Origin of the sequence: Dorea sp. OM07-5, from assembly GCF_003481355.1 — a bacterium.
In the GTDB taxonomy this organism is placed as follows: domain Bacteria; phylum Bacillota; class Clostridia; order Lachnospirales; family Lachnospiraceae; genus Dorea_D; species Dorea_D hominis.
In genome coordinates this window covers 57,672-115,342 of sequence record NZ_QUKZ01000008.1, presented here as the reverse complement: position 1 = coordinate 115,342, position 57,671 = coordinate 57,672, and the positions used below count along the sequence as shown (strand labels likewise).

At 42.4% G+C, this 57,671-nt stretch carries 53 protein-coding genes, 1 tRNA gene and 1 pseudogene; 46 read left to right on the top strand and 9 right to left on the bottom strand.

Going from position 1 to position 57,671, the window contains the following annotated elements; all coding sequences use genetic code 11:
• Positions 1 to 22 precede the first annotated feature (22 nt).
• The 3 genes from DXC04_RS09570 (at position 23) to rpoN (ending at position 2,280) form a co-directional block, all read left to right on the top strand.
• On the top strand, positions 23 to 661 hold the full coding sequence (locus tag DXC04_RS09570) for a lactate utilization protein (RefSeq protein WP_118660915.1): 639 nt from the start codon (positions 23 to 25) through the stop codon (positions 659 to 661).
• Positions 662 to 748: 87 nt separating this feature from the next.
• Positions 749 to 819, top strand: a tRNA-Cys gene (locus tag DXC04_RS09565).
• An 84-nt stretch (positions 820 to 903) separates the two neighbouring features.
• Positions 904 to 2,280 (top strand): RNA polymerase factor sigma-54, encoded by a 1,377-nt coding sequence (rpoN, locus tag DXC04_RS09560; RefSeq protein WP_118660934.1) that lies wholly within the window; start codon positions 904 to 906, stop codon positions 2,278 to 2,280.
• A 3-nt stretch (positions 2,281 to 2,283) separates the two neighbouring features.
• On the opposite strand, the gene DXC04_RS09555 is transcribed toward rpoN, so the two are convergent.
• Complete coding sequence (locus DXC04_RS09555; protein WP_118660914.1) at positions 2,284 to 2,688, bottom strand: hypothetical protein; 405 nt, start codon at positions 2,686 to 2,688, stop codon at positions 2,284 to 2,286.
• A gap of 116 nt (positions 2,689 to 2,804) precedes the next feature.
• Here DXC04_RS09555 and DXC04_RS15535 point away from each other — a divergent pair, with 116 nt between their 5' ends.
• The 7 genes and pseudogenes from DXC04_RS15535 to DXC04_RS09525 form a co-directional block, all read left to right on the top strand.
• Positions 2,805 to 2,996 carry a hypothetical protein gene (locus DXC04_RS15535; protein ID WP_158580467.1) on the top strand — a complete coding sequence of 64 codons (192 nt, stop codon included), beginning with the start codon at positions 2,805 to 2,807 and terminating at the stop codon, positions 2,994 to 2,996.
• Positions 2,997 to 3,327: 331 nt separating this feature from the next.
• Entirely contained in the window at positions 3,328 to 4,116 is a 789-nt protein-coding gene (gene srtB / locus DXC04_RS09550) for a class B sortase (protein ID WP_021860560.1), read from the top strand.
• Between the two features lie 12 nt (positions 4,117 to 4,128).
• Positions 4,129 to 4,317: a DUF951 domain-containing protein gene (locus tag DXC04_RS09545; RefSeq protein ID WP_021860561.1), complete on the top strand. Its 189-nt coding sequence runs from the start codon at positions 4,129 to 4,131 to the stop codon at positions 4,315 to 4,317.
• A gap of 130 nt (positions 4,318 to 4,447) precedes the next feature.
• Complete coding sequence (gene rpsF, locus DXC04_RS09540) at positions 4,448 to 4,735, top strand: 30S ribosomal protein S6 (protein WP_021860562.1); 288 nt, start codon at positions 4,448 to 4,450, stop codon at positions 4,733 to 4,735.
• Positions 4,736 to 4,755: 20 nt separating this feature from the next.
• Positions 4,756 to 5,211, top strand: a complete 456-nt coding sequence (locus DXC04_RS09535) for a single-stranded DNA-binding protein (protein WP_021860563.1) — start codon at positions 4,756 to 4,758, stop codon at positions 5,209 to 5,211.
• Positions 5,212 to 5,232: 21 nt separating this feature from the next.
• The gene (gene rpsR, locus DXC04_RS09530) at positions 5,233 to 5,499 is read left to right on the top strand and encodes a 30S ribosomal protein S18 (protein WP_004607925.1); all 267 of its coding nucleotides are present in this window, start codon (positions 5,233 to 5,235) and stop codon (positions 5,497 to 5,499) included.
• Positions 5,500 to 5,804: 305 nt separating this feature from the next.
• Positions 5,805 to 6,302: pseudogene (locus tag DXC04_RS09525) on the top strand (transposase-like zinc-binding domain-containing protein); the annotation flags it as partial.
• Between the two features lie 418 nt (positions 6,303 to 6,720).
• On the opposite strand, the gene DXC04_RS09520 reads toward DXC04_RS09525, so the two are convergent.
• Positions 6,721 to 7,854 carry a HAMP domain-containing sensor histidine kinase gene (locus DXC04_RS09520; RefSeq protein WP_118660913.1) on the bottom strand — a complete coding sequence of 378 codons (1,134 nt, stop codon included), beginning with the start codon at positions 7,852 to 7,854 and terminating at the stop codon, positions 6,721 to 6,723.
• Positions 7,851 to 8,525: a response regulator transcription factor gene (locus tag DXC04_RS09515; RefSeq protein ID WP_021860566.1), complete on the bottom strand. Its 675-nt coding sequence runs from the start codon at positions 8,523 to 8,525 to the stop codon at positions 7,851 to 7,853. Before DXC04_RS09515 ends, DXC04_RS09520 begins: the two co-directional genes overlap by 4 nt.
• Between DXC04_RS09515 and DXC04_RS16280 the strand changes: the two genes are divergently transcribed.
• From DXC04_RS16280 to DXC04_RS09500, 3 genes are read left to right on the top strand one after another with little or no spacing between them, the layout of a single operon-like run.
• Positions 8,453 to 8,794 (top strand): CD1871A family CXXC motif-containing protein, encoded by a 342-nt coding sequence (locus DXC04_RS16280; protein ID WP_330411866.1) that lies wholly within the window; start codon positions 8,453 to 8,455, stop codon positions 8,792 to 8,794. The two genes, DXC04_RS09515 and DXC04_RS16280, sit on opposite strands and share 73 nt — an antisense overlap.
• Entirely contained in the window at positions 8,787 to 9,680 is an 894-nt protein-coding gene (locus DXC04_RS09505) for a 4Fe-4S binding protein (RefSeq protein ID WP_021860568.1), read from the top strand. Before DXC04_RS16280 ends, DXC04_RS09505 begins: the two co-directional genes overlap by 8 nt.
• Before the next feature lie 2 nt (positions 9,681 to 9,682).
• Positions 9,683 to 10,675 (top strand): TlpA family protein disulfide reductase, encoded by a 993-nt coding sequence (locus DXC04_RS09500; RefSeq protein WP_021860569.1) that lies wholly within the window; start codon positions 9,683 to 9,685, stop codon positions 10,673 to 10,675.
• 187 nt (positions 10,676 to 10,862) lie between these two features.
• Here the strand turns inward: DXC04_RS09500 and DXC04_RS09495 are convergent, their stop codons facing one another.
• Positions 10,863 to 11,849: a cation diffusion facilitator family transporter gene (locus DXC04_RS09495; RefSeq protein ID WP_118660912.1), complete on the bottom strand. Its 987-nt coding sequence runs from the start codon at positions 11,847 to 11,849 to the stop codon at positions 10,863 to 10,865.
• Positions 11,850 to 12,494: 645 nt separating this feature from the next.
• Here DXC04_RS09495 and ileS point away from each other — a divergent pair.
• The 5 genes from ileS to DXC04_RS09470 all read left to right on the top strand — a co-directional run bounded on the left by ileS (position 12,495) and on the right by DXC04_RS09470 (position 20,633).
• Positions 12,495 to 15,653 (top strand): isoleucine--tRNA ligase, encoded by a 3,159-nt coding sequence (gene ileS / locus DXC04_RS09490; RefSeq protein WP_118660911.1) that lies wholly within the window; start codon positions 12,495 to 12,497, stop codon positions 15,651 to 15,653.
• Between the two features lie 33 nt (positions 15,654 to 15,686).
• Positions 15,687 to 18,161 (top strand): glycogen/starch/alpha-glucan phosphorylase, encoded by a 2,475-nt coding sequence (locus DXC04_RS09485; protein ID WP_021860572.1) that lies wholly within the window; start codon positions 15,687 to 15,689, stop codon positions 18,159 to 18,161.
• 67 nt (positions 18,162 to 18,228) lie between these two features.
• Positions 18,229 to 19,305 (top strand): SpoIID/LytB domain-containing protein, encoded by a 1,077-nt coding sequence (locus tag DXC04_RS09480; RefSeq protein ID WP_118660910.1) that lies wholly within the window; start codon positions 18,229 to 18,231, stop codon positions 19,303 to 19,305.
• A gap of 87 nt (positions 19,306 to 19,392) precedes the next feature.
• Positions 19,393 to 20,199: a M23 family metallopeptidase gene (locus DXC04_RS09475; RefSeq protein ID WP_118660909.1), complete on the top strand. Its 807-nt coding sequence runs from the start codon at positions 19,393 to 19,395 to the stop codon at positions 20,197 to 20,199.
• A 128-nt stretch (positions 20,200 to 20,327) separates the two neighbouring features.
• Complete coding sequence (locus tag DXC04_RS09470) at positions 20,328 to 20,633, top strand: GIY-YIG nuclease family protein (RefSeq protein WP_117537994.1); 306 nt, start codon at positions 20,328 to 20,330, stop codon at positions 20,631 to 20,633.
• Here the strand turns inward: DXC04_RS09470 and trhA are convergent.
• A complete protein-coding gene (gene trhA, locus DXC04_RS09465; protein WP_118660908.1) occupies positions 20,571 to 21,236 on the bottom strand; it encodes a PAQR family membrane homeostasis protein TrhA in 666 nt (221 codons plus the stop codon). The two genes, DXC04_RS09470 and trhA, sit on opposite strands and share 63 nt — an antisense overlap.
• A 216-nt stretch (positions 21,237 to 21,452) precedes the next feature.
• On the bottom strand, positions 21,453 to 22,067 hold the full coding sequence (locus DXC04_RS09460; protein WP_021860577.1) for a hypothetical protein: 615 nt from the start codon (positions 22,065 to 22,067) through the stop codon (positions 21,453 to 21,455).
• A 294-nt stretch (positions 22,068 to 22,361) separates the two neighbouring features.
• Between DXC04_RS09460 and DXC04_RS09455 the strand changes: the two genes are divergently transcribed.
• Positions 22,362 to 22,889: a spore maturation protein gene (locus DXC04_RS09455; protein WP_021860578.1), complete on the top strand. Its 528-nt coding sequence runs from the start codon at positions 22,362 to 22,364 to the stop codon at positions 22,887 to 22,889.
• A gap of 182 nt (positions 22,890 to 23,071) precedes the next feature.
• Here DXC04_RS09455 and DXC04_RS09450 read toward each other — a convergent pair whose 3' ends face one another.
• A complete protein-coding gene (locus tag DXC04_RS09450) occupies positions 23,072 to 23,656 on the bottom strand; it encodes a hypothetical protein (RefSeq protein WP_118660907.1) in 585 nt (194 codons plus the stop codon).
• 452 nt (positions 23,657 to 24,108) lie between these two features.
• Here DXC04_RS09450 and DXC04_RS09445 point away from each other — a divergent pair, with 452 nt between their 5' ends.
• The 5 genes from DXC04_RS09445 to DXC04_RS09425 all read left to right on the top strand — a co-directional run bounded on the left by DXC04_RS09445 (position 24,109) and on the right by DXC04_RS09425 (position 30,787).
• Complete coding sequence (locus DXC04_RS09445) at positions 24,109 to 25,479, top strand: Wadjet anti-phage system protein JetA family protein (RefSeq protein ID WP_021860580.1); 1,371 nt, start codon at positions 24,109 to 24,111, stop codon at positions 25,477 to 25,479.
• The gene (locus DXC04_RS09440; protein WP_021860581.1) at positions 25,476 to 26,120 is read left to right on the top strand and encodes a DUF4194 domain-containing protein; all 645 of its coding nucleotides are present in this window, start codon (positions 25,476 to 25,478) and stop codon (positions 26,118 to 26,120) included. Before DXC04_RS09445 ends, DXC04_RS09440 begins: the two co-directional genes overlap by 4 nt.
• Complete coding sequence (locus DXC04_RS09435) at positions 26,071 to 29,439, top strand: ATP-binding protein (RefSeq protein ID WP_118660906.1); 3,369 nt, start codon at positions 26,071 to 26,073, stop codon at positions 29,437 to 29,439. The genes DXC04_RS09440 and DXC04_RS09435 overlap by 50 nt, the downstream gene beginning before the upstream one ends.
• A gap of 100 nt (positions 29,440 to 29,539) precedes the next feature.
• Positions 29,540 to 30,361, top strand: a complete 822-nt coding sequence (murI, locus tag DXC04_RS09430) for a glutamate racemase (RefSeq protein ID WP_118660905.1) — start codon at positions 29,540 to 29,542, stop codon at positions 30,359 to 30,361.
• A gap of 237 nt (positions 30,362 to 30,598) precedes the next feature.
• Complete coding sequence (locus tag DXC04_RS09425) at positions 30,599 to 30,787, top strand: DUF7336 domain-containing protein (protein ID WP_021860588.1); 189 nt, start codon at positions 30,599 to 30,601, stop codon at positions 30,785 to 30,787.
• A gap of 130 nt (positions 30,788 to 30,917) precedes the next feature.
• Here the strand turns inward: DXC04_RS09425 and DXC04_RS09420 are convergent, their stop codons facing one another.
• Entirely contained in the window at positions 30,918 to 32,609 is a 1,692-nt protein-coding gene (locus DXC04_RS09420) for a DUF885 domain-containing protein (protein WP_243112134.1), read from the bottom strand.
• A 733-nt stretch (positions 32,610 to 33,342) separates the two neighbouring features.
• Here DXC04_RS09420 and metG point away from each other — a divergent pair.
• The 14 genes from metG to DXC04_RS09350 all read left to right on the top strand — a co-directional run bounded on the left by metG (position 33,343) and on the right by DXC04_RS09350 (position 47,601).
• Complete coding sequence (metG, locus tag DXC04_RS09415; RefSeq protein ID WP_279220503.1) at positions 33,343 to 35,298, top strand: methionine--tRNA ligase; 1,956 nt, start codon at positions 33,343 to 33,345, stop codon at positions 35,296 to 35,298.
• A gap of 98 nt (positions 35,299 to 35,396) precedes the next feature.
• Positions 35,397 to 36,383: a diaminopimelate dehydrogenase gene (locus DXC04_RS09410; RefSeq protein WP_118288296.1), complete on the top strand. Its 987-nt coding sequence runs from the start codon at positions 35,397 to 35,399 to the stop codon at positions 36,381 to 36,383.
• A gap of 4 nt (positions 36,384 to 36,387) precedes the next feature.
• Positions 36,388 to 37,155, top strand: a complete 768-nt coding sequence (locus tag DXC04_RS09405) for a TatD family hydrolase (protein WP_118660933.1) — start codon at positions 36,388 to 36,390, stop codon at positions 37,153 to 37,155.
• A gap of 342 nt (positions 37,156 to 37,497) precedes the next feature.
• Positions 37,498 to 38,385 (top strand): 16S rRNA (adenine(1518)-N(6)/adenine(1519)-N(6))-dimethyltransferase RsmA, encoded by an 888-nt coding sequence (rsmA, locus tag DXC04_RS09400; RefSeq protein WP_021860593.1) that lies wholly within the window; start codon positions 37,498 to 37,500, stop codon positions 38,383 to 38,385.
• A 179-nt stretch (positions 38,386 to 38,564) separates the two neighbouring features.
• Positions 38,565 to 39,935: a citrate/2-methylcitrate synthase gene (locus DXC04_RS09395; protein WP_021860594.1), complete on the top strand. Its 1,371-nt coding sequence runs from the start codon at positions 38,565 to 38,567 to the stop codon at positions 39,933 to 39,935.
• A gap of 20 nt (positions 39,936 to 39,955) precedes the next feature.
• Positions 39,956 to 40,885: an alpha/beta fold hydrolase gene (locus DXC04_RS09390; protein WP_118660903.1), complete on the top strand. Its 930-nt coding sequence runs from the start codon at positions 39,956 to 39,958 to the stop codon at positions 40,883 to 40,885.
• A gap of 142 nt (positions 40,886 to 41,027) precedes the next feature.
• Positions 41,028 to 41,870 carry an aminotransferase class IV gene (locus DXC04_RS09385; protein WP_118660902.1) on the top strand — a complete coding sequence of 281 codons (843 nt, stop codon included), beginning with the start codon at positions 41,028 to 41,030 and terminating at the stop codon, positions 41,868 to 41,870.
• Positions 41,871 to 41,886: 16 nt separating this feature from the next.
• Positions 41,887 to 42,627, top strand: coding sequence for a 5-oxoprolinase subunit PxpB (pxpB, locus tag DXC04_RS09380; protein WP_118660901.1), 741 nt, complete (start codon positions 41,887 to 41,889; stop codon positions 42,625 to 42,627).
• Positions 42,618 to 43,532 (top strand): biotin-dependent carboxyltransferase family protein, encoded by a 915-nt coding sequence (locus tag DXC04_RS09375; RefSeq protein ID WP_118660899.1) that lies wholly within the window; start codon positions 42,618 to 42,620, stop codon positions 43,530 to 43,532. The genes pxpB and DXC04_RS09375 overlap by 10 nt, the downstream gene beginning before the upstream one ends.
• 2 nt (positions 43,533 to 43,534) lie before the next feature.
• Positions 43,535 to 44,332, top strand: coding sequence for a putative hydro-lyase (locus DXC04_RS09370; RefSeq protein WP_118660932.1), 798 nt, complete (start codon positions 43,535 to 43,537; stop codon positions 44,330 to 44,332).
• 142 nt (positions 44,333 to 44,474) lie between these two features.
• Entirely contained in the window at positions 44,475 to 45,248 is a 774-nt protein-coding gene (locus tag DXC04_RS09365; RefSeq protein ID WP_118660897.1) for a LamB/YcsF family protein, read from the top strand.
• A gap of 42 nt (positions 45,249 to 45,290) precedes the next feature.
• On the top strand, positions 45,291 to 46,172 hold the full coding sequence (locus DXC04_RS09360) for a DUF4392 domain-containing protein (protein WP_242992942.1): 882 nt from the start codon (positions 45,291 to 45,293) through the stop codon (positions 46,170 to 46,172).
• A gap of 426 nt (positions 46,173 to 46,598) precedes the next feature.
• Positions 46,599 to 47,219 (top strand): hypothetical protein, encoded by a 621-nt coding sequence (locus tag DXC04_RS09355; protein WP_243112133.1) that lies wholly within the window; start codon positions 46,599 to 46,601, stop codon positions 47,217 to 47,219.
• A 13-nt stretch (positions 47,220 to 47,232) separates the two neighbouring features.
• A complete protein-coding gene (locus DXC04_RS09350) occupies positions 47,233 to 47,601 on the top strand; it encodes a hypothetical protein (RefSeq protein WP_004844112.1) in 369 nt (122 codons plus the stop codon).
• Positions 47,602 to 47,771: 170 nt separating this feature from the next.
• Here the strand turns inward: DXC04_RS09350 and DXC04_RS09345 are convergent, their stop codons facing one another.
• Positions 47,772 to 48,611: a helix-turn-helix domain-containing protein gene (locus DXC04_RS09345; RefSeq protein WP_117537929.1), complete on the bottom strand. Its 840-nt coding sequence runs from the start codon at positions 48,609 to 48,611 to the stop codon at positions 47,772 to 47,774.
• 283 nt (positions 48,612 to 48,894) lie between these two features.
• Between DXC04_RS09345 and DXC04_RS09340 the strand changes: the two genes are divergently transcribed.
• From DXC04_RS09340 to DXC04_RS09305, 8 genes are all read left to right on the top strand, one after another.
• Positions 48,895 to 49,227: a hypothetical protein gene (locus DXC04_RS09340; RefSeq protein WP_009244196.1), complete on the top strand. Its 333-nt coding sequence runs from the start codon at positions 48,895 to 48,897 to the stop codon at positions 49,225 to 49,227.
• A 132-nt stretch (positions 49,228 to 49,359) separates the two neighbouring features.
• On the top strand, positions 49,360 to 50,478 hold the full coding sequence (locus tag DXC04_RS09335) for a replication initiation factor domain-containing protein (protein ID WP_226853028.1): 1,119 nt from the start codon (positions 49,360 to 49,362) through the stop codon (positions 50,476 to 50,478).
• On the top strand, positions 50,471 to 50,656 hold the full coding sequence (locus DXC04_RS09330; RefSeq protein WP_004844108.1) for a helix-turn-helix domain-containing protein: 186 nt from the start codon (positions 50,471 to 50,473) through the stop codon (positions 50,654 to 50,656). Before DXC04_RS09335 ends, DXC04_RS09330 begins: the two co-directional genes overlap by 8 nt.
• 67 nt (positions 50,657 to 50,723) lie before the next feature.
• Positions 50,724 to 51,929 (top strand): tyrosine-type recombinase/integrase, encoded by a 1,206-nt coding sequence (locus tag DXC04_RS09325; protein ID WP_009244191.1) that lies wholly within the window; start codon positions 50,724 to 50,726, stop codon positions 51,927 to 51,929.
• Between the two features lie 385 nt (positions 51,930 to 52,314).
• Positions 52,315 to 53,847 carry a DUF1538 domain-containing protein gene (locus DXC04_RS09320; RefSeq protein WP_118660895.1) on the top strand — a complete coding sequence of 511 codons (1,533 nt, stop codon included), beginning with the start codon at positions 52,315 to 52,317 and terminating at the stop codon, positions 53,845 to 53,847.
• A 153-nt stretch (positions 53,848 to 54,000) separates the two neighbouring features.
• The gene (locus tag DXC04_RS09315; protein WP_021860609.1) at positions 54,001 to 54,699 is read left to right on the top strand and encodes a P-II family nitrogen regulator; all 699 of its coding nucleotides are present in this window, start codon (positions 54,001 to 54,003) and stop codon (positions 54,697 to 54,699) included.
• Between the two features lie 113 nt (positions 54,700 to 54,812).
• Entirely contained in the window at positions 54,813 to 55,583 is a 771-nt protein-coding gene (locus DXC04_RS09310; protein WP_021860610.1) for an ABC transporter ATP-binding protein, read from the top strand.
• Positions 55,573 to 57,666 (top strand): ABC transporter permease, encoded by a 2,094-nt coding sequence (locus tag DXC04_RS09305; protein ID WP_118660893.1) that lies wholly within the window; start codon positions 55,573 to 55,575, stop codon positions 57,664 to 57,666. The genes DXC04_RS09310 and DXC04_RS09305 overlap by 11 nt, the downstream gene beginning before the upstream one ends.
• Positions 57,667 to 57,671: the final 5 nt, after the last annotated feature.

Here is a 57,671-nt window from a genome sequence, read left to right as displayed (position 1 = left end):
ATGTGGACAGGAGGAGAAGACTATGGATGAAAATCGTATCAAGAGAAATGTGCTCCTGGGCGAGCGCATGATTAAGAATTTGGAAACCCGCAATATGGAAGGCTACTATGCGGACTCTAAGGAAGAAGCATTGCAGATCGCACTCAGGCTCATTCCGGAAGGAAGTTCAATTGCCTGGGGCGGTTCGATGTCGATCGCCGAGATCGGATTAAAGGATGCAGTCTGTCAAGGTAATTATAAAGTTTATAATCGTGATGCGGCAAAGAACAAAGAAGAAAAACGGAAAATTGAGCTGGCAACTTACGACAGTGATTTCTTCTTGACAAGTGCTAATGCGATTACGGAAAGTGGTGTGCTTGTAAATATTGATGGCAATGCCAATCGTGTGTCCGCAATTGCATATGGACCGAGAAATGTTATTATGATCATCGGTATGAATAAGGTTACAAAGGATCTGGAAAATGCATGGTCCCGCGCAAGAAATGAGGCGGCGCCGATCAATGCGCAGCGCTTCGGGCTGGATACACCTTGCTGCAAAACAGGTTCCTGCTTTGACTGTAAGAATCCGGACACGATTTGTTGTCAGTTTCTGGTGACACGTTATTCTAAACATCCAAACCGGATTAAAGTAATCCTTGTAAATGAAGACCTGGGATTTTAGAAAAATATTAAAAATCTGACAGTAGAATTAAGATTCTGTTATTGACGAATACCTGTGCATTTGCTATAATAACAAATGCACATAGATGGCGCCATAGCCAAGTGGTAAGGCAAAGGTCTGCAACACCTCTATCACCAGTTCAAATCTGGTTGGCGCCTTTATAACAAAAATCCTGTCCGATTCGGGCAGGATTTTTGTGTTATGGTGACGAGAAAAATGCGAAAAAGGACACGGTGGAGTGTATGAGACTTGAATTACGACAGAAACAAAAACAGATTTTGACAGAGAAAATGATACAGTCCGTGGAAATTTTACAGATGACTTCGCAGGAATTAAAGGAATATGTGAATGAAGTAATGCTGGAGAATCCGGTAGTAGAATTGGATGAACATGTAAAAGAAAATACTGGAACAGAATCTATTGAAGAAAGGCAACAGCAGACATCTGCGGAGGAACAGTATCATTATCTGACACAGAGACAGAGCGATGATGATGATATTTCCGATCTGAAAAATAAATGGAATGTGGATCCAAACGACGAAGAAACACTGCAGGACTATCTCTGGTCGCAGCTTCTATGGAAGGAGTACAGCGACAGGGATGAGAAGATTTTAAAATTTATTCTGGACAGTCTGGATGACCGGGGATACCTCACAGATACTGTAGAAGATATTGTGGACAGTGTAGGTGAGACGAAAGAACATGTGATACAGCTTATAGAAGAGGTGCGTGCATTGGAGCCGGCAGGTGTTGCAGCAATGGATCTGCAGCAATGCCTTCAACTGCAATTGCAGCGACGGGGGGAACTGGATCATAATGTGGAAAAACTGGTGACAGAATGTCTTCCGCTGCTTGGAGAAAATAAAATTCCACAGATTGCAAAAAAGATGAAACTCCCAATAGATGAAGTTTTAGTTATGTGTGAACGACTGAAAACGCTTACCCCAAAGCCGGGTGGGTCTTTCAGTAACAGACAACAGATGAAATACATTATTCCCGATGTAATTGTTGTGAAATTTAAAGAATATTACGACATTCTGTTAAATGACTGGATGTTTGCCGATATATCGATCAGTCCATATTACAGTCAGATGCAAAAAAATAATTCATCTCAGGAAGTGAAAGATTATCTGGAACAGAAGATAAAACAGGCAAACTGGGTGAAACAGAGCATAGAGCAGCGAAATACAACATTGTTAAAAGTGGTAAGAGCAATAGTAGTACATCAAAAAGATTTTTTTGAACATGGCAGTGCATATTTAAAACCATATCGTCTGGCAGACGCAGCGGAAGAGATCGGAATACATGAATCGACAGTGAGTCGTGCGGTGAATAAAAAATATTTACAATGCAGCCAGGGGATTTTCCCGTTAAGTTATTTCTTTGTTCGTGGTATGCAGGAAAATGCAGAACAATCCAGCGCTGCTATTAAGGGAATGATAAGAGAATTGATAAGACAGGAAAACAAAAAGAAACCGTACAGTGATGCGGTTATAACAAAATTATTAAATGAAAAGGGAATCCAGATTTCCAGAAGAACCGTTGCAAAATACCGGGATCAGGAAGGAATACCGGGAGCATCCGGAAGAAAGGACTGGAGACAGGACTCCGTTGTCTGATTTTTAACTGTTCTTTATAAATGACGTGTGGCATTTTGGGCAGGTGATCTCAATCCGTCCTTTGCCACGCGGGATTTTTATTTTCTGCTTGCATCCCGGACACCGGTAAATATGATGTGTCTTGCGCTGCAGCATCATACTTTTCTTATGGAAGAACCAGCTGCGGATCTTCGCGGTCTTTCCAAGAAAGAGTTGATTTTCGTGGGAACGTTTATAAATATTTCTGGAAAACATCCGGTAATAGGAATAAATAATGAGCACCCAGGAAAGGAGAGACAACTTGGAATTAGATGTCCATCCGGCGATCAGCATAATTGCGAGTCCCAGCCCGACTGTCCATTTTCCTAATGTATCTATTCCGTATCTTCCATACATGAATTGCATAAATTTTTCTTTGAACCGATTCATATCTCACACCTCTGATTTCTATAAGATTATTTCTATATTTCATAATGATATACCCACAGATTTTAAAGTCAATTAAGAAGAAGTGAAAGGTCATTAAAAAAGTATAAAATGATGTTTTGACAAAAAAATGGGGGAGGGTATACCGAAAACATCTATCACATAAATTAAAATATTTTATATTTCATAAAACTTATCCGGGAATTTATTTGTCTAATATGAAAGCCGGAAAAGGCAAAAAAGTGAAGATTACTGCAAAGGCAAAAGACGGCTCAGGCAAATATGGAACAATAACGATTAAAATTAAATAAATAATGCGAGAAAAAGGCAGCTATAGCTTTCCTGTTATGAGGAGGTGATGAGCTGTCTTTTTTAATAATGAGAACTGGAAACGTCGTTTCTGATATATAAAACTCTTCGGGAGGAAGGACACTCTTTTTTTGAACACCGATTATGGTATTTTATTGGTTTGTTATAATAGAAAAACCAAAGGAGACACGTACTTGCGAGGACAGCAGAGTATTGCAGAAAATTGCATCTGGCACAAGAATGGGGGAAAGGCACATGCTTTATTAATTGGCACTGGCAGAAGTAGGAAAGGCTTGTTATAATGTAAAGACAAGAGTTAAAGGAGTGATTCGGATGAGTAAAAGAAAACATCACAGAGGAAGAAGGAAGAAAAATAATTTTCTACTGAATATCATTTTAGTGATTGCGGTGATTGTATTCTGCGTTTCCGGATATAACCTTCTGAAAATCGGAAAAGGCTACAAAGACGGACAGAATGAATATGAGAAAATACGCAAGCTGGCGGTGACACAGGATAAAGATTCGGGAAGACCCGTAGATGAGTTTCAGGTGGATTTTGATAAGTTGAAGAAAATAAATGCAGATACGATAGGATGGATTCGTTTTTCTCCGAAACCGAAGGAAATTAATTATCCGATTGTGCAGGGGAAAGACAACCAGACTTATCTGCATAAAACATTTTCAAATAATGAGAATACGCTGGGAAGCATTTTCTTAGATTCAAATGCAAATGCGGATTTTGCAGACGGTAACAGTATCGTGTACGGGCATCGCATGAAAGATGGCTCTATGTTCCGGCATTTGCAGGATTATGATACGAGGAAATTCTGGAAGAAATATCCGTATTTTTACATTTACACATTAGATGGAAGAAAATTAACTTACATTATATATGCTGCGGGAGAGACGACAGAGAAATCCGATGTGTACCAGACAGATTTCTCGGATGATGCAATGTTTCAATTATTTACGAAAGCAGCAAAAAGTATGGCACTCTACGATACTGGCGTAGAGGTGACAAATAGTGACAGTTGTGTTACACTTTCTACCTGCACAGGAGCCAGTGATGAACATCGTTTTGTTGTGATTGGCGTAAGAGTGCAGGAAGAAGAGCTGGAGTAAGGGGGAATTAAAATGGCTTATATATATGAAGTGGGCGATATCGTTACATTGAAGAAACCGCATCCGTGTGGAAGCAAAGAGTGGGAGATTCTGCGTGTTGGAGCGGATTTCCGGTTGAAATGTATGGGGTGCGGACATCAGATCATGACTGCGAGAAAGCTTGTTGAAAAAAATACAAGAGATTTGAAGAAAAAAGCTTGAAACAATTAAGCCTTTATGTTATCATATCAAATTGTGATACACTATTATTCCGTGTATAATCATGCGCGGAAATCCTTGCTCCCACATAAGCGGGCGGGGGCCAAAAGACCAGAAGGAGGTGCAGGACGACATGAACAAATATGAATTAGCTGTTGTTGTCAGTGCAAAAATCGAAGACGACGAAAGAGCACAGGTTATCGAAAAAGTGAAAGCATTAGTTGAGCGTTTCGGTGGCAAGATCTCTGACGTTGATGAATGGGGTAAGAAAAGATTAGCTTACGAGATTCAGAAGATGAAAGAAGCATATTACTATTTCATCCACTTCGAGTCTGATGCTGAGACTCCAGGCGAAATCGAGCAGAGAATTCGCATCATGGATAATGTAGTCAGATATTTATGCGTTAGACAGGAAGCATAGACAGGAAGTAGAGGTATAATATGAATAAAGTAATTTTGATGGGACGCTTAACAAGGGATCCAGAAGTTAGATATTCACAGGGTGATAACTCTATGGCAATTGCCAGATATACATTAGCTGTTGACCGCAGATTCCGTCGTAACAATGACGGAGAGCAGACTGCAGACTTCATCGGATGTGTTGCATTCGGAAGAAGTGCAGAGTTCGCGGAGAAGTATTTCCGTCAGGGTCTGAAGGTAATCGTTACAGGACGTATTCAGACAGGAAGTTACACGAACAAAGAAGGTCAGAAAATTTACACAACAGATGTTGTTGTAGAAGATCAGGAATTTGCAGAGAGCAAAGCAGTCAGTGATGCTAACGCAGGAAGTTTCCGCCAGGCGGCTCCTTCACCGGCACCAGCTCCGGCAGCGGATGCAGGCGACGGCTTCATGAATATTCCAGATGGAATTGACGAAGAATTACCGTTCAACTAAGAATTGAAAGGAGAGTTAATCATGGCTTACGATAAAGGAAATCGTCCAGAAGGCGGCTTCAAGAGAAGAGGCGGCGGACGTAGAAGAAAAAAAGTTTGCGTATTCTGTGGAAAAGAGAATAACGAGATCGATTACAAGGATGTAGCAAAATTAAGAAAGTACATCTCTGAGAGAGGAAAAATCCTTCCGAGAAGAATCACAGGAAACTGTGCTAAACATCAGAGAGCTCTTACAGTAGCTATCAAGAGAGCACGTCACGTTGCTCTTATGCCATACGTACAGGACTAATTTGCACGGCATTTAAGTATGAATAATAGAAAGCCTTTAAGTACTGATAGAATTAGTATTTAAAGGCTTTTTTTGTAGTTGGATTTGCGCCTGCGAATTCTTATAATTTGAGTTATAGGACAAAATGTGTTGATAGAAACAGCCTTCAGCCCTTGAAAATAAAGGGTTGAAGGCTGTTTAATCTTTTTTTAAACAACTTTGAGGGTGGACAAAACGTGTTGATAAAAAGTCTCCAAACCCTTGAAAATAAAGAAACTAAAGGCTTTTAATCTTCCTTAAAATAAGAACCATGGAGGGAAGATTAGATGAATCAAGTAAATTGTCCTGTTTGTGGTATGAAATGTGTGAAGTCTGGAAAGACAAAAGCTGGTTCGCAACGTTGGCTTTGTAAGGATTGCAAAACGTCACTAACGCATAAAATTAATAATGAATCCAAGGAACTGCAAATCTTTTTGGATTGGCTGTTTGGAAAAGAATCTCAATCAACAATGTCTGGAGAAGGAAGATCCTTTAGAAGAAAGACAGCAAAGTTCTGGGATATATGGGCTATGCCGCCAAAGATAGCAGAATCTAGAGATGTAGTATTTCTCGATGGGATCTATCTTGGTCGGAAAGCATGCGTTTTGATTTGCTGTGATGAAAAGCATGTGTTGGGATGGTATTTGTGTCGTTATGAACATGCAGGAGCCTGGATCGCTTTGATGAAACGTATTGCTGAGCCAAGGATGGTAGTGTCTGATGGGGGTACAGGTTTTGCAAAAGCACTCAAAAAGGCATGGCCAAAAGCAAAACATCAAAGGTGTAGGGAACTTCATGAATGGGTAGCAAAAGGCAGGAGTCCTTATGATAATGGCGATTATATCTGTGGAGCCGGTGGGTATCCCCTTGATTTCATCAGTGCTTTGCGAGCCGAAAAAGAATTACAAGATTGGTTTGACAGTTTATCAGAAGCAGAAAAAGAGGCGGAAAGACAGGGTCGCAGTTATCAGTATGCTACCGAAACAGACGAGATTTATTTTGATATATCCACCTTTCAGATGACTGATGCAGAAGACGATGACTTGCCCTTCCAATAATATGCGAATCAACAAAAATAATGCAAAATCGGCGGTCTAATTTGACCGCCGATAAAAAATCAAAAAATTTACACACTTTGCTTGACAAACCCAAAGGTCCGGTGGACCTTTTTTAGTCGTTATCGTAACACACCCTTTTTTTGTGCTATCTTTCTTTCGGCAGGCTTACGAGAATGGTAGTTCCTTCTTTGGAGCTTTCTTCCACTTTTACAGACCCGCCGTGAAGTGAGGCAATCTCCCAAACGAGAGAAAGACCAAGTCCTACGCCGCCATGGGCGCGGCTGCGGGATTTATCGACACGGAAAAATGGCTGGAAAATGCTTTGCTGATCTGCTTTGGCAATTCCAAAACCATGATCTTTTATCCGGATCAGATGATATTTCTTATCTTCACAGACGGAAATGCGAACAGCGCCGCTCTTTCGGTTATAGCGAATTGCATTTTCAGTAAGATTAAAAAGCATACGATAGATTAAAGTATCGCTTCCAATGAAACGGGCGTCTCCATCGGAAGACAGCGCGATATGTTTCTCTTCGGCGAGAGGGGCAAGGTCGGTAAATATTTCCTCCACCATCGGAGCAAGTTCGATCGCATCCTCACATGGTACGCTGTTGAGCTCGCTCATTTCCAGAAGGATTTTCGTCATCTGTGACATGCGTTCTGCCTGTTCTTTTATAAGATCGAGAACGTTGCGCGTCTCATCGTCTACATCCGGGTGTTCCATGGAAAATAAATCCATCTGTGCCTGCAAAAGTGCAAGCGGGGTGCGAAGTTCATGGGCAGCATTGCCGGTGAATTGCCGCTGGTTTTTGAATCCTTCATCAAGACGGTCGATCATACTGTTGAAAGAGCGACAGAACTGTCGAAACTCCGGAAGCACATCTTCACTCACTTTCATATCTGATAAATTGTCAGGCTGTACTTTTTCAATCTGAGAGGCAAAGCTTTTCAGTGGCTTTAGTGCATGTCCACTGACAAAATAAGCGAGCGCCGCGCCAAGCAGTGTGACAGCCGCTGTAATATACCAGCTTGTCAGACTGAAGGAGTTCTGGGCGCCGCTTACAATGATCGTAAGCGCATTATCGAGGTCCTTGCTGCTTGGGTCAAAGGATTCGGTTTTGTCGCTGTTTGTATCACTGTAAGTAGAGATGTCATTTCCAATTGTATCCATATAATGCTTACCGGAATAGCCGATCAGGCAATTCATAAGTACGCATGTGACACAGATTAAAACGGCAGTCATTAAAGTGATCCGCCATTGTAAAGATAATTTTTTCATTGGCGTTCCTCCATTACGTATCCTTCTCCTATGCGGTTGTGTATCGGGTCGTATCCTAAAGCGGTGCGCAGCTTCTTTCTGAGAGAAGAAATATGCACTCTTATGGAATTGCTGAAATTATCGACGCTGCTGTCCCACACATGTTCAATAAATTCTTCCTGGCTGATCGGACGCCCCTGATTCAACATTAGATATTCTAAAATCCCCGTTTCCTTCCTTGTAAGAGAAATGTCCGAACCTTTGGCAGAAGCTTTGCGTGCCTTTGTATCAAAGGAAAGCTCCTGGCAGGTCAGCACGACGTCGTGCTGTGTGAATCGTCGAAGTGTAAGAGCACGTATTCTTGCGGCCAGTTCTTCCAAATGAAATGGTTTTGTAAGGTAATCGTTGGCGCCGGCATCTAATCCGGCAACTTTATCGGCGACTTCGCTTCGGGCCGAAAGGATCAGAACTTTCGTATCAAAATCATTTTCTCGAAGTGCCTTAAGAACGCTCATGCCATCTTTTCTTGGAAGGTTAAGATCCAAAACGACAAGGTCAAAATGATCCACAGCGAGCATGTCGATCGCAGTCTGCCCATCGTGGCAATAATCTACACTGTATGAAAGGTGTTTTAAGCTGCGTACGATCGTGTCGCAGAGCACCTTCTCATCTTCTACTATTAAAATATGCATATATGTTTCCTCCTGGTATCAGTATAGCATATGGACATAAAATCTTTGTTAAGTTTTGCTTCTTAACAAGGATTTTATACATGCCGTGTTATAATGAGGCAGAAATGAAGGGAGTGATCAAATTGTTTCATAGAAAAAAAGCTATGATCCAGGGCGCTTTACTAATAGCCGCGATATGCATGGTATGCTTCGGAGCAATGCGAGGCGAAGTGGATTCAGTATTCAGTAAGGCAATCCGATTGTGTCTGGAGTGTGTTGGCATTGGATAAGAATAAGAAGAAAAAAACATCTATAATTATAAGTCGTTTCCGTGGATGGATCCAGGCGGGAGCGGCATTGCTTACAAATATACATTTGCCAAATTTTATAAAGGGGAGTATTTACCAAGGTAAAGGGAAAGCCGTATGTGTGCCGGGATTGAACTGTTATTCTTGCCCCGCGGCAGCAGGTGCCTGTCCGATCGGCGCATTTCAGGCAGTGGTAGGCGCATCAAAATTTCGCTTTTCCTACTATATAAGTGGATTTCTGATCCTGATCGGTGTCCTGTTGGGGCGTTTTGTATGTGGATTCTTATGTCCTTTCGGCTGGCTTCAGGATCTGCTGCATAAGATTCCTTGCAAAAAGTTTTCCACAATGAAGTTAAAGCCTCTTCGCTGGATCAAATATATCGTGCTTTTATTCGCGGTTATCCTGCTGCCGGCTTTTCTTGTAAATGATGTGGGAATGTCGGATCCAATTTTCTGTAAATATATTTGCCCACAGGGTGTGTTGGAAGGGGCCATCCCGCTGGCCATCGTAAATGAAGGAATCCGTCAGGCGCTTGGAGCATTATTTACAAGGAAATTAATTATTCTGCTTGTAATCGTAGTATTAAGTATTTTATTTTACCGTCCGTTTTGCAAATGGATCTGCCCATTAGGTGCATTTTACGCATTGATGAATAAAGTATCCCTCTTAGGTATCCAAGTGGACGATCGTAGATGCATTTCCTGTGGAAAATGTGCCCGCGTATGCAAGATGGATGTGGATATCACGAAGACACCTGACCACACGGAATGTATCCGCTGTGGCAAATGTATAAAAGAATGCCCGGCCGAAGCACTTAGGTTTCGATATGGTTTTAGTAAAAATAATAAATGTAAAGGAGATAAATAATTATGATGAAAACAAAACTTTTAAAAACAACAGCTGTAACAATGACACTCATTTTAGCACTTGGACTCAGTGCATGTACTTCTGGTAACAGCAAGGATAGCAGCTCCGGGAAAACTGCCCAGACAGAAAGTGACAGCAAAAATAATCCGGACAGCAAAGAAGAAGCGGCAAAGCTTTATCAGAAGCTGATGCAGAAAGAAAATGATATTCTGGCAGCCAACTCCAAGCTTTGGGAAAAAGTATTCCTGGCAGCCAATAAGAACAATCCGATGATTGAAGATGGTACAAACTATGGAGATTTTCTCCTTAAGACAATCGACGGTGCGAAGGATCAATTTTCAAAAGACGAATTGAAAACATTGAAAGAAGGAGCAGAAGAAATCAAGAAGATCGAAGGAAGACTGACTGTTTTAGAACAGAAATATCCGGATTGCGGAACGAAACCAGGTTCTGGCGACAGCGTGGATGCAAGCGAAGCAGGCATGAGTACATCCGATAATAAAGATGATAAGAGTACAGAAAAAAGTAGTGCGATAAGTTTCCCAGGCTTCAAAGGAAAAGATCTTGACGGCAATGCAGTAGACAGCAAGAAGCTTTTTGCGAAAAATAAAGTGACAGTCGTAAATTTCTGGTTCACTACATGCAACCCATGTGTCGGTGAGCTGAAAGATCTGCAGGCGCTCAATAAAAAGCTTCAGAAAAAAGGCGGCGAAGTGATAGGTGTCAACACCTTTACAATCGACGGCGACAAAGCAGCCATCAAAGAAGCGAAAGATATTTTATCAAAAAAGAAAATTACTTACAAAAATGTATGGTTTGCCACAAATAGTGAAGCAGGAAAATTTACTTCCGGACTCTTCTCTTACCCGACGACATACGTCGTTGACCAGAAGGGTAATATCGTAGGAGAGCCAATCGTAGGCGCCATCACAGCGAAAGATCAGGCAAAGAGACTGAATGAGCTCATTGATCAGGCAATCGAAAATGGGAAATAATTCTTTGTAATTGTTGCCTGCAGTTGATATGCATTTTATAACTGAAATGTATAAAGCAAGGGCGAAAGCTTGATTTTATACAAGCCTCTCGCTCCTTGCTTTATATTCTTTATATCCTTACTAACAATAAAGACAATTCCTATTGGTATTTTCACGTTTCCTGTTGCAATTGGGAGTGTACAATTATTTACACTTCCCTTGTTCCTTCCTGCATTTCTTGCATCTGTTCTTTAAGAATTTTCTGCTCCAGTGCAGCTTTCTCGGCTCCGGTGAAAGCAATATCCGGCAGAAGCTCAAAATAAAAATCAGGATATTCTTCAGCGAGAGCTGCAATACACTCTGATTGGATGGCTTTGAATTTGGCGAGTGATACGAGGTCCTTTTCAAATGTGATATAGACACTGATCCACAGCTTACGTCCTGTACGCAGAATATCATAATATAATTTCTGGTAACCATAAGTGCGGATGATCGGTTCCACAAGGTTTTTGATTTCTTCAATGGTGTCTTCTTCCGGTGGGATCAGCATAAGATCACGGAATGCTGTGATAACAGTGCGGATCGGTGTCGGAAGCATGATGACAGACAACGTAATCGTGATAATCTGATCCAGGTAAGGAATAACTGGTTTAAACCATGCAAATGGTAGCAGTATCGGCAGTAAAAAGGCAACTGCCATGCCGAGAGACAGAAAGCTGTCAATTTTCCATCCCTGCATTTCCATATTGATCATAGGAGATGCCATCGTTTTATTTTTTATACTCAGATAAATAGTGACTACGATGCCAAGGAAACATGCGAAAAATTCAAATGACGCAATCGTATGGAAGGATACGATGTGCCCACCGTGGAGCATCAGATGAATATTGTTGAAGATCAGCCCGAATGTTACAGAGACCATGGTGATTCCTTTGACAACAACGAAGATGGATTCAATCTGGGTGTATCCAAACGGATGCTGTTCATTGGATGGGCGGTATAGCAATGGAATAAGGAAAAGCGATGGCAGCAGCATGCAAAATTCTACTCCATCATAAACTGCATCCAGAAGCACCGCCTGTGAACCTGTAAAAATAGCCATGAGAAGCTCGATAACAACAAAAACCAGATTCCCGTATAAAGAAACCGACATAGCTGATTTTTCTCTTTTCTGCGCTTTCTTACCTATATGCATAAAATCCTCCGAATATTGTAATTTTTTATTTTAGTATAAAAGAAAAAAATAAAAATGGCAAATAAAACCTTGACGAAATAAAGCGAAAACTCGTATAATAAGAACGCATATGAAAAGATATAAAACGTTGACGGAGACAGTACGATATAGCAGAACGTCACAGCGAGCCGGAGATGGTGGAAGTCCGGTACAAGTAACGATATCCGAAGATCACTTCCGAGTTGCAGACATCCAAAAGCGCAAGCTTAGTAGATGCTGACGGCATTTCCCCGTTACAGGAAAAGCATATGATAGTATGTTTAGGTGGTTTATAAACGCAGGCACAGCTTTCGTCCTATACAGGATGGAAGCTTTTTTTATATAATAGAAATTGCATTTCCTATTATATAAAAAAAGCCTCCGGCAGGATGCGCACTCGCGCGAAGAGGTAGATTGTTGTAAACAACCGCGCTCAGCGCGGGAATGTGCTAAGGCACATTCTATTTTATTTATCCTATACATGCAAAAAATGTTAATATTCATCCCAATTTTCCCCCACGATGTGGAAAAAAGATGTGGAAAATGTGGAAAACTATCAAAAGATATTAAAAGGGGACGGGGATTTTCTAGAAATGCCCCGTCCCCCATCAGAGAAGGAGGAGAATCATGTATAAGAAAGTTTCGACAGACATGAATTTTGTAGACCGCGAGAAGGCTACAGAGAAGTTCTGGGAAGAGAATCACATTTTTGAGAAGAGTATGGAAGACCGTGAAGGCTGTCCACAGTATATGTTTTACGACGGACCGCCGACAGCAAATGGTAAACCGCATATCGGTCACGTACTGACTCGTGTTATTAAAGATATGATCCCGCGTTATCGTACAATGAAGGGATATGAAGTACCGAGAAAGGCCGGATGGGATACACACGGTCTGCCGGTTGAGCTGGAAGTTGAGAAAGCTCTTGGACTGGACGGAAAAGAACAGATCGAGAAATATGGTGTAGAGCCATTTATTAAGAAATGTAAAGAAAGCGTATGGAAATACAAAGGTATGTGGGAAGATTTCTCTAATACTGTAGGTTTCTGGGCTGACATGGATGATCCGTATGTTACTTATCACAATGACTTTATCGAGTCTGAGTGGTGGGCACTGAAGAAGATCTGGGACAAAGGTCTTCTGTACAAAGGATTCAAGATTGTTCCTTATTGCCCTCGTTGTGGAACTCCGCTTTCTGCACAGGAAGTAGCACAGGGATATAAAGATGTAAAAGAACGTTCTGCAATTGTACGTTTCAAAGTTGTCGGAGAAGATGCATATTTCCTCGCATGGACAACTACACCTTGGACACTGCCGTCCAACATCGGTCTTTGTGTAAATCCGGAAGAAGACTACGCAAAAGTAAAGGCTGCTGACGGATATGTTTATTACATGGCACAGGCGCTTCTGGATACTGTTCTTGGTGGACTTGCTGAGAAATCAGGAAACGAAGGTCCGGATTATGAAATCCTGGAAACATACAAAGGACAGGATCTGGAATACAAAGAATACGAGCCGCTGTACCAGTGTGCATATGACTGCGCAGCGAAACAGAATAAAAAAGCATTCTTCGTTACATGCGATACTTATGTAACACTGACAGATGGTACCGGTGTTGTTCATATCGCACCTGCATTTGGTGAAGACGATGCCAAAGTCGGACGTAAATATGACATGCCGTTCGTACAGTTAGTAGACGAAAAAGGTGATATGGGAGAGACTACACCATTTGCCGGTATTTTCGTAAAGAAAGCAGATCCGGAAGTATTAAAAGATTTGGATGAGAGAAAACTTCTCTTCGACGCGCCGAAGTTTGAACACAGCTATCCACACTGCTGGAGATGTGATACACCACTGATTTACTACGCTCGTGAGTCATGGTTTATCAAGATGACAGAAGTTAAAGACGATTTGATCGCAAACAACAACACGATCAACTGGATCCCGGAAAGCATCGGAAAAGGACGTTTCGGCGACTGGCTGGAAAATGTCCAGGACTGGGGTATCAGCCGTAACCGCTACTGGGGAACTCCGTTAAATATCTGGGAGTGCGAGTGCGGATGCCAGCATTCAATCGGAAGTATTGAAGAACTGAAATCTATGTCCGACAACTGTCCGGATGAGATCGAATTACACCGTCCATATATCGACAATGTAACGATCAAGTGTCCGAAGTGCGGCAAGCCAATGCACCGCGTACCGGAAGTTATCGACTGCTGGTTTGACAGTGGATCTATGCCGTTTGCACAGTACCACTATCCATTTGAGAATCAGGATCTGTTCGAGAAGCATTTCCCGGCAGACTTTATTTCCGAGGCGGTAGACCAGACACGTGGATGGTTCTATTCCTTACTGGCTATTTCCACATTGATTTTCAACAAAGCTCCGTATAAGAACGTTATCGTTCTGGGACATGTACAGGATGAGAATGGACAGAAGATGAGTAAATCCAAGGGAAATGCAGTTGATCCGTTTGATGCACTGGAGAAATACGGAGCAGATGCGATCCGCTGGTATTTCTATGTAAACAGTGCACCGTGGCTGCCGAACCGTTTCCATGGAAAAGCTGTTGTAGAAGGACAGAGAAAATTCATGGGAACTCTGTGGAATACTTATGCGTTTTTCGTACTGTATGCAAATATTGATAATTTCGATGCAACAAAATATGTACTGGAATATGATAAATTATCCGTTATGGATAAATGGTTATTATCCAAATTAAATACACTGATCAAAGACGTAGATGATCATCTTGCAAATTACAGAATCCCGGAAGCAGCAAGAGCACTTCAGGAATTTGTAGATGATATGAGTAACTGGTATGTAAGAAGAAGCCGTGAGCGTTTCTGGGCAAAAGGAATGGAGCAGGATAAGATCAATGCTTACATGACTCTGTACACAGCGCTTGTTGAAGTGAGCAAGGTTGCTGCACCGATGATTCCGTTCATGACAGAAGATATTTACCAGAACCTCGTAAGAAGCCTGGATGAGAGCGCACCGGAGAGTATCCACCTGTGCGATTATCCGACTGTAAATGAGGAGCACATTGACAAAGAACTGGAAGATAACATGGAGAAACTTCTGAAACTGGTTGTTATGGGACGTGCTTGCAGAAATACTGCAAATATCAAAAACCGTCAGCCGATTGGAAAAATGTATGTGAAAGCTGATTTTGAACTTCCGGAGTTCTATCAGGAGATTATCGAAGACGAATTGAATGTAAAAACTATGGAATTTACACAAGAAGTTCGTGATTTCACCTCCTATTCTTTCAAACCTCAGCTAAAGACGGTAGGTCCAAAATATGGTAAAATGTTAGGTGGAATCAAAGCTGCACTTGGCTCATTAGACGGAAACGCAGCAATGGATGAGCTGAATGCAACCGATTCTTTAAAACTGGATATCAATGGACAGGAGATTACTTTATTCCGCGAGGATCTTCTGATTGACACTGCACAGATGGAAGGCTATGTATCTGAAAATGATAACGGAATTACCGTTGTTCTGGATACGAACCTGACAGAAGAACTTCTGACAGAAGGATTTGTACGTGAGATCATCAGCAAAGTACAGACGATGCGTAAAGAAGCCGGATTTGAAGTTATGGATCAGATTGCGATCACATACGAGGGAACCGAGAAGGCTGAGAAGATTTTCGCGGAGCATGCAGATGAGATCGCCGGAGAGACTCTGGGCATAAGCGCAGTGAAACAGACACCGTCAGGATATGTGAAAGAATGGAAGATCAACGGAGAGAAGGTAACACTCGGCGTGGAAAAACAGTAATCTGTGCCCCTCCGTAAAGAAAGGAATGTGAAAATGATCAATCCAAGATTTGAAAAACAGGCGTTTAAAAAAGAAGTTAAAAATAATGTAAAAACCCTGTTTCGTAAGACAATTGAAGAAGCAACCCCGCAGCAGTTATTCCAGGCAGTCTCTTATGCTGTAAAAGAAGCGATCATCGATGACTGGATCGCGACTCAGGAACAGTATGAGAAAGATGATCCGAAGATGGTTTATTACATGTCTATGGAATTTCTGATGGGACGTGCGCTTGGAAATAACCTGATCAATATGACCGCTTACAAAGAGGTGAAGGAAGCTTTAGATGAGCTTGGCATCGATCTTAATGCAATCGAGGACCAGGAGCCGGATCCGGCTCTTGGTAACGGTGGTCTTGGAAGACTGGCAGCTTGTTTTTTAGACTCACTTGCAACACTGGGATATGCAGCTTACGGCTGTGGAATCCGCTACCGCTATGGTATGTTCAAGCAGAAGATTGAGGACGGCTATCAGGTAGAGACTCCGGATAACTGGTTAAAAGATGGCAATCCGTTTGAACTGAAACGTCCGGAGTATGCCAAAGAAGTACGTTTTGGCGGAAACATCCGTGTAGAGTATGACGAGCATGGAAAGACACATTTTGTACAGGAAAATTACGAATCTGTACTGGCTGTTCCGTATGATTATCCGATTGTCGGATACAACAACCATATCGTCAATACTTTACGAATCTGGGATGCAGAGCCAATCGTAGACTTCCAGTTAGATTCCTTTGACCGTGGAGATTATCACAAAGCGGTTGAGCAGCAGAACCTTGCGAAGAATATCGTAGAAGTGCTGTATCCGAACGATAATCACTACGCAGGAAAAGAACTGCGTCTGAAACAGCAGTATTTCTTCGTATCTGCAAGCTTACAGGCAGCAATTGCCAAATTTAAGAAAAAACATACAGATTTACATGAACTGCCGGAGAAGATTACAATTCAGATGAACGATACACATCCGACTGTAGCAGTTGCAGAGTTAATGCGGATCCTTCTGGATGAAGAAAATATGGAATGGAACGATGCATGGGAGATTACAACAAAGACCTGTGCTTACACAAACCATACGATCATGGCAGAAGCGCTGGAGAAATGGCCGATCGACCTGTTCTCAAAACTGCTTCCTAGAGTTTACCAGATCATTCAGGAGATCGACCGTCGTTTCGTAATCCAGGTACGTGAGATGTATCCAGGAAATGAAGAAAAAGTTGCAAAAATGCAGATTTTAAGAGACGGACAGGTGAAGATGGCACATCTGGCAATCGTTGCCGGATATTCTGTCAATGGTGTTGCGCGCCTGCATACAGAGATCCTGAAAAAACAGGAGCTGCGTGATTTCTACGAGATGATGCCGGAGAAATTTAACAACAAGACAAACGGTATCACACAGAGACGTTTTCTGATGCACGGAAATCCGCTGCTTGCAGACTGGGTAACAGAAAAACTCGGAACAAAAGACTGGATCACAGATCTGCCGAAGATGTCCGGACTGAAAAAATGGCTGGATGACGAGGAAGCTCTGAAAGAGTTTATGTCTATCAAATATGAAAATAAAGTACGTCTTGCAAAATACATCAAGGAGCATAACGGTATCGAAGTAGATCCGACATCTATTTTCGATGTGCAGGTAAAACGTCTGCATGAGTACAAACGTCAGCTTCTTAACATTTTACACGTTATGTACTTATACAATCAGATTAAAGAGCATCCGGAGAAGAGCTTCTATCCAAGAACATTTATCTTTGGAGCGAAGGCTTCCGCAGGTTATATCCGTGCAAAACAGATCATTAAGCTGATCAACTCCGTAGCAGATGTTGTAAATAATGACCGCAGTATTAACGGTAAATTGAAAGTTGTATTTATTGAAGATTACCGTGTATCTAATGCTGAGTGGATTTTTGCGGCAGCAGATGTCAGCGAACAGATTTCTACAGCATCCAAGGAAGCATCCGGAACCGGTAACATGAAATTTATGTTAAATGGTGCCGCAACTCTGGGAACGATGGATGGAGCAAATGTGGAAATTGTAGAAGAAGTCGGAGCGGATAATGCATTTATCTTTGGCCTGAGTTCTGATGAAGTTATTAACTATGAGCAGAATGGTGGATACGATTCACGCCAGATCTACAACAGCGATCCAGAACTCAAACGAGTGGTTGACCAGCTGGTAGACGGTACTTATGCACAGGGTGATACAGAGATGTATCGCGATCTTTACAACTCACTGTTAATGCCACAGGGAAATAATCAGGCGGATGTATATTTCATCCTGAAAGATTTCCGCTCTTATGCCGAGGCACAGGAGAAAGTAGAGGCTGCTTACAGAGATAAAGACAGATGGGCTAAGATGGTCCTGTTAAATACAGCATCCTGCGGTAAGTTCTCATCAGACAGAACGATTCAGGAATATGTCGATGATATCTGGAAACTGGACAAAGAGACAATTTCAGAAGAAATTTACGAATAAAATTTGCAAATAAATTTGTGAATAAGCAGACAAGTCCTTCCATACAGTGTATGGGAGGGCTTTTTGTATGCATAGATATTTGAAAAAAGCAGTGTGTTATCTGGCGATACTGATCTGTGTGCCGTATTTTGTGACAGCATTTTTAAATGGCTCCGGGCGGGGAGGAAGCGTGGAAGTGGATGAGACGTATGTGCGGGTGGAGAGTAGTGAGTCGGGAGATGGCTCGGGAAATGGTGCAGATATAGCAGATGTGGATGAGAATGGCGGTGGCTCGAAAAATAGAGATAGTTCGGGAGGTAGAGATGTGGATGACGATAGTGTGAAGAACAGTGGATCAAAAGAGAGAAATGGAAATAATAGTAATTTGAGAGGTAGTAAGAAAATTATAGAAATGCCCTTAGAAGATTACGGAATTAGTGTCATGGCGAAAGAAATGCCCGGCTCGTATAAAAAAGAAGCATGGAAAGCGCAGGCGGTACTTGTGCGCACATCTATTTGCGAGAAAATGAATCAGGACGGAAGTGATACTGTACTTGAGCAGAGTTATCTGACCGATGCACAGAAAAAACAGTTGTGGGGAAGCAATAAATATTATTCCTACTATAATAAATTAAAAAAAGCGTGGGAGGAGACGGATGGCGAGATCCTGACATGGAAAGGAAAACCGGCGTATGCACCATTTTGCAGGCTGACAAACGGAAGTACACGGGATGCAAAAGAGTCGCTGGGTGAAGAATATCCTTATCTCAAAAAAGTGACCTGTCCGAAAGATCTGGAAAATGAATGGCAGATCCAGACAACAATGGAGAAAAAATTAGATGCAAAAGTGACTGCACTCGATAGCGCCGGATATGTGAAAAAAGTGCGGGTTGGGGAAGAAATAATGAGCGGTGAAGCGTTCCGGGAGAAATATCATTTGGCGTCGTCGAGTTTTATTTTACAAAAATACGCTGGAAAACTGCGCATTATCACGTGCGGTGTCGGACATGGATACGGAATGAGCCAGTATACGGCAAATGAAATGGCGAAAAAGGGGAAAACTTATAAGGAGATACTCGGTTATTTTTATAAAAAGACGAAAATCCGGGAGGTTGCGGAGATCGTACAGGGGGAAGGAGGACGTAAAAATCAGGTGGGAAAGTAGGTGATAATATAAAATTTAGAAAATGAATAAACTATGTGAATAAGGTTACCATGCGCTGGCAAAAATAAAGTCAGAGGTGGTGATTAGATGAATCAAGAGCAAAAAAAGAGACCAGGGCCGAAAAAAAGAAAACGAGGGCCTGCCGTTGCAGCCGTTTTGTGCTTTGTGGCAGCTATCGCAATAGTAGGAACATATACATTTAAAGACTACAAACAGGCGCAGAAAGAACAGTTGCAGGCAAAAATGGAACAAGAGAAGAAAGAAGCCGGAACGGACAAGATTGTGAACGAACCGGAAAAGAGTGCAGAAGAAAAAGGCGAAGGAAACACACCATTAGACAACGTCCCGAATACAGAAGAACCGGATAATAACGATGAAAATGCAGGAGCCGGAGAAAGTACATCTGATAATGAAAATGATTCAGATGGAACAGGAGCCGGAGAAACTCAAACAACCGGAAGTCGGGCAATATCAGGATTTGACGGGAAGAGTGAACTGCTCTGGCCGGTAGACGGCAGCATCCTGATGAACTACAGCATGGATAAAACCGTGTACTTTAAGACATTGGATCAGTACAAATACAATCCGGCAGTTATTTTCTCCGCAGAAGTCGGAGATCAAGTCATAGCAGCAACAACAGGCGTCGTAAAATCGATTGACAAAACTGCACAGACCGGAACAACCGTAACCGTTGATATTGGTAACGGCTATGAGCTGATTTATGGACAACTCAAGGAAGTGCCGGTGAAGACCGGGCAGTCGGTTACGGCAAAAACAACACTCGGTTATGTTAGTGAACCGACCAAATACTACAGCGCAGAAGGCAGCAATGTTTATTTTGAAATGCGGAAAAATGGGCAGCCGGTCAATCCGATTGAGTTCTTAGTCGAATAGGGGACGGGGATTTTCTAGAAAATCCCCGTCCCCTATTCGAAAGTCCCTGTCCCTTTTTCGTAACTGGACGGGATATCGTGGATAAGTTATACTGTGATGTAGATAAGATGTGGAAAGATGTGTGGAAAATGAATTATACATATATTTTAAAATGTGCGGATGGCACGTTATACACAGGCTGGACGAATGATGTGGAAAAGCGTGTGAAAATGCATAACGAAGGAAAGGGCGCCAAGTACACGAAGTACCGGCGCCCAGTTGAGCTGGTTTATTATGAGACATTCCAGACAAAATCTGAAGCTATGCGACGGGAGTATGAGATCAAACAACTGCCGCGGAAGAAGAAAGAGCTTCTGCTCGCTACATTTCAATTAACGGAGAACAAAGTTGTACATAACGATGAAGTGGCAGAAGCTTCCACCCATAACGAATAAGTGGAAGATCTCATGACTTCCGAAATTCTTATGATGGCTGTTGAAAATCGGCAGTTTCAGTGCGTAGATCACGCCGCCGACAGTGTAAATGATACCACCTGCAAGGAGCCATCCGAAAGCTGCCTGTGACATGGAGTTAAGAAGTTGTGTAAATGCAAGTACGCAGGTCCAGCCCATGCCGATATACAGAACGGAAGATACCCACTTCGGGCAGTTGATCCAGAAAGCCTTGATGATGATTCCGGCGATCGCAATACCCCACACAATAGAGAGCAAAATGATTCCGGTTTTGCCACCAAGCACGAGCAGACAGATCGGAGTGTAGCTTCCGGCGATCAGGACACTAATCATCATATGGTCGATTTTTTTCAAAATTTTATTAATCCGCGGCGTGCGGTTAAATGTATGGTATGTGGTGCTGGCTGCATAGAGCAGAATCAGGCTGACCGCATAAATCGCAATGGAAATAATATAAATGCGGGAAGGCTCTCTTGCTGCTTTGATCAGAAGTGGAATAGCTGCAAAAATTGCCATTAACATTCCGATAAAATGAGTGATCGCACTTCCTGGATCTTTGATATATTTTTGTATTGTATCTGACATAAATACCGCCTCCTAGAAATCGATAGTTCGACACGTAGTATTAAATACTACATCTATTTATATCCATATTATATCTCAAAAAATAAAAAAAGCAACCCCTGAAACAAAAAAATTTGAAAATCAAAGTATTTGGTGACTATTATGTGTTTTTCATATATAGAAAAATAAATATTTGTATAGCTACTTTTTAACATATCAATATGAAAAGAAGCTTTTCTAATAGGGGTGATGATTCTTGTATTTACAATATAAGATAGCGGTCAGCGTGCTGGCGCTGGTCGCAAGAATTCCGGCACCGGTAATGGCAGCAGGATTGACACTTCCGTACTGACTGCGGTATGCAATAATATTTACTGGAATCAGCTGTAGTGATGAAATGTTCAGAATGAGAAAATTACACATTTCTTTGCTCGCAGTGCCTGGAGGAAGCACCGGACCGGGAGCTTTTCCAGACCGCCGTTCCTTTTCCAAATCTGAAAGTGCCTGCATGGCATTTAATCCGGCAGGAGTCGCAGCCCATCCAAGCCCTAATATGTTGGCAATAATATTTGTAGAAATATGTGGTATTGCTTTATGGGAAGAGGGTAGTTCTGGAAATAAAAAATGTAGGAAGGGCAAAAGTTTCGCAGAAAGTTTCCGGATCATGCCTGCTTCCTGGGCGATTTCCATCATTCCGGTCCAAAAAGCCATAACTCCTGAAATTGTGATGCAAAGCGTCACTGCTTCTTTAGAAGAATCCAGCGCCGCTTTTGTTATTTCCGGAATCTGCCCGGTGAATGCGGCGAAGAAAACACCTGCAATGATCATGCCTGCCCAGAGAAGATTTAACATAGGATACCTCGAAAGCATTTTTTATTACAAACTTAAATTATTTTATGAAAGAAAGGAAAAAGTTATGCTTAAGATAAAGGAGATATTTGCAACAAAGTGTGCATAGAATAAAAAAATATTCCGGAATTAAAAAATAAGAATTTATAAAGAAAAACAGCCATACAGTAATAGTATAGAAATATTGGTATAGGATTAGGGGAGTAAAAAAGGAACGATATGCAAGTATCATAGCTGTTGTTTTTTGACATTTTCATTAGAAAGAACAAAAATATATGCTAAATGGAGAATCTGGAAATGAAATGGTTTCTTATCGTGTCGGATCTGCTGATTCCGATGATCATTCTTGGAATTTTATGCTATGGAATCCTGCAGCAGGTTGCGGTTTATGATGTATTTGTAAAAGGCGCGAAAAGCGGTTTTCTGACTGTGGCGAAAATCATACCGACAATGGTAGGGCTTATGGTGGCAGTCGGAATCTTGAGGGCTTCAGGCTTGCTGACTTGTCTGTCGGAAGAAATCGGAAAGTTTACAAAATGGATTGGCTTTCCGGGCGAATTGGTGCCGCTTACAGTTGTAAAGATGTTTTCTTCTTCGGCAGCAACCGGTTTGCTATTAGATATTTATAAGGAATTTGGGACAGATTCGAGAAACGGATTAATTGCGTCCATCAGCATGGCAAGTACCGAAACGATTTTCTATACAATGAGTGTGTATTATATGACAGCAAAAGTTACAAAGACGAGGTACACACTGACTGGTGCATTGCTTGCAACTTTCGCCGGGCTTGCAGCAAGTGTGATACTTGCGGGAGCGATGTTGTGATTATTGACAGAGACGAGATACGCTTTTTCGTATCTCGCTCTGATTAGCGGCCGTCAAATGCACCTGCATAAATGCGTGCATTTTCCTCGTAGCTATAACAAAATCCGACCTGGAAATTCCAGACCGGATCATATAGTAAAATTGATTTTAAGTTAAATACAAAATAAATATGAAACAGATAGCTATTTAGTATCTTTATTTTTACGATCGCTCTTATCTTTTGGATTCTTCATGATCCAGAAAGCGCCAATAATGCCGACAATATAAAGGATGCTTAAAAGGATTGTCGGATTGTCTTTTAAAAGATAAGTAACTGCAATGACAGCGGCAAGTGAAAGTAAAAGCTGAACCAGTGTGAAAATGCGTTTTTCGCGTTTCTCTTTTGCCTGTTGTAAAAGTTCCATGCGATGCTGTTCTAACCGGAGATATTCCATCAGGTCCTCGTCTTTGATGTGGGAAAGAATCCACTGATCTCTGGAAAAATTATCGGAAGGATCGTCAATCGTACGATAATGAGCTGATCCGGTAGTGTCTGCATTTATAGAGTCTGCATTTGTAGAGTTTGCATTTGCAGAGTTTGCATTTACAGAATCATTTTTCATGGAATCTGTCTTAACGGAATCTGAATTTTCAGCAGCAGAAGTTTTCTCCTCAGTTTCTTTTGTAGCATTTTCATTTCCTGTATTTTTCTCAAAAGGAGTTACCACATTTTCAGTGGTGTTATTCTTTTGCTCTTCGGTTGTTTCTTTCATGATTGTTTCAGCCATGTCTGTTCCTCCATTTTATAACGTACGTGGCAGGTCTCAAAGTGTGTCATCCGTCTCTGAACAAGTTCAGACGGATACCGCCTTTTGCACACTTATATATAATCCCATCGGATTGCTGCGTACTGCGTACTCTCGCGTCTACGCTCCGCTTCGGTCGGCGCTAAGCATGTGTCGCTGGCACATAGCGCCCGCCCCCGCTATTCGCATATCGTGGAGCTTACGCTCCTCTTACATGCTCATAACGTGGCAGGTCTCAAAGTGTGTCATCCGTCTCTGAACAAGTTCAGACGGATGACACACTTTTATCCCTTGGTATTATATACATTATGACAGGAAAAATAGAACATTGCAATGGAAGCCGGAAACATTTATACTAAATGATGGATTTTAGTTGTTGTTTGCAGATGGTTTGTGGGCAATAACGGATTTGGATTATAAAATGGAGAAAACAGATGCAATTAAGAAATGAAATCCCGGACACGTTCTGGAGTTTATTCCGTTCGGTGAACCGGGACATTTATATTGAAGCACTGTTGTGCATCAATGAAGAATATCAATATAATAATTATTTCCTGACGAGGGAAGTGTGTATCCAAGTGCTGGGGGACATGAATGCGAGAAAGCGGTTCAAGCTCCAGTGGGAGGAAAATGAGACAGAGTTTGACATGCTGGAGACGCCATCGTCGAGGATTCTGAACTGGCTTTTGAAGACCGGATGGCTGAAGCGGATTGAAGATTATCAAACGCTGGTTACGAATATTGTCATTCCGGATTATTCGGCTGTTTTTATTGAGGCGTTTGAGCGGCTGTCTTCAGAAGATATGCAGGACACGGAAATCTATATCCAGAATGTGTATGCGACATTATTTTCTTTTAAGAACGACAGCAGGGCAAACCTCGGAATGCTGCGGACGGCGCTTGTCAACACGAAGCGGCTGAATAAAGCTTTGCAGGATATGCTTCATAATATGGATAAATTTTTTGCAAGACTTCTGGAACAGAATAATTATGAAGATCTGCTGCGGGAACATCTGGATGGATATGTGGAAGAAATCGTACAGAAGAAATACCACATTTTGAAAACATCGGATAACTTCTATATTTATAAGATGGATATTAAAAAATGTCTGCGCGACATGCGGGAAGATGAAGAATGGATAGAAGAGATCCGTACCCGGGCGGCGCAGATGGGTGATACGAAAGATGATGTGTTGGATCTTCTGGATCAGATCGAGCGTGGATTTGATGACATTGAGCACCGGATCGCCAATATGGATAAAGAGCATGCGAAATATGTGCGTGCGACAGTGACGAGACTTAACTATCTGTTAAGTGGTGAAACGGATACGAAAGGTCTGGTCGTGCAGCTCTTGAACCGCATGTCCCAAACGGAGGATGCGCAGGAACAGGATGCGATGATCCGTGAAACCGGGGAGCGGATGAATCTCTCGCTTTTGGAAATTCTTTCGGAGAAATCGCTGTATAAGAGACGAAGACCAAGAACGGATTTTATCAGTAAAATGGCGCCGGATCAGGCATTGCCGGATCTTGATAAAGATGATGTACTCAAGCTAAACCGGATTCAGATGCGCTACAGCAGAAGCCAGATTGAGGAATTTATTGAGTCTTATATGGACGGAGAAGTAATGGACGCTTCCAAGATTTCGCTGATGGATGAAGAGGCGTTTGAGAAACTGATTCTTGCTTACGATTACAGTACAAGAAAGAACAGTAAATATATGGTGCTGGAGGAAGAACCGGATCAGATTGAAAATGGTTCTTATAAATATCCGGCACTCAAATTTGTAAGGAGACGCTTATGATCGAATATTTTGAACAACTTTCGCAGGAAGAGCAGGAAGAAATAACAGAAGTTATCCAGATTCTGTACCGACAGACCTTTGTTCTGGAGCGGAAGTTTGATAAAAGACAGGGACGCATGGTTCCGGTGAGAGAATATCGTGTGTTGAGCAAACATCTGGAATTTATCCGTGCCTACTTCAAAGTGGCAGGAATTACTTTGCGGGAAAATGCGCATATGGGTGTGATTTACATTCAGGGCGAACAGCTCTGGGGTGAGAAATTATCGCGGCTTGCGACGATTTATCTGCTTGTTCTGAAACTGATTTACGATGAGCAGATGGAGACGGTTTCTTCGAGCAGCCACATTGTGACAACCGTTGGCGCATTAAACGGTAAAGCCGGCGAGTTCCGCGTGCTACGCGGTCTGCCGTCACCGACCGAAATGCGCAGAACGATTGCACTTTTAAAAAAATACCAGATCATAGAACCACTTGATGTTCTGGAAGAATTAAACGAAGAGACGAGACTGGTCATTTACCCATGCATTCATACGGTACTTCTGGGCGATGACCTGCGGGCATTATTAGAGACATTCAGTGAGGAGGATACTATTGGAGACGAAACAACCATTCAAAATACTGTCGAAGATCTGTCTGAATAACTGGCATTACATTGATCAGAAAATACTGACATTTAGTGAAGGAATTAATTTCTTCACCGGACATTCGGGAAGTGGAAAATCAACCGTGATTGACGCGATGCAGATTGTATTATATGCAAATACAGACGGACGTGGATTTTTTAATAAAGCGGCAGCAGATGATTCCGACCGTTCCCTCATTGAATATTTGCGTGGAATGGTCAACATTAATGAACACAATGAATTTCAGTATCTGAGAAATCAGAATTTTTCCAGCACGATCGTACTGGAATTAGAGCAGAGTGATACAAAAGAAAAGCAGTGTATCGGCGTTGTGTTTGACGTAGATACGGCGACAAATGATATCAGCAGACTGTTTTTCTGGCACATGGGAGGTCTTCTGGAAAATAATTACCGTACCACATCCAGATGCCTGACGACGATGGAAATGCGTGAATATTTACAGCGTTCTTTCCCGGCGGAGCAGTTTTACTGTGGACCGAGCAATGAGAGATTCCGCCGCCAGATGTACGATATTTATCTTGGCGGACTGGATGCGGAGAAATTCCCACGACTTTTCAAACGTGCGATTCCATTTAAAATGAATATTAAACTGGAAGATTTTGTGAAAGAGTATATTTGCATGGAGCAGGATATTCATATAGAAGACTTGCAGGAAAGCGTTATGCAGTATGCGAGAATGCGAAGCAAGATCGAGGAGACATTGAACGAAATTCAAAAATTGCAGGATATCCATGGCAGATATGAAGCATTTCAGGAGAAAGAAAAAGAAGTTCTTTTATGTACTTATCAGATTGACCGCCTGGAAATGCTGAAGCTGGAAGGACAGATCCAGGCCTGCATAGATAAGGAAAAAGTGCGCAAAGAAGGCACCGGTGAGCAGGAAGCAATTTTATCGTTGCTTAAGAAAGAAGAAGTTGAACTGCAGAAACAGTATGAAGAGATTATTTTAAGAATTGCGAACAGCGGATATGCAAATCTGGAAGCTGAACTTGCGGCGGTAAATGAGACACTGGAACATTTACAGACAAGCCAGGGAAAATGGCAGCAGATCAGTGAACGGCTGGAAGCATGGAAAGAGCAGGATGTGGTTTCCAACCAGATGCTCTGGGACATGGAAAAGTTTACAAAAGGAACGATTATGGCAGAAGAGCTGGAGCGTCTGCAGGAGAGCTTTGGCGAAGTCCGCGAGGAACTGGAAGAGCAGAGACAGGAAGCACAGATGTCGCTCCGCAAAGTGAAGAAAGAAGAGAAAGAGGCAAGAGAAGAGTTAAAAGAGCTGAAACAGGGAAAGAAAGCTTATCCGAAAGAGCTGGAGGAAGCAAGATATGAGTTGCGCAACCGCCTACATGAGAAGTGCGGAAAGTTTGTAAATGTGCAGATCCTTGCCGACCTTCTCGATGTGAAAGACGAGACATGGCACAACGCTGTCGAAGGTTATCTTGGCAACAACAAGCTGCTTCTGATCGTGGAACCGAAGTATGCAAAAGAAGCGATGGAACTGTATGAACAGATGGATCGGAAGAAATACCACCGCGTGTCCATTCTCGATACAGAAAAAGTGGTGGCAGGCGCAGGCAAGGATGGCTATGCGGTCAAAGATAACGGACTTGCAAAAGAAGTGAAAGCGAAAGAAGCATATGTGCAGGATTATATTGATTTCTTCCTTGGAAATGTAGAAAAATGTGCTTCCGTAGAACAGCTCCGTAACTGCAAGATCGGTGTGACACCGGACTGTGTATTGTATCATAGTTTCCGTTTGCAGCATATGAATCCGGATCAGTACACAAGAAGAGCGTACATCGGTGAGACGAGTATGCGTCAGCGTGTCCGCCAGCTGGAAGAGCGCTGTGAGAAACTGGTAGAAGAACGCATGCCGCTGCAGGAATTATTAGAAGAGATCAAGAAAACATTGCAGCTTGAAATGCTGTCCCAGCCGGCAGAAGAATATCTTACTTTGCAGGCAGATGCAGAGAAGATTACAGAGCGTGAGAAACGGAAAAGTCAGCTTGTAAAACAGATGCAGCAAATGAAAGAAGCGTCTGTGGATGCTTGGGAGCAGGAAAAAGAAGACATCCGTAAGAAACAGGATGCAAAGAAGGCACAGATCACGGAAGTGCAGGAAGCAATCTGGAAGCAGACGCAGGAAATGCAGCAATTGCAGGAAGAACGTCTCCATGCGGAAGAAGCGCTGCTTGTGCAGAAACAGAAAATGGAACAGAGCAAATGGGATGACGTTTACGAACAGGAATTTCAGGAATATCTTGCAGGCAGACGCTCGGAAAATTATGAATATTTACAGAAACAGAAGATTGCTTCACGGTATCCGAAGATGGATGAGCGGGAAGAGGCTTATCAGAAGCTGGTAGAAGAAAGAAGTACTTATCTCAGAAGTTATGCGAACCGGACATTTTCTGCGACAAACAGAGACAATGAAGCATATGACAGACTGCTGGATGAGCTGCAGTGTGAAGAATTAGAGACATTTAAGGACGCAGCAAAAGATCAAGCAAGGGCAGCAGTAGAGCATTTCAAAGACGATTTTATTTTTAAGATCCGCAGTGCCATAAGAGAAGCTTATCAAAGACAGGATGAGTTGAACCGCATTATCAGTAAGCTTGATTTCGGTAAAGATAAATACCAGTTTGTCATTACGAAGAACAAAGGACCGGACGGAAAATATTATAAAATGTTCATGGATGATTCGCTCCAGATCCATCCGGCGTCACTGGATGACGGTATGGAAAATCAGATGAATCTTTTCACGATGGAGCATGAGGAGCAGTACGCGGATCTGATGGATGAGTTGATCAGTATTTTCCTGCCGCCGGAGAATGCAACACCGGAAGAGCTGGAAGAAGCGAAGAAAAATATGGACAAATATGCAGATTACAGAACGTATTTATCCTTCGATATGCAGCAGATCGTGCATGGCGAAAAAGACATGAAAATCGGTTTGAGCAAAATGATCAAGAAAAATTCCGGCGGAGAAGGGCAGAACCCGCTGTATGTGGCACTTCTTGCCAGCTTTGCACAGATTTACCGGATTAACCTGTCTCCGAAAATGCACCGCAACCCGACAATCCGTCTCGTTGTGCTGGACGAAGCGTTTTCCAAGATGGACGCTGAGAAGGTGGCAAGCTGTATTTCGCTGATCCGCGGACTTGGATTTCAGGCGATCATCAGTGCTACGAACGACAAGATCCAGAATTATCTGGAGAATGTCGATAAGACATTTGTTTATGCCAATCCGAATAAACGGCACATTTCCATCCAGGAGTTTGAGAAGTGCGATTTCGATGAGTTGGTTGAGGAGTAAGTGCCTGTGATCAGGTGGCGAACATTTTCGCTGAGTATGGAAATCCGAACTCGAGTGTGATATGATAGTTAGCATATAATGAAATCAAGGGAGTATGATTATGAGTCAAGAGATTACAAATACAGCACCGATCGGAGTATTTGATTCTGGTGTCGGCGGGCTGACGGTAGCGCGGGAGATCATGCGTCAGCTTCCAAATGAAAATATCGTCTATTTCGGAGATACGGCGCGTGTGCCATACGGAAGTAAATCCAAGGATAACATTATCCGGTTTTCCAGACAGATCATCCGTTTCTTAAAGACGAAAAATGTAAAGGCAGTTGTAATCGCCTGCAACACGGCAAGTGCGCTTGCGTTGGAAACTGTGCAGAAAGAGACGGATCTGCCGATCCTCGGCGTAATTGTTCCGGGAGCGAGAGCCGCTGTACAGGAGACAAGAAATAACTGCATCGGAATCGTCGGAACCGAAGCGACGATCCGAAGCGAGACCTATAACAAAGAGATCCATAAACTGAATCCGGATATCAAGGTTATCGGGAAACCATGCCCGCTGTTCGTACCGCTGGTAGAAGAGGGATTTGCAAAACACAGCATTACAAAAGAAGTCATCGACATTTACCTGTCTGAGATGAAGAAAACAGATATTGATACGATGATCTTAGGTTGTACCCATTATCCGCTTCTGCGTTCCAGCATCCGGGAATATTTCGGAGAGAGCGTACATATTGTCAATCCGGCATATGAGACAGCCATGGATCTTAAAAAAGTGCTGTCAGAGAACGGAATGGCGAATCCGTCTGAGGGAGAAGCGTCCTATGAGTTCTATGTCAGTGATGCGGCGGAGAAATTTACGAAATTCGCCGATTCGATCCTGCCTTATGATGTGACGACCACGAAGGAAGTCAATATCGAGGAATATTAAACAAAATTAAAAAAATTTATAAAAAAGTGTCACGAAATACCGTTTCCGATTGTTACTTATAGTAAAGCAGTAGGAGCGGTATTTTGTTACAATTTTTTCAATAAAATTATAAAAAATTGTAACAAAAATAGAGTTTCAAACGTTGTAGTAGAAATGAAGAAACATTTACAGGAAACTTATGGAATTTCGGATATGAATTTAAAAGCAATTAGGCTTAATGAGATGGAGTGATGATTTATGTATGTATATCAGTTGACACATGTGAGAGGTGTAGAGATTAAAGTGATAGGTTACTTCGGAAGCTGGAAGAAAGCGCGGCAGGTGATGAAGAAATATCGTTCACAGGTACAAGGATTTAAAGACTATCCGCGGTGTTTCAAGATTAAGAAACTGCGAGTCAATCAGGATGATTTTTATTATGGATAAGAAGAACTATGTTCAGATGAAGAACGATGGACGGAAAAATTTCACACAGAATGACATACGGTTTAAACTGGATTGTTGAGATCAATGCAAGGGGATTTTACAATGGAGTAAAATCCCCTGCCAGATTAGATTAATTGTTGGCTGATAATGTAAAACCACGCAAAATCTCAAACGGCGCAGGTCCGATATCCAATACCGCTTTATGAAAACGTTGCTGCGAGAAGTGAGAATCCCATTTCTCGACGGCAGCTTTTTTTAATTCCAGAAATTCCAGAAAACCGACATAGTATTTCAGATAATTCGCCGGATCGGAAATGATGAGATCATAAATTTCCCAGATGGAATCGGTGTCGGTAATGCCGTGGCTCCGGAAAAATGTTGTTGTCTCCGAAAGTCCCCATCCTTCGTGGTGGATACCGATATCGGCAAGGCTGTAGAGACCTAAAATGAGAGAAGTATTTTTTTGCGCCATAGCTGCATACGTTTTATCGACAGGCGCATAGTAGTAGCTCAGCATTTCGCAGTAGGTCGCCCAGCCTTCGGTGTAGCCGCCGAAGCTGAAAATTGTGCGGATAGGATCTGGTTTTCTGGCGGCAAAATAAGTCGTCTGGTAGAGATGACCGGGATAGCCTTCATGCGCCAGCGTGGTGTAAAGGGACAGGTCATCCGGCAGATGCCCGCGGTTCAGATAAATTGTATTATTTTTTGTATCGTCAATGGCAGGAATCATATAAAAAGCCGGGCTTAAATATTCCTCCATTTCTTTATCTACATATTTGATCGTAATCTCGGTTTTGGCTGCTTTCGGAAAATCCTTTTTAATTTTCTGCTGCAAAGAAGCGAGAATGGAGTGCGGGTTGGTGTCGGAAAGTTTTGTCCCCTGAGTTTTGTAGAGATCGGAAGACGGGGATGAATTGGAAATATAATATTTTTTCAGCCCGGCAAGATCTTCTCGCATCTGGCGGATGATCAGGCTTTTTAATTCGGAAATGCTGCGGGAAGAACCGGTTTCTTCGGCAACGAGATGTTCATAATAACCGGCACCGCCCGGGTACTGGCAGAGACCACCTGTGTATTTTCCATTTCCAAGCAGATTTTGCAGACCTTTGATCAGATTCTGGTAGGCGGGAAAAACATATTTTTTTAGCCCGGATTCATTTTTCTGTATGCACTTGATCCGCTCTTTTTTCGAGAGAGACAGCTTGGAAATCCGTGCCTGGAATGTTGAGTAAAGATAATTATTTTCCTGTAAATTTAAAAATGACTCACATTCTTTTATGATCGCCTGCACCTGTGAGTCAGACATGAATAATCCGCGTTTTGCTTTGTTCGTTTCAAATTGTATTAATGAGTCGAAATACGCCGGAGTTTCGGCGAGCAATTTAAAATAAGTTTCGATATCATCACGCGTGTGAAACTGATATTCAGACAGCAGAACCGGAAACTGTGCCTGCACACCGGTCAGCGAGGACAGCGGTTCTTCATACCACTGGTAATTGGCATTTTGTTTTGCGGATTGGAAGGAATATTGCAAAATGTCGTAAGTAATCTGATTTTCAGAGGATAATTTTCTGCGATTAAAAGTATGTAGGCGGGAAAGTGCATTTTCCGCGGCGGCACAGGACGCTTCCGGATCGATATTGTAAGAGCCAAGCGATATGTCCTCTTCCTGTATGCCGTAAGCGGACGGATTTTTTAAAGTATAATGCAGCGAAAGCGTGTTACCGGATAATTCCTGCCGGAACAGCTCACGCGTGTAAGTGCGAAATTTGGAATTTGCGGTCTTGACCGGAGCGGAAAAAGACAGGGACTGCGGCAGCAATTGAGACAGGGATGCAGGCAATAAATGCAGCGCGAGCCATGCGGTAATAATTATAATGGGAATAAAGAAATAGAAACGTTTACGGAATAGTTGTCGGAACATAAGAAACCTTTCGGAAGGAAGACATTATTACTAGAGTATATGCAGAGGAAGGGGAGAATATCTTTTAACCTTTTTAATCGTTAATCGTCTCAATGACTTGACATAGGCACGCTGATTATGCTACGATTTCATGTATTGGAAATATGTTAATCATATGAGCAAACACAGTGAAGAAGAGAGTACATTTTCCGTACATTTTACAGAGAAGTTCCGGCAGGCTGAGAGGAACAGATGAAGGAAGATGGAAGATGGCTTCGGAGTGGGATGGCTGAGCCGCGAGGTTAGGTCATGAAGGGACCGCCCTTTACAGCGGGAGGTGTTACATGCACCCGGTAAGGCTGCTGTCGTGAGGCAGAAGCGAACAGAAGTGGTAACGCGGGATATCCCGTCTTCTCTGATTTTTCAGTTTTTGAAAAATTGGAGATTTTTTTTTACCAAGGTCATAAGTCATGTCGTCACACTATGCTTGCACAAGGGTGACAGCATGACTTCATGACCTGCCCCGCAATGAGGATAAAAGCATGGCGAAAGCCATGCGATATCCGAATTGCGGGTAGGATTGCGGGAGTGCGAAAGCACGGAGCAATCCGAAGGTAAAAAATGTTGAAGTCGACACACTGTGCTTGCACAAATTCATAATTATCTAAAAGCAAAAGGAGAGGAAAACATGGACAAACCAAAATATTATATTACAACAGCGATTGCCTATACTTCCGGCAAGCCGCACATTGGTAATACTTACGAGATCGTACTTGCAGATGCGATCGCAAGATATAAGAGAAGTCAGGGCTATGATGTATTTTTCCAGACAGGAACAGACGAGCATGGTCAGAAGATCGAGTTAAAGGCAGAAGAAGCAGGTATTTCACCAAAAGAATACGTTGACAAAGTTGCCGGAGAAGTAAAAGAAATCTGGGATCTGATGAACACTTCTTATGATAAATTTATCCGTACAACAGATGAAGATCATGAGAAACAGGTACAGAAAATTTTCAAGAAATTATACGATCAGGGAGACATTTACAAAAGCTCTTATGAAGGACTTTACTGTACACCATGTGAGTCTTTCTGGACAGAATCCCAGTTAGTAGATGGCAAATGCCCGGACTGCGGAAGAGAAGTAAAACCGGCAAAAGAAGAAGCTTATTTCTTCAAAATGAGTAAATATGCAGACCGCCTGATCGAGCATATCAATACGCATCCGGAATTTATCCAGCCGGTAGCAAGAAAAAATGAAATGATGAACAACTTCCTTCTTCCGGGACTGCAGGATCTGTGTGTATCCAGAACTTCATTCTCATGGGGAATCCCGGTAGATTTCGATCCGAAACATGTTGTTTATGTATGGCTGGATGCGCTGACAAACTATATCACAGGAATCGGTTATGACTGCGATGGAAATAATTCTGAGCGCTTTAATAAATACTGGCCGGCGGATTTGCATCTGATCGGTAAAGATATCATTCGTTTCCATACTATTTACTGGCCGATTTTCCTGATGGCTCTTGGTGTGCCACTTCCGAAACAGGTATTCGGACATCCGTGGTTATTACAGGGTGACGGTAAGATGAGTAAATCCAAGGGAAATGTATTATATGCAGATGAACTGGTAGATTTCTTTGGCGTAGATGCGATCCGTTATTTTGTACTGCATGAGATGCCATTCGAAAATGACGGAGTCATTTCCTGGGATCTGCTCGTAGAGCGTATTAACTCTGATCTTGCAAATACATTAGGAAATCTGGTAAACAGAACGATTTCCATGACAAATAAATATTTCGGCGGCGTTGTTACAAATAAAAATGTGACATTAGATGAAGAAGGTGCTGCAATCGATGCAGATCTGAAAGCAGTTACAGAGAACACACCGAAGAACGTTGATGTGAAGATGAATGACTTGCGTGTAGCAGATGCAATCACAGAGATTTTCACACTCTTCAAACGCTGTAACAAATACATCGATGAAACAATGCCTTGGGCACTGGCAAAAGAAGAAGACAAGAAAGACCGTCTTGAAACTGTTCTTGCAAATCTGATCGAAAGTATCAAGGTTGGTGCAGGATTACTTTCATCCTTCATGCCGGAAACAGCAGAGAAAATCTTCGCACAGTTAGGTGACGGAAAAGTTACAGACAAGCCGGAGATTCTGTTCGCAAGACAGGACATCAACGAAGTGATGAAGAGAGTAGAAGAACTGCATCCACATGTAGAAGAGAAAGAAGAAGTTTCTGACGAGGAAGTGATCGATATCGAAGCAAAACCAGAGATCACATTTGAAGATTTCGGTAAAATGCAGTTCCAGGTAGGAGAAATCATTTCCTGCGAAGAAGTGAAGAAATCCAAAAAACTTCTCTGCTCACAGGTGCGTGTCGGAAGCGAAGTAAAACAGATTGTTTCCGGAATCAAAGCACATTATAGTGCAGAAGAGATGGTCGGCAAGAAAGTTATGGTACTTGTAAACTTAAAACCGGCAAAACTTGCAGGCGTATTATCTGAAGGAATGTTACTCTGTGCAGAAGACGCCAATGGCAATCTGGCACTTGTATCACCAGAAAAAGATATGCCGGCAGGTGCTGAAATCTGTTAATATTTAATTGGGGACGGGGATTTTCTCGAAAAGCCCCGTCCCCAATTAAATTATCCCACGGATGTGGATAAATAAAATGTGGAAAAGGAGACAGAATTGTGGAAAAAATTAGAATTGGTATTGTAGGATATGGAAATATTGGACGTGGTGTAGAACAGGCAATCGCGCGTAACGATGATATGGAACTGAAGGCTGTATTCACAAGAAGAGATCCGAAGACAGTTTCTATTAAAACAGAAGGCGCAGAAGTAAAACATTTTGATGATATGGTATCTATGAAAGAAGATATCGATGTTATGGTTCTGTGTGGTGGTTCTGCAACAGATCTGCCGGTTATGGGACCGGAAGTTGCTAAGAACTTCTGTACTATTGACAGTTTTGACACACACGCAAAGATTCCGGAGTATTTTGCAAATGTGGATGCTGCAGCAAAAGCAGGAAACAATGTAAGTATTATTTCTGTTGGCTGGGATCCGGGAATGTTCTCACTGAACCGTCTGTATGCAGAATCCATTCTGGTACAGGGAAGCACTTATACTTTCTGGGGAAAAGGTGTCAGCCAGGGACACTCTGATGCAATCCGCCGTATCGAAGGTGTAAAAAATGGTATCCAGTATACTGTACCGATCGAGGCTGCAGTAGAGAAAGTAAGAACCGGAAGTGAGCCGGAGCTGACAACAAGAGACAAACATCTTCGTGAGTGTTATGTTGTTCCGGAAGAGGGGGCTGACTTAAAAGCAATCGAAGAGGCAATCAAGACAATGCCAAACTACTTCGATGAGTATGATACAACTGTAACATTTATCACAGAAGAAGAGTTAAAGAAAAATCACAGCAAGATGCCACACGGTGGTTTTGTTATCCGTAGCGGAGAGACAGGAACAGAAGGAAATAAACACGTGATCGAATATTCTCTGAAATTGGATTCCAACCCGGAATTTACAGCAAGCGTTCTGATCTGTTATGCAAGAGCAGCTTATAGACTTTCCAAAGCCGGAGAGAGCGGAGCAAAATCTGTATTTGACATCGCACCGGCAATGCTGTCACAGAAGACACCGGAAGAACTCAGAAAAGAGTTACTGTAAGATGATGATTTTTGATACGCATGCGCACTATGATGATGAGCAGTTTGACGTAGACAGAGAAGAATTGCTGATGTCCATGGAGGAAAATGGTGTCGGCACGATCGTCAATGTGTCGGCAACTTATGAGTCCTGTGCACGTGTGACAGAAATGGTGAAAAAATATCCGTTTATGTATGCCGCAGTCGGCGTACATCCGGATGAAGTTGGTGCGTTGGACGAAGAGAAACTTGTACGGATGGAAGCGCTTTTGGATCAGAAAAAGGTTGTTGCTGTCGGCGAGATTGGACTGGATTATTACTGGGATCATGAATCTCATGATCTGCAGAAAGAATGGTTTATCCGTCAGCTTGAACTTGCACGTAAGCATAATCTTCCGGTGTTGATCCACAGCCGGGAAGCTGCGGCAGATACGATGGAGATCATGAAGGGGCATGCACAGGGGTTAAATGGTGTGATCCACTGCTACTCTTATTCTAAAGAGATGGCAAAAGAGTATGTGAAAATGGGCTTTTACATCGGCATCGGCGGTGTCGTTACTTTTAAAAATGCAAAAAAAGTAAAAGAGACAGTCGCAGAGATTCCGCTTACTTCAATCGTGCTGGAAACAGATTGCCCGTATCTTGCACCGGAGCCTTTCCGCGGCAAGAGAAACCAGTCTGCATATATCCAATATGTAGCGGAAAAGATCGCAGAGATCAAAGAGATCTCATATGAAGAAGTTGTTGCACAGACAGAGAAAAATGCACGTGCCATGTATGGTCTGGATGCATAAAGCATATGCACGCATCAGGTATGGTCTGGATGCATAAAGCATATGCACGCATCAGGTATGGTCTGGACGTGTAAGACATTATTCGCAATGAATCAGCGATAGTGAACTTTATTAAGTACAAATAAATTAATTTTATGAAATCCAACCAGGAAATTCCCGGTTGGATTTTTTCTACCTGTTTTTTAGCATTTCTATATGTATTTCGCTATATTTTAATTTTTCCATATATTTTCGGAGTTTTCTTTATATTTTCTTAAGACTATTTTCGATTTTGGGTATATCATTAAGACAAAACTTATTGTATAATTAAAAAATACCTAAAATTCAGGGAGAAGTGAGAAAATGGCAAAACCAGATCTGGGAAATCCGCAGAATACAATTGAAGTATTACAGAAATATAAATTTAATTTTCAGAAGAAGTTCGGACAGAATTTTCTGATCGATACACATGTGCTGGATAAGATTATTTATTCCGCAGAGATTACAAAAGAAGACATGGTGCTGGAGATCGGACCGGGGATCGGAACGATGACACAATATCTGGCAGAGGCAGCCGGCAAGGTCATTGCGGTTGAGATCGATAAAAATCTGATTCCGATTCTTGCGGATACACTGCATGAATATGAAAATGTTCAGATTATCAACGAGGATGTTCTGAAGCTTGACATTGCAAAGATCGTAGAGGAGCAGAACGGAGGAAAACCGATTAAAGTGGTTGCGAATCTGCCATATTATATTACGACACCGATCATTATGGGACTTTTTGAAAATCATGTTCCGCTTCAGAGCATTACGGTCATGGTACAGAAGGAAGTGGCAGACCGTATGCAGACCGGACCGGGTAACAAGGATTACGGTGCTCTGTCACTGGCGGTGCAATATTATGCAGACCCGTACATTGTTGCAAATGTCCCACCGAACTGCTTCATGCCAAGACCGAAGGTAGGCTCAGCAGTCATCCGTCTGACAAGACATGCTGAACCTCCGGTGGAAGTAGAAGATGAGAAGCTGATGTTTGATATTATCAGAGCGTCTTTCAACCAGCGTCGGAAGACACTTGCCAATGGTTTGAAAAATGCAGGCAAATGGGATCTCCCGAAAGAAGTGATCGCAGAAGCAATCGAGACGTTAGGCAAAGGCGCAAGCGTCAGAGGAGAGGCACTATCACTGGAGGAATTTGCAAGACTGAGCAATGAAATTTATAATTATCTGCATAATCGTATATCGTGAAGCTTATGCTTCCTGTTTATGCTCATATCGGGGCGGGCCATTAAGTCATAAAATCACTCTGGTGTAATTGCATTGTGGTTTCTGACATCATATAAATGGTAAAAAACAATAAATTTGTTGCAGAAAAAAACAATTGTGGATTGAAAAACAAAGATATTAACAAAGAAAGGATGATGCGCATGGAGAAAAAAAACAAATATGCACTGTTCGAGATCACACCGGAGATTGAGCATTTCGCAGAACTGTGTGAGAAGAATACGACAATAGAAAAAGACCTGTACAGCAAATACGAAGTAAAACGCGGACTCCGTGATGTGAATGGAAAAGGAGTACTTGCCGGCCTTACTAATATTTCCGATGTCTGTGCGACTAAGATCGTGGACGGCAAAGAAGTTCCGTGTGCAGGTAATCTGTATTACCGTGGATATAACATCAAAGACTTGGTGCGTGGATTTTTAGAGGACGGACATTTTGGATTTGAAGAGATCGCATATCTGTTGTTGTTTGGCGAGCTTCCGAATATAAAAGAGTCGGAGATGTTCCATGAGACACTCGTAGAGCGCCGGACATTGCCGCCGACATTTGTGCGTGATGTCATTATGAAAGCGCCGAGCCAGGACATGATGAATACGCTGGCGAAATGTATTTTGAATCTGTATACTTACGACCGCAAAGCGGATGATACAAGTATCCCGAATGTATTAAGACAGTGTCTGAACCTGATCAGCCAGTTTCCGATGATGATGGTGTACGGCTATCATGCATATAATTACCGTATGGGCGATGACCTGTTTATTTACGCGCCATCACCGGATCTGTCTACTTCTGAAAATATTCTGATGATGCTCCGTGAGGATCGTAAATACACAGAACTGGAAGCGAAGCTCCTTGATATGGCTCTGGTTCTGCATATGGATCACGGCGGTGGTAATAACTCAACATTTACGACACACGTTGTAACTTCTTCCGGAACGGACACTTATTCAACGATGGCAGCAGCGATGGCTTCGTTAAAAGGACCAAAACACGGTGGTGCGAATATCAAAGTAACGAAGATGTTTGAAGACATGAAAGCGCATGTATCAGACTGGGAAGATGAAGATGAAGTACGTCAGTATTTAAATGATCTGCTGGAGAAGAAAGCATTTGACCAGAAAGGTCTGATCTACGGAATGGGACATGCAATCTATTCTGTTTCAGATCCGCGTGCAGACATTTTCAAAAAATTTGTAAAACAGCTTGCAGAGGAAAAAGGCTGTGAAAAAGAATACGGACTGTATGCGCTTGTAGAACGTCTGGCTCCGGAAGTGATCGCACAGAAGCGTAAGATTTACAAAGGTGTTAATGCCAATGTAGATTTTTACAGCGGACTGGTTTACAGTATGCTGGATCTTCCTCCGGCACTTTACACACCGATTTTTGCGGCGGCGCGTATTGTCGGCTGGAGTGCACACCGTCTGGAAGAGTTAAAGAATGCGGATAAGATTATCCGTCCGGCGTATAAGCCACTGGCTTCCTACAAAGAATATGTAAAAATGGAAGATCGTTAGGAGAAGGAAGTTGATATAAAATGAAGAAAGATTTCAGCTTTTTAAGTGCAGAAGGGAAGACGCGCTCACATGGAATCATCTGGATTCCGGAAGGTGAAGTGCGTGCGATCCTCCAGATCTGTCACGGAATGGTAGAATATATAGACCGCTACGATGAATTTGCCAGATACTTAAACGGACATGGTTATCTTGTGATCGGGCACGATCATCTGGGACATGGAAAGACTGCAGCAAAGCCGGAAGAATACGGACATTTCCCGGAAGAATACGGTAACGATTATGTAATCGGAGATATCCACAGAGTCCGCAGAGTCGGTGAGAAGAATTATCCGGATCTACCATATTTTATGCTGGGACACAGTATGGGTTCATTTCTGCTTCGTCAGTATCTGACGATGTATGCTGACGGACTTGCCGGTGCGATCATCATGGGAACCGGTGAACACAGCATGGCGGAATTGAACATGGGGCAGAAGCTCTGCAAAGGGCTTGCGGCAGCAAGAGGCTGGCATTATCACAGCCCGCTTGTGCATAAGATGAGCGTTGGTAATTATAATAGAAAATTTCATCCGGCAGTAACAGCAACAGACTGGATCAGTTCAGATCTGGATGTGCGCAGAAAATACGAGAAAGATCCACTTTGCTCTTTCCAGTTTACGGTTGGCGGTTATTATCAGATGTTTGAAGGAATGAAAGTGCTTGCCCGCAAAGAGAGCATAGAGAAGATTTCGAAGGATTTGCCGATATTCTTTGTATCCGGTGCAGACGATCCGGTTGGAGATTTTGGAAAAGCAGTACAGAAAGTATATGACAAGTACAAGAATGCCGGATTTGAAAAAGTAGAGATGAAGCTGTATCAGGATGACAGGCATGAAATCCTGAATGAAACAGACCGCAGTCAGGTATTTGAAGATCTGTATTTATGGATGGAAGAAAATTTATCACTTTAATTAAGTAAAACCCATTGACAAAACTAATGGGTGAGCATAAAATGTAGGTGAAATTAATAGAGCGTACAGGACGAAGGCGTCACAAACATGAGTTTGTGCGCCTTTTTTAGTGTAAAAAGGTCAGGAGAAGGAGGAATTTACAATGAAAACTTTAGGTTATTACAATGGCAAATACGGTGAACTGGATGAGATGACAATCCCGATGAACGACCGTGTCAGCTGGTTTGGAGATGGTGTATACGATGCAGGTCCGTCCAGAAATTATGAGATTTTCGCAATTGATGAACATATCGACAGATTCTTTAACAGTGCGGGACTTCTGGACATTAAAATGCCGGTAACAAAGTCAGAGTTGAAAGAACTCCTTCAGGAAATGGTAAATAAAATGGATACAGGTAATTTATTTGTTTACTATCAGGTCACAAGAGGAACCGGTATCCGTGATCATGCATATACAGAGGGTCCTGGAAACTTATGGATTATGCTGAAACCGGCAGAAATTTCCGATGGAACGAAGCCAATCAAGCTGATCACAAGAGAAGATACACGTTTCTTCCATTGTAATATCAAAACATTGAACTTAATTCCTTCTGTAGTTGCGACACAGAAAGCAAAAGAAGCCGGATGTCAGGAATGTGTATTCTACAGACCGGGTGGACGTGTAACAGAATGTGCACATAGTAATGTCCATATTATTAAAGATGGCAAACTGGTAACAGCACCGACTGACAACCTGATTCTTCCAGGTATTGCAAGAGCACATATTATCAAAGCCTGCAAGAAATTGGAGATTCCGGTAAGCGAGACACCGTACACACTGGATGATCTGTTCAACGCAGATGAAGTTATCGTATCCAGCTCCAGCAACTTATGTCTGCATGCAAATGAGATCGATGGCAAGCCGGTTGGCGGAAAAGCACCGGAACTTCTGGAGAAGATCCGTGTAGCAGTTCTGGATGAATTTTACAAAGCAACAGATAAATAAATGAGAAGGTGAAGTCATGGGAGAAATAAAATATATGCCGGCAGGGGACCGGGCGCTGGTTGTGGAATTTGGCAATCAGATCGATCCTGCGATCAATGACAAAGTACATGCGCTGGCAGCGAAAATTGCAGAAACTCGGATTCCGGGTGTACAGGAAATGGTACCAACGTTTCGTTCTCTGATGATTTACTATGATCCGGCAATTACCTCTTTTGAAAATGTAAGGAAGCAGACAGCAGAGCTGACCGGACAATTGATTGGGAAGACAACAGAGAAGAAACGGATTTTAAAAATTCCGTGTTGTTATGGCGCAAGATTCGGATTGGATCTGGCAGATATGGAAAAACATACCGGACTTGATCGTGACGAGATCATAAAGATCCATAGTTCCGTTGATTATAAAATTTATATGATGGGATTCCTGCCGGGATTTGTTTATCTTGGTGGTCTGGATAAACGAATTGAAATGCCAAGACTGAAAAGCCCGCGCGTAAGGATTCTTCCGGGGGCTGTCGGCATCGGTGGCAATCAGACAGGAGTCTATCCGCTGGCTTCACCGGGAGGATGGAGACTGATGGGTGGTACACCGGTTGATTTCTATGATCCGTACAGAGAAGATCCGATCCTCTGTAAAGCAGGAGAATATATCCGTTTTATACCAATCACGATTGGCGATTACTACGATATCCGCCACATGATCGTAAAAGGAGAGTATCAGGTAGAGGTTGTGGAAGAAGGTGATGAAGGATGTCAGTAAAAGTTGTTATTCCGGGACCGCTTACAACAGTACAGGATGCGGGCAGATACGGATATATGAATTCCGGTATCGGGACATCCGGAGTCATGGACGAAGTTTCTTATAAGAAGGCCAATTATCTTGTGGGAAATGAAAACGGAGAAGCCGTACTGGAAGTAACTTTGTTCGGCGGAACGATGGAATTCACGGAAGATGCAGTCATTGCTGTTACAGGAGCAACAATGGACGTAAAGATAAATGAGAAACCGACAGAAATGTACCGTGCATACCAGGTGAAAGCCGGAGATATCTTATCGCTTGGGATGGTAACTGCAGGCTGCAGAACTTATGTAGCTTTCGCCGGTGGTATTGATGTTCCGGTTGTGCTTGGAAGCCGTTCAACAAATCTGAAGTGTAAGATGGGTGGTTACGAAGGAAGGGCGCTGGCAGCCGGAGATGTTTTTGAAATTGGCAAAAATGGCAGAAGTTATGAAGCACTGAAAGACCGTATGGCAAAGCCGGATGTATATACATCACCAATCACTGTCCGTGTGATCGAAGGACCGCAGGAAGAGTATTTTACCGAGGCGGGAAAGAAAACATTTTACAATGAAACTTATACGATATCTGATCAGAGTGACCGGATGGGTTACCGGATGGAAGGTGCATCGATCGAAAGTGTAAACGGAACGGATATTATTTCCGATGGAATTGCACTTGGTTCCATTCAGGTTCCGACAAATGGAAAACCAATCATTTTACTTGCAGACCGGCAGACAACCGGAGGATATGCAAAGATTGCTACAGTGTGTTCTTTTGATATCCCAAAACTGGTACAGGGCAAGCCGGGGGATCAGGTGAGATTTCAGAAAATTTCGTTAGATGAAGCAGCAAAGATATGGAAAACAGAAAGCGGGGAAAGGTAAAGATGAGTGAAGCAGTAAATTACAGTGATATGGAACCGGCAGAGGTCAGAAAACTGATCCGAGAAGGAAAAATAACATGTCCGACATCGGGCATGTGTGCGGGATACGCACAGGCAAATCTGGTTATCCTGCCAAAGGATCTGGCTTATGATTTTCTCTTATTTACCCAGAGAAACCCGAAACCGTGTCCGATCCTTGAAGTCAGCGACGTAGGAAGCAGAGACCTTCACTATATCGCAGATGATGTGGATCTGGCAAAGGATTTTCCAAAATACCGCATTTACAAAAAAGGCGAACTTGTCGGAGAGTATACCGACATTGAAGAGTTCTGGCAGGATGATTTTGTGAGCTTTCTGATCGGATGCAGCTTCTCTTTTGAATCTGCACTTTTGGAAGCAGGAATTCCGGTTAGACATATCGAGGAAAACTGTAACGTGCCGATGTTCAAGACAAATATCGCTTGCACACCGGCAGGTATTTTCAAAGGAAATATGGTAGTCAGCATGCGTCCGATCCCGAATGACCAGGTTGTGAAATCCGCACTGATCACGGGTGAGATGCCAAGAGTACACGGTGCACCGATACAGATTGGCAATCCGGAAGCAATTGGTATTTCTGATGTAATGAAACCGGATTTCGGCGATAGTGTAACGATCAATGAAGGAGAAGTTCCGGTATTCTGGCCATGTGGCGTAACACCGCAGAATGTTGTTATGAATGTGAAACCGGATATTGTGATCACACACGCACCGGGACATATGCTGATTACGGATGTAAAGAATGTAGAATTGAAGTACTAAAGTGGTTCTAATAGAGCCACCCACCATGATATGAGTAAAAGCGTAGCAGTGCAGTGATGGGAGAACACGAGTATTGTGCGGTTTTGAAAATAGATGGAAGTAGTCTGAAAAAAGATTTGAAACATAGAAAGAAGGAAGAAAAATGTTTGCAGTAGATTTGAACTGTGATCTTGGAGAAAGTTTTGGAAATTATAAATGCGGACTGGATGAGGAAGTCATTCCCTTTATTTCTTCTGCAAATGTAGCATGTGGATTTCATGCATCCGATCCGGTGGTAATGGCAAAGACCGTAGCACTTGCGAAAGAGCAGGGCGTCCGTGTTGGCGCACATCCGGGATATCCGGATCTGGTCGGATTCGGCAGAAGAAATCTGGCAGCATCGCCGGCAGAAGTAAAAGCAATGGTGCAGTATCAGATCGGGGCATTGAAAGCATTCTGCACAGCACAGGGAATTAAATTGCAGCATGTAAAACCGCACGGTGCAATGTATAACATGGCAGGAAAAGATGAAAAGCTGGCAACAGCAATCGCAGAAGCAATCAAAGAAGTCGATCCTGAGCTTATCCTTCTTGCACCGAGTAGCAGCAAAATGATGGGAGCCGCAAAGGCAGTAGGACTTCGCGTGGCAAAAGAAGTATTTGCGGATAGAGCATATGAAGAAGACGGCTCGCTGGTAGCAAGAAGCAAACCGGGCGCAATGATCACCGATGAAGACGAAGCTGTGGCACGTGTCATCAAGATGATAAAGGAAGGAACCGTAACAGCGATTACCGGAAAAGAGATTCCGGTTGAAGCAAATTCTGTATGCGTTCACGGAGACGGACCGAAAGCACTGGCATTTGTTCAGAAGATCCGTAAAGCGCTGGAAGCAGAAAACATCAGGATTGCATCAATCGAAGAAGTAATTGAGAAATAAAACAGGCAGAAGACGACAGCAAAAATAAAGGAGAGATTAGAAGTGGGAGCACAGGCACAGGCGGCACAGACAAAAGTAAATATAAAAAAAGAAACCGTTGAAGATATTGTACTGCGTCATTCCAAGCGCGGTATGACTATCCTGCGCAAATATATGGGCGATTTCTACTGCAAGAGGGCGGCTGAGAAGATTCTGGAGCTTCCGAAAGGAAATATATTTCTGACAACCGGATTTTATGTAGCGGGACATGCAGAGACGGATGGTCCTCTCGGAACGATGACACTCGCAAAAGCACTGCGGGCTGTCGGATACCGACCGATCATCGTAACAGATAAATATTGTCGTGGATTTTTTGAACTTGAGGATCTGGACGTAGAATATGCACATATCTGCGATGGCGTAGAACAGTATACAGAAGTTCTGGAAGATTACGATCCGGTTGCACTGATTTCCATTGAACGCTGTGGCAAAAATATTGAAGATGATTATGCAAATATGCGCGGTGTAAGCATTAAGAAAAATACAGCAAAAGCCGATATCCTTTTTGATCTTGCCAAAAAGCGCGGAATCCCGACATTTGGTGTCGGAGATGGCGGAAATGAAATCGGTATGGGCAATCTGAAAGAAGTTATTGTAGATAAACTGGCGCTTGTACCATGCAAGGTAGAAGTTGACAATCTAATTATCGCAACCGTATCCAACTGGGGCGCATATGCATTAGCGGCATATATACAGAAGATAGAAAAGATACAGGTACTTCCTACATATAAAGAAATCAAATCCTATCTGCAGGCGATCGTAGATCTCGGCAGCATCGATGGCGTAACAAAAGAACAGGTACTGAGTGTGGATGGTTTTCCACTGACTGTGGAAAAAGAGATCCTTGATGAACTCCATCGCGCAGTGGGGACGGGGATTTTCTAGAAAGTGCCAGGTGCAAATTGAAAAGGGGACAGGTCATTTCTAAAAAGGGGACGGGGCTTTTTGAGAAAAGCCCCGTCCCCTTTTTAGCGCAGCGAAAACCCGCTAACCATACGGCTAACGGGTTTCGTTGTTTTTATCGTTATCTAAAGGAATGAGGGATTATCGAACTGGTTTATATTGTGTTACAAAGTGTTGTAAAGCCCGGAATTACAGGCTTTTTTAAAATTGACTTACATATAAAGTGTTATATTTATTTATCCTGATTTGACCGAAATTTGCCCCGAGATTCTTTGTTTGGATTTGTTTGAAAATAGTTTGATAAAAATAAAATAGAATGAAATATTTGAAATAAACATAAAAAAATATAGACAAAATAGGAAATAAGATATATTATTAAAGTAAACATTAGAAAAAACAGTACTGTCATTGAATGAGAGTAGGGGAAAAGACCCAGCTACTTGGGATGAGGTTTTGCTAGATGTTGCTGAAGTTTATGAAAACTACACGCTTGTTTCAACAAATCATCTTCAAGAATTTATTTCCTTTAATGAGCCGTATATAGAAAGTGTAACAGGACATTATGCATGTGCAGTTAGTGCATTATTAGCATGTGGTGCATATTATAATGCTGTTGATTATACAGATATTGCAGGTGATTATATGGATATTTGGGATTCAACAGGAACGACAGTTTCATCGGAGAGTGGAGGAATAACATATGGTTCAACAACTATTGGCAATATTGGACCTGGATTTGTGGACTTTTGTGCTGGAAAGAATGTTTCTGTAACACAAAATACTGACTATAGTCCCAATTATAATTTTTTCACTAATTGCATTGATAGAGGAGATATAGCAGTTGTCCATTGTGGTATAATTAGCAGTGATACTGGAGAACGTGCGGGGCATTCAATGGCAGCAGAGGGATATGCAACTTTGCGAGCATATAATTCTGGAAATACAGTACATACATTGATGGTATTTGATGGATGGGGGGATACAGTACGTTATTTGAATTTTGATTTTGATAGTTGGACAGACATATAGGGGACTACATTTAATGGATAAGAAACGATTGATTTTGTTAATCATACTTTTGCTTGCAATAGTATTAATTGTGCTTGGCGTAAAAGGAAATGTTTTTAAGGAGAATCGTCAAAATATGGAGTTGCGTTCTAGTGGAGATGATAATTCTCATTGGTTTCATTTGAGTGGGGTTGTTGTAGAGAAAACTTTTGATACACTTTTAATAGAACTAAATGAGAAGGAAGAAAGTAGTCTATTTTTTGATACGACAAAAGTTAGTTTAGATTGTACTAAGTGTAAAGGTGATCTAGAACAAGTATCAGAAGGAAATGTTATTAAATTTTATTTTTTTAAGTATAATATTGATGGTGAAACGGTAAAAATTGAAAGAATAGTAAGATAAAAGTATAAGTAAGAGTTCTGCTATCAGAACATTATTATTAGTGAGGTAAAGGAACAAGGCGAAGCCGAGACGCCGTAGGGCAGTCCTTTACGGAACGGACACAGCCAATACCATCATGATACATAAGAGGACTTGAAAGGTCACAAACCTTGCAAGTCCTCTTGTTTATCTTATGGGTTACTTCTGTCGGATTGCATTTTCCGATAGACCGCTTCTTTCGTGGCTTCTCGGAAAAAGCTATCCTGTCTGGTATATGCCAGATGTTCATTCTGGATATAAGCGTCTGATTCGCAATCATATTCGTAAGGGATTACCTGTGCTGTTCCCTGTTTTTCATCAATTCCATAGATAATTACTTTGGAATCTCTCAATGCCAGTCCGAGTGTCAGAAAGCCGGAAGTGAAATAATTGTTGTTGTGTGGAGCGGTTATGCTTTTCAGTGCATGAAAGAAGTCTGCTACTTCCTCAGTCTGTCCATTCTCAAAAGCCGGAATGATATGTAAGGTGTTGTTTGCCTTATCTGCATATGCCCGGCAGACCAGAACGGAAGAATCCGCTTTTTGTATGATACCGTCAAAATAATCGCCGGAGTATGCAGTTGGCTGATAGAAAATGGCGGTTTCTTTTGTTGTAAGGTTATGATAAGTCAGAAAGCCGTTTACAAGCCGGACAATTTCGATATCATCCCCGTAGGTAAATCCGTTCTGCTCTAAAAGAGAATAGAAAGTTCTGGTAAATTCTTCCGGCAGTTCAATCCCCAGTTTTTCTGTGATAAGCATATCTACATATTCTTTAAATGAACCATACAGAAGTTCATTCAGCGTCATATTGCCCAACGTGGCAATCTGCTTCAAGCGTTTCTCATTGGGAAGATTCACACCCTTTTCCCAACTGTTTACAGAGCCTTTCGGGGCATTATCTATGATTTCCCCAAACTTCTGCATACTGTAACCGTATTTCTTGCGTATCTGTAAAATTCGTTTTCCTACTGCTTCTTTATTCACAAACATATGCACACCTCGTTTCTGTTTTCATCATAACACAAGATAAGGATAAATGTAAGGGTAAAATTATAATAAGTTATAAAAAGATATAGTTAAGCGTTTGAAATACAAAAATAAAAAGTAAGGGAAAAAGTAAAATAATTGTTGACAAGAAGAAAAAACAGGTCTATGATGAGGTTAAGAGGTAAGGAGAAAAGTAATGAAATAAATATAGACGTGGATATGAAAAGGACTTGTCACACTTACCAGACACTCATTCACCATGATTTCAAAAAAGGAGAAATGTAGCATGCAGATTACATTGACAAAAGAACAGGTCAGAGAAGCGTTCGGGGAACTCCGTTACATGGGAGCAGACTACTGCTATAAGTATGATAAGGAAACCCGGAAGAAAACCGAGGAAGTGGAAGCATTGAAACTTCACCTCGGAAGCATGAAACTTGGAAACAGCGTAGATATCCGTCTGGAAGCAACAGAACTTCCAAAGGTAGAGCCTTACACAGTGGTAGAACTAGAAGAAGCGGTATATGCCCCTTATGTGCAGAGAGGAAACTTCCCAGTATTGGTGGACAGAATCTCCTGCAAGGGTATCCGTGTTGTTACCGGAAAAGGAAACGTGTAGAGACTGTTCCCGGAAATTCTCTGCGGACTGCTCCGTACAGCGTGAAAGGAGCAAAGGGAGTAGAGGAAGTTCCGGGAACGTGGCGAAAGCCACGGCATACTACGAAAGGCAGGGATGATGATAACAGAGGTAATGAAAATTTCAGAACCCCCCTATACTAACAGGGGGGTAACTCGTCAGAAAGAAGATTTGACAGCACTGATTGACTGGTGTCAGATTACTGTCAAAGGTGTAGACGTGTTCATAATCATAGAAGATATCTTGCGGATTCCACTGAGTTTTATGGAACTGCATGGTAAGGAAAAAGGAATTGCTGGACACGAACTGATAGCAAGATTTGACAATATCAAGATTCTGAAACCGACAGGAAATGCACAGTATGAGGGATTTCAGATTCTTATGAGTGGTTCGGGGTGCAGGAATTATGAAAATTTCCTTATGATGAATAAGGAAACATGGTTTGATTTTCTGGAAAGAGTTTGCAGATACCCGGTGAATTTTCCGAGGATAGACTTGGCAATCGACGATACAAAGCCTTATCTGTCTATCCCGGAATTGATTCGTCTGAAAAACGAGGGGCTGATATCTAGTCAGTTGCGTGATACAGCAGAGAATCGTTCTGATAGACTGAAAGAGGATGAAATAGAAGCGCAGGGAAAAACACTATATCTCGGCAGTAAACACAGTGATTTTCGGATTACATTCTATGAAAAGGGATATGAACAGGCAGAAAAGTTCGGAAAAGAACTCAACCCGGACTGGAACAGATATGAACTTCGATTCCGGCACAAAAAAGCGGTCAGATTAGTAGAAGAACTTCTGAAAGACAGGGATGTGGCACGGATTGCGTTGTCTGTATTAAACGAGAAAGTGCGGTTTTTACAGAAGCCGGAAAACAGCACGGTTACAAGAAAACGGCTTTATCCTACTTATCCCCCGTGGGAAGAACTCATGCAGGATGTAGGGAAGATAAAGTTGACCATGAATCCAGAGAAAAAGACACTGGAACGAACATGGCAGTGGCTGAACGTAGCAGTTTCGCCCTCTTTAAAGCTAATGGATAAAATCGGAAAACTGGATAACAGAGATTATATCCGCCAGCTAATAGAACGGGGGCAGATGAACGAAGAACAACAACGCATATATGAGGACTATAAAAAATCTTTCCTTTTGAGGGAAGAAGAAAGGAGAATCTTTGACAGAACATACACAGAACACGATACAGACAAAGAAAGCCCTTACAGTGAATGAAGCGTCAGAGTATACGGGAATTGGAAGAAATAATCTGCGAAAGCTGATTACATGGCAGAAGATTCCGGTCATAAGGATTGGAAATAAGATTCTTATACGCTCTGAGGTTTTAGACCAGTTTTTGAAGAAAAACGAAGGGCATAATCTGAAAAATAAATATGAAGTAATTGCAGTATAAACACAAATAAGCATATAATACTGTCAGACCAGTTCTGATAGTCCTTGCACGGAAAGGAGCGTGCAGATTGGGCAAGGACTTAAAAGGAAATCCATTACCGCCGGGAATTATGCAGAGAAAAAGCGGAATTTACAGAGGGCGGTTTTATTACAAAGGAGAAACGTATACAAAAGATAATGCGGACTTAAAAAAGTTAGTTCAAGAAATGGAAGATTTACGCTATGAAGTCAAGCATGGGTTGAAAGGAAAGGGCGATAATATCACTCTGGATACATGGTTTGATATCTGGCTGAATACCCATAAGAAGCGGACTATCAAGGAGAGTACACAAGTACGTTATGATGATTTTTACAGACGTTACATAAAGAAGCAGATAGGAAAACAACGTGTGGCAGATTTTAATCCGATTATTTTGGAACGTCTGCTTCAGAATATGGCAGATGATGATTACAGCACAAAGACTATACGGGATGTGTATAATATTCTCAATGCTATGTTCAAATATGCAGTGCATAACAGGATTCTTACATTCAACCCATGTGCAGGAGTGGAAGTTCCCAAAACAAAGACAAAACAGATACGGGTACTGACTGTGAAAGAACAACGGGAAGTATTGGAACACGCAAAGGAGAGAATACACGAGAATCTCATACAGGTAGCACTCGGAACGGGAATGCGTGGCGGAGAACTGCTTGGGCTTACATGGGATGATGTAGATTTTCGGAAACGGGAAATTTCTGTAAATAAAACGTTGGTGTATATCAAAGATAAGGAAACAAAGAAGTATGTATTCAAGTACCAGACACCAAAGACAAAGAACAGTATACGGACGATTCCCATGCAGGACAGTGTGTATAAGGCTTTAAAACGTCAGTGGATTCAGTTGAAAGAAATGCAGTTGTCAGCTAGTGAATGGCAACCATTAGAGGGATTTGAAAATCTTGTGTTTGTTGGAAAGAACGGAAAACCGATTACAGAACACACCTTTCAAGTGACGTTAGACTGGATAGAAAAATCTATCAATAAGGAACGAAAAAAGCAGGCAGAGAAAAACAAGACAGTGTTTATACCGATTCCGCATTTTTATCCACATGCACTTCGTCATACTTTTGCAACGCGTTGTTTTGAAGCCGGGATTGACGCAAAGGTAGTACAAGGATTCCTCGGACATTATTCCATAGCAATCACACTGGATTTGTATACGCACGTCACAGATGATAAAGCAAAATCGGAAATGGATAAATTACAGAATTTGTATAAGGAAATCATATAATCAGAACAAGAATAAGAAAGAGAATAGAAAAGGTGCAACATTTCTTTAGAAAATTATTTGACCGAGATTTGACCGAAGCGGATTTTGCAACAAGTACAGAACAGCGAAAACCCGCTAACCACAAGGGCTAACGGGCTTCGTTGTTGTTATAGTTATCTAAAGGAATGAGAGTAAAGTGCACACCGGCTTGACCGGTGCTACTTTATGAGGGGGTGATAGTTGATGTGTTCTTCAACTATCTGACTCTTAGTATACAGGGAAAATGTGTCTAAAGTATGTTCCTTTTCTTAAACAAAACGAAATTTTCTTAAGGAAAAATTAACCAGAGTATGTTACAATTAGTCCACATGAAACGTAAAAAATAAAAGGAAAGGTATGGTATCGATTGAAGTTATATCAGTCAAAATTATTGGAAAAACTAAAAGAGTCATTGGAAGCTGTACTGCCGATCATAGGGATTGTTCTGTTGCTTAGTTTTACGATCGCTCCGATTCCGGCAGGAATTCTGATGGCTTTTTTAGTGGGCGCGATTCTTCTTGTTGTGGGAATGATGTTTTTTACATTGGGAGCTGAGATTGCGATGACGCCTATGGGAGAGAGAATTGGAACGAGAATTGCCGGTTCCAGGAGACTTCCATTTATTGTGTTATTGTGTTTTACGCTGGGATTTATTATTACGGTGTCGGAGCCGGATCTGCAAGTGCTTGCCGAACAAGTTCCGTCTATTCCGAACAATGTTCTGATCTTTGCAGTAGCGGCAGGCGTTGGGATATTTCTTGTGGTTGCGGTTCTTCGTATGTTATTTGGAATTGCGCTTTACAGATTATTGTTTTTGTTTTATCCGGTGATATTTATTCTTGCGTTTTTTGTGCCGGCAGATTCGCTGGCGGTCGCATTTGACTCCGGCGGAGTCACGACAGGACCGATGACCGTTCCTTTCATTATGGCGCTTGGTGTTGGCTTCTCCGCAGTGCGAAGTGATAAATATGCAGAAACGGATAGTTTCGGTCTGGTTGCACTTTGTTCAATCGGGCCGGTACTTGCCGTCCTGCTTCTAGGTATTCTTTACCGCCCGGAGAGTGGCGTTTATGCAGGCATCCATATTCCGGATGTGAAGGATTCGATAGAACTTGGAAGACTGTTCACAGCGGAACTTCCACTTTATATAAGAGAAATGCTATTATCACTGCTTCCGATTGTTGTATTTTTCCTTGTGTTCCAGGTACTGGCTTTGCATCTGATGAAACGGACACTGGTGAAAATTGCAATTGGAATCCTGTATACATACATTGGGCTTGTGCTGTTCCTGACAGGGGCAAATGTAGGATTTCTCCCAACCGGTAATTATCTGGGGCAGGTACTTGCAGGGTTGCCGAATCCGTTTGTGCTTGTACCGATCGGCATGGTGATCGGCTATTTCATCGTAAAGGCGGAACCGGCAGTTTATGTGCTCATGGAGCAAGTAGAAGAGCTGACTTCGGGTGCGATACCTGGGAAGGCAATGGGACTGAGTTTGTCCTGTGGCGTTGCAGTCTCACTGGGGCTTGCAATGATCCGTGTACTGACCGGAATTTCTATTTTCTGGTTTCTCATACCGGGTTATGCAGTTTCTTTGCTTCTTGCGTTCCAGGTACCGAAAATCTTCACTGCGATAGCATTTGACTCCGGTGGTGTTGCCTCTGGCCCAATGACGGCAACTTTTCTGTTGCCTCTGGCACAGGGAGCATGCGAAGCGATTGGAGGAAATGTAGTTACGGATGCATTTGGTGTTGTGGCAATGGTTGCGATGACACCACTTATCACGATACAGATACTAGGTGCGGTTTACCAGCATCAGGAGAAGAAACGTCAGACTGAAGAGGCGGTTCCTGTACTGCCACTGGAAGCATACGGCGACATGGATATTATAGAGTTATGATGATACCTTGGAATCCGGAGCAATTCACTGGTATCATATAACATCAGAAGAGCTATATGTCAACGACACATGTTTAGTGCCGACCAGAGTGGAGTGTAGATGTGAGAGCGTACAGTATGAAACGATTTATTGGAATTAGAAAGGCGGAAAAATATGAGCCGGTTATATATGATGGCTGCGATCACAAGCCGCAGCGCAAGAAAAAAGTTTCGCGAATTTTATAAGACACACGAACAGCAGGTATTTTTTGAAATACTGGGAAAAGGGACAGCGAACAGTGAGGTGCTGAATTATTTTGGATTAGAAGAAACAGAAAAGATTCTTTTCCTCTCCATCGTGACCGGAGATACATGGAAACGACTGAAACGCGGACTGATCATTGATATGAAAATTGATGTTCCGGGAACGGGAATTGCTTTTGCAGTGCCGCTTGCGAGCATAGGCGGCAAAAAGACACTGCAATATCTGATACAGGAACAGCCATTTGAAAAAGAGGAGGAAACAGCATTGAAGGAGACAGATTATGAACTGATGATTGCCATTGCCAATCAGGGATATATCGATACGGTTATGGAAGCCGCAAGAGAAGCAAATGCGGGAGGCGGTACAGTTGTCCATGCGAAAGGAACCGGAACAGAGCTCGCCAGAAAATATCTTGGTGTTTCCCTCGTGGAAGAGAAGGAAATGATCTTCATTGTTACTCGCTCCTCACAGAAAGCACAGATTATGAAAGCAATCATGGAGAAAACCGGATTGAAGAGTAAGGAGAAGGCAATCGTATTTTCACTGCCTGTTTCGAGTGTGGTCGGACTTCGCATGACAGAGGAAGATATTAAGGATGATCTGCTGTAAGGCATATTATTATCAAATACCAGAAACGAAAGCCTGCGAAACCTTTCATTCACTGTAAGTGTTATTTGGAAGCCACAGATGCTATGATTACATCAATGAAAGGAGAGCAGAGAATGAGTATTTTAAAAATTGAATCTTTATGTAAATATTATGGAAACAAGAAAAATGAGACAAAGGCACTGGATGGAATCAGCCTGGAAGTACAGACAGGGGAATTTTTAGGAATCATGGGAAGCAGCGGATCCGGAAAATCCACACTTCTTAACTGCGTGGCAAGTGTGATTCGTCCGACAGGAGGACAGATTCTTGTAAATGGAACCGATATCCGTTCGTTGAAAGGCGCAGAACTTTCCGATTACAGAGGACGCCAGATCGGTTACCTTTTCCAGAACTTTGAACTTTTAGAGAACCTTACCGGAAGAGAAAATATTCTTCTTCCGCTGGCTCTTCATAAATATGAAGAGAAAAAAGGGGAACAGAAGTTAAAAGAACTGGCAGAATATCTTGAGATACAGGATGTACTGGACAAATTTCCGACACAGATGTCCGGCGGGCAAAAACAGCGTATAGCAGCAGCCAGAGCATTGATCATGGATCCACACCTGATTCTGGCAGATGAACCGACCGGGGCACTGGATTCGCGTAATGCAAAAGCATTGATGGAGAAACTCTTCGGTTTAAATCGCAACAAAAAAGCAACAATCATGATGGTGACACATGATGCAAATGCAGCAAGTTATTGCGGACGGATTTTATTTATCCAGGATGGAGTACTCTTCCATGAGCTGCGCAGAGATTTCGCAGAAGAATCCCAGCAGGAGTTTTACGAGCGCATTTTGAAAGTGTTGGCGCAGTTGGGAGGAGGCAGTGCAAATGTTCTTTAAACTTGTCTCCAGAAACAGTAAGAGAAGCCGCAGGGAAAATGGATTGTTTCATGCTTCACTTCTCGTTGTCGTAATTGCATTTTATGTGATTCTGGCACTGCCGAAGCAGGATGTGATCATTTTCCTGAAAGAGATGGAAAGTGATGCTATACAGAAAATCTTTCAAATGGTTCCGATACTGTTTGGCGCATCGTTATGCATTTTGTTCTTTCTCGTATATTTTGCAGGACGTTACCAGATGGAGCGGAGAAAACATGAATTTGGTGTGTACCGTATGATGGGCATGAGCCGGAGCCGGCTGTTTTTTATGTTGATGACAGAAGATATTAAGAGCAGTCTTCTGATCCTTGTGGCAGGAATCCCGGTTGCAGTCTGCATTTCCGAGTTGGTCAGCCTGATCACAGCGAAGGTAGAGGGGCTTGGAATCCTCGGTCATCAGAGTACATTTTCATTCGCTGCAGTGATTGGAACCGCTGTCGGTTTCATACTGGTAAAATTATTTGCGTGCCTGTTCTTAAGCGGCGCGGTAGTTAAGGACGAGATCGGCAATCTTATGAATCCGCAGGCAAAAGAGCAGGGAAAAACAAGACCGAAGGTTCTGTATGTGCTTGCCTTTGCGACAGGATGCGTGTTATTGTTTGTGGCATTTTATGATGGAATCCGTGGACATATATGGGATGACCTTCTTATTCTTGCACGGACAGTAGTCTTTGGAATTGCCGGAGTATTTCTTGTATTCTATGGTTTCCGGCTGATACTGGAACAACTGGGCAGATGGGGCAGCCGACACGAGAGACTGGGAATGTTTACATTCCGCCAGCTGGAAGAAATGTTTATCCGCAAGAGCAGCGTCCCGGCGGTGAGCTGTATTCTGATCCTCGCAGCACTCTGCCTGTTCGGTGCAGGAATCGGGATTGCCAGAAGTTATACGGTACAGAGCGAGCGTGTCGTAGATTATACATTTGACGATGACAATGAGGACGTCAGTACAACTATTGAAAAATTGCAGAAGTTCGGGCTTCGCTCAGATTTTGAAAAGCTGATCCAGATTAAAACCGGATATATAGAATCTTCGATCGAAAATCTGGATAAGGAAGGTAAACCATCGAAAAAGAAGAACCGGGTAGTTGGCTTTAACGCAGATGAACTCGTAGACAAGTTGAAAAAAGATGGAAAGACACCGAATGAAAATGTATTTGCAATGGAGATAGAACAGGAAGATACACCGCATATTATTGCATTATCCGGGTATAATGAGCTGTTAAAACAGGCAGGAGAAAAGCCTCTTGCATTGAAAGATCACCAGGCAGCAGTTTACCTTGGATCGGCACTTTATTCCGATGAGTTTAAAGAAATAATGAGTAAAGCCTTACAGGGAAATATACATGTTACAATGGACGGAAAGACATGGAGCCTTGGGGAAAAGGTTATGAATAAAGAAATCGTTGCCGACCGCGCGATTACAATTGGATTTGCGCTGATCGTACCGGACAAGGCTTATGAACAGATGACAGCCGGAAAGGGCACCACATATCTGGATGGCGTGCTAAAACCTTCAAAAACGGAAAAACAGGGACTTATCCGTGTATATCAGGAAATGAACCAGAAACTTGACAAAGTCGGAATTTCGTATGACTGTTTTCTGCAGAGCCTTGGACGACGTATGTTCTACGGTGTATGTGCAAGTTATATTACAATCTATCTGGCAGTGATTTTCCTGATTATTGGAAATACGGTAATCAGTGTACAGTTCCTGACAAATCAGCAGAAAATTGGCAGACGGTATCAGACTCTGATACGGCTCGGAGCAACCTCCAATGCGCTCTGCCGTTCCGCAAGAAAGCAGATTAACTGGTATTTTGGCATTCCGGTATTCTTAGGAGCAGCCGGAAGTATTCCGGCGATGGCAAGCTTATTTTCCCTGTTTGTGGAAACAGGAGAAGGTACACAGAAAGTACTGCTCTTAAGTGCAAGCGGGATGATCCTGTTGCTTCTGATCGTAGAATTGATCTATATTCTGGAAGTCAAGAAACTCAGCGACCGATATCTGTTGTATCTGATGGTGCCGGAAAGAGAAGAATAAAAGAA

What these genes read in the sequence shown, in the direction of transcription:
- DXC04_RS09570 (WP_118660915.1), top strand. Translation starts at nt 23, where the DNA reads ATGGATGAAAATCGTATCAAGAGAAATGTGCTCCTGGGCGAGCGCATG.
- DXC04_RS09315 (WP_021860609.1), top strand. Translation starts at nt 54,001, where the DNA reads ATGAGCCGGTTATATATGATGGCTGCGATCACAAGCCGCAGCGCAAGA.
- DXC04_RS09545 (WP_021860561.1), top strand. Translation starts at nt 4,129, where the DNA reads ATGGCTTATATATATGAAGTGGGCGATATCGTTACATTGAAGAAACCG.
- DXC04_RS09485 (WP_021860572.1), top strand. Translation starts at nt 15,687, where the DNA reads ATGATCAATCCAAGATTTGAAAAACAGGCGTTTAAAAAAGAAGTTAAA.
- DXC04_RS09475 (WP_118660909.1), top strand. Translation starts at nt 19,393, where the DNA reads ATGAATCAAGAGCAAAAAAAGAGACCAGGGCCGAAAAAAAGAAAACGA.
- DXC04_RS09500 (WP_021860569.1), top strand. Translation starts at nt 9,683, where the DNA reads ATGATGAAAACAAAACTTTTAAAAACAACAGCTGTAACAATGACACTC.
- DXC04_RS09445 (WP_021860580.1), top strand. Translation starts at nt 24,109, where the DNA reads ATGCAATTAAGAAATGAAATCCCGGACACGTTCTGGAGTTTATTCCGT.
- DXC04_RS09305 (WP_118660893.1), top strand. Translation starts at nt 55,573, where the DNA reads ATGTTCTTTAAACTTGTCTCCAGAAACAGTAAGAGAAGCCGCAGGGAA.
- DXC04_RS09340 (WP_009244196.1), top strand. Translation starts at nt 48,895, where the DNA reads ATGCAGATTACATTGACAAAAGAACAGGTCAGAGAAGCGTTCGGGGAA.
- DXC04_RS09535 (WP_021860563.1), top strand. Translation starts at nt 4,756, where the DNA reads ATGAATAAAGTAATTTTGATGGGACGCTTAACAAGGGATCCAGAAGTT.
- DXC04_RS16280 (WP_330411866.1), top strand. Translation starts at nt 8,453, where the DNA reads ATGAAAGGTGTTTTAAGCTGCGTACGATCGTGTCGCAGAGCACCTTCT.
- rpoN (WP_118660934.1), top strand. Translation starts at nt 904, where the DNA reads ATGAGACTTGAATTACGACAGAAACAAAAACAGATTTTGACAGAGAAA.
- trhA (WP_118660908.1), bottom strand. Translation starts at nt 21,236, where the DNA reads ATGTCAGATACAATACAAAAATATATCAAAGATCCAGGAAGTGCGATC.
- DXC04_RS09370 (WP_118660932.1), top strand. Translation starts at nt 43,535, where the DNA reads ATGAGTGAAGCAGTAAATTACAGTGATATGGAACCGGCAGAGGTCAGA.
- rpsF (WP_021860562.1), top strand. Translation starts at nt 4,448, where the DNA reads ATGAACAAATATGAATTAGCTGTTGTTGTCAGTGCAAAAATCGAAGAC.
- DXC04_RS09425 (WP_021860588.1), top strand. Translation starts at nt 30,599, where the DNA reads ATGTATGTATATCAGTTGACACATGTGAGAGGTGTAGAGATTAAAGTG.
- DXC04_RS09520 (WP_118660913.1), bottom strand. Translation starts at nt 7,854, where the DNA reads ATGAAAAAATTATCTTTACAATGGCGGATCACTTTAATGACTGCCGTT.
- DXC04_RS09310 (WP_021860610.1), top strand. Translation starts at nt 54,813, where the DNA reads ATGAGTATTTTAAAAATTGAATCTTTATGTAAATATTATGGAAACAAG.
- DXC04_RS09515 (WP_021860566.1), bottom strand. Translation starts at nt 8,525, where the DNA reads ATGCATATTTTAATAGTAGAAGATGAGAAGGTGCTCTGCGACACGATC.
- DXC04_RS09460 (WP_021860577.1), bottom strand. Translation starts at nt 22,067, where the DNA reads ATGTTAAATCTTCTCTGGGCAGGCATGATCATTGCAGGTGTTTTCTTC.
- DXC04_RS09375 (WP_118660899.1), top strand. Translation starts at nt 42,618, where the DNA reads ATGTCAGTAAAAGTTGTTATTCCGGGACCGCTTACAACAGTACAGGAT.
- DXC04_RS09450 (WP_118660907.1), bottom strand. Translation starts at nt 23,656, where the DNA reads ATGGCTGAAACAATCATGAAAGAAACAACCGAAGAGCAAAAGAATAAC.
- DXC04_RS09470 (WP_117537994.1), top strand. Translation starts at nt 20,328, where the DNA reads ATGAATTATACATATATTTTAAAATGTGCGGATGGCACGTTATACACA.
- DXC04_RS09365 (WP_118660897.1), top strand. Translation starts at nt 44,475, where the DNA reads ATGTTTGCAGTAGATTTGAACTGTGATCTTGGAGAAAGTTTTGGAAAT.
- srtB (WP_021860560.1), top strand. Translation starts at nt 3,328, where the DNA reads ATGAGTAAAAGAAAACATCACAGAGGAAGAAGGAAGAAAAATAATTTT.
- DXC04_RS09345 (WP_117537929.1), bottom strand. Translation starts at nt 48,611, where the DNA reads ATGTTTGTGAATAAAGAAGCAGTAGGAAAACGAATTTTACAGATACGC.
- DXC04_RS09385 (WP_118660902.1), top strand. Translation starts at nt 41,028, where the DNA reads ATGAAAACTTTAGGTTATTACAATGGCAAATACGGTGAACTGGATGAG.
- DXC04_RS09440 (WP_021860581.1), top strand. Translation starts at nt 25,476, where the DNA reads ATGATCGAATATTTTGAACAACTTTCGCAGGAAGAGCAGGAAGAAATA.
- ileS (WP_118660911.1), top strand. Translation starts at nt 12,495, where the DNA reads ATGTATAAGAAAGTTTCGACAGACATGAATTTTGTAGACCGCGAGAAG.
- DXC04_RS09390 (WP_118660903.1), top strand. Translation starts at nt 39,956, where the DNA reads ATGAAGAAAGATTTCAGCTTTTTAAGTGCAGAAGGGAAGACGCGCTCA.
- pxpB (WP_118660901.1), top strand. Translation starts at nt 41,887, where the DNA reads ATGGGAGAAATAAAATATATGCCGGCAGGGGACCGGGCGCTGGTTGTG.
- DXC04_RS09455 (WP_021860578.1), top strand. Translation starts at nt 22,362, where the DNA reads ATGAAATGGTTTCTTATCGTGTCGGATCTGCTGATTCCGATGATCATT.
- DXC04_RS09480 (WP_118660910.1), top strand. Translation starts at nt 18,229, where the DNA reads ATGCATAGATATTTGAAAAAAGCAGTGTGTTATCTGGCGATACTGATC.
- DXC04_RS09335 (WP_226853028.1), top strand. Translation starts at nt 49,360, where the DNA reads ATGAAAATTTCAGAACCCCCCTATACTAACAGGGGGGTAACTCGTCAG.
- DXC04_RS09405 (WP_118660933.1), top strand. Translation starts at nt 36,388, where the DNA reads ATGATTTTTGATACGCATGCGCACTATGATGATGAGCAGTTTGACGTA.
- DXC04_RS09350 (WP_004844112.1), top strand. Translation starts at nt 47,233, where the DNA reads ATGGATAAGAAACGATTGATTTTGTTAATCATACTTTTGCTTGCAATA.
- DXC04_RS09495 (WP_118660912.1), bottom strand. Translation starts at nt 11,849, where the DNA reads ATGCATATAGGTAAGAAAGCGCAGAAAAGAGAAAAATCAGCTATGTCG.
- rpsR (WP_004607925.1), top strand. Translation starts at nt 5,233, where the DNA reads ATGGCTTACGATAAAGGAAATCGTCCAGAAGGCGGCTTCAAGAGAAGA.
- DXC04_RS09395 (WP_021860594.1), top strand. Translation starts at nt 38,565, where the DNA reads ATGGAGAAAAAAAACAAATATGCACTGTTCGAGATCACACCGGAGATT.
- rsmA (WP_021860593.1), top strand. Translation starts at nt 37,498, where the DNA reads ATGGCAAAACCAGATCTGGGAAATCCGCAGAATACAATTGAAGTATTA.
- DXC04_RS09555 (WP_118660914.1), bottom strand. Translation starts at nt 2,688, where the DNA reads ATGAATCGGTTCAAAGAAAAATTTATGCAATTCATGTATGGAAGATAC.
- murI (WP_118660905.1), top strand. Translation starts at nt 29,540, where the DNA reads ATGAGTCAAGAGATTACAAATACAGCACCGATCGGAGTATTTGATTCT.